The organism is Bacillus sp. 166amftsu, assembly GCF_900107445.1.
GTDB lineage: Bacteria > Bacillota > Bacilli > Bacillales > Bacillaceae_G > Bacillus_A > Bacillus_A arachidis.
In genome coordinates this window covers 99,196-156,866 of the sequence record NZ_FNQA01000001.1, presented here as the reverse complement: position 1 = coordinate 156,866, position 57,671 = coordinate 99,196, and the positions used below count along the sequence as shown (strand labels likewise).

The 57,671-nt window shown below is 35.5% G+C and carries 56 protein-coding genes and 1 pseudogene (1 of these 57 running past the window's edge); 43 read left to right on the top strand and 14 right to left on the bottom strand.

What is annotated here, in order from left to right; translation table 11 throughout:
* From BLV40_RS00875 to mutL, 22 genes are all read left to right on the top strand, one after another.
* Positions 1–539: the 3' portion of an ABC transporter permease gene (locus tag BLV40_RS00875; protein WP_026590377.1), read on the top strand. 520 nt of this gene lie to the left of the window's left edge; the window shows 539 of its 1,059 coding nt (coding positions 521–1,059); its start codon lies beyond the left edge, outside the window; the stop codon is at positions 537–539.
* On the top strand, positions 540–1,499 hold the full coding sequence (locus BLV40_RS00870) for an ABC transporter permease (protein ID WP_026590378.1): 960 nt from the start codon (positions 540–542) through the stop codon (positions 1,497–1,499).
* Between the two features lie 256 nt (positions 1,500–1,755).
* Positions 1,756–3,030: an EF-P 5-aminopentanol modification-associated protein YfmF gene (locus BLV40_RS00865; protein ID WP_026590379.1), complete on the top strand. Its 1,275-nt coding sequence runs from the start codon at positions 1,756–1,758 to the stop codon at positions 3,028–3,030.
* A complete protein-coding gene (locus tag BLV40_RS00860) occupies positions 3,031–4,317 on the top strand; it encodes an EF-P 5-aminopentanol modification-associated protein YfmH (protein WP_090687063.1) in 1,287 nt (428 codons plus the stop codon).
* A gap of 190 nt (positions 4,318–4,507) precedes the next feature.
* The gene (locus BLV40_RS00855) at positions 4,508–5,221 is read left to right on the top strand and encodes an elongation factor P 5-aminopentanone reductase (protein WP_090687061.1); all 714 of its coding nucleotides are present in this window, start codon (positions 4,508–4,510) and stop codon (positions 5,219–5,221) included.
* Positions 5,222–5,300: 79 nt separating this feature from the next.
* Positions 5,301–5,549 carry a DUF3243 domain-containing protein gene (locus BLV40_RS00850; RefSeq protein ID WP_026590382.1) on the top strand — a complete coding sequence of 83 codons (249 nt, stop codon included), beginning with the start codon at positions 5,301–5,303 and terminating at the stop codon, positions 5,547–5,549.
* A 139-nt stretch (positions 5,550–5,688) separates the two neighbouring features.
* Complete coding sequence (locus BLV40_RS00845; RefSeq protein WP_026590383.1) at positions 5,689–6,474, top strand: DUF3388 domain-containing protein; 786 nt, start codon at positions 5,689–5,691, stop codon at positions 6,472–6,474.
* A gap of 21 nt (positions 6,475–6,495) precedes the next feature.
* Positions 6,496–7,413, top strand: a complete 918-nt coding sequence (locus tag BLV40_RS00840) for a helix-turn-helix domain-containing protein (RefSeq protein WP_090687059.1) — start codon at positions 6,496–6,498, stop codon at positions 7,411–7,413.
* 64 nt (positions 7,414–7,477) lie between these two features.
* Positions 7,478–8,056, top strand: coding sequence for a CDP-diacylglycerol--glycerol-3-phosphate 3-phosphatidyltransferase (gene pgsA / locus BLV40_RS00835; RefSeq protein ID WP_001052962.1), 579 nt, complete (start codon positions 7,478–7,480; stop codon positions 8,054–8,056).
* A gap of 20 nt (positions 8,057–8,076) precedes the next feature.
* Positions 8,077–9,315: a competence/damage-inducible protein A gene (locus BLV40_RS00830; protein ID WP_090687057.1), complete on the top strand. Its 1,239-nt coding sequence runs from the start codon at positions 8,077–8,079 to the stop codon at positions 9,313–9,315.
* 143 nt (positions 9,316–9,458) lie between these two features.
* Positions 9,459–10,490, top strand: a complete 1,032-nt coding sequence (recA, locus tag BLV40_RS00825; RefSeq protein ID WP_026590386.1) for a recombinase RecA — start codon at positions 9,459–9,461, stop codon at positions 10,488–10,490.
* Between the two features lie 432 nt (positions 10,491–10,922).
* Positions 10,923–12,485: a ribonuclease Y gene (rny, locus tag BLV40_RS00820; RefSeq protein WP_026590387.1), complete on the top strand. Its 1,563-nt coding sequence runs from the start codon at positions 10,923–10,925 to the stop codon at positions 12,483–12,485.
* Positions 12,486–12,615: 130 nt separating this feature from the next.
* Positions 12,616–13,410, top strand: a complete 795-nt coding sequence (locus BLV40_RS00815; RefSeq protein WP_003199419.1) for a TIGR00282 family metallophosphoesterase — start codon at positions 12,616–12,618, stop codon at positions 13,408–13,410.
* Between the two features lie 148 nt (positions 13,411–13,558).
* Entirely contained in the window at positions 13,559–13,819 is a 261-nt protein-coding gene (gene spoVS, locus BLV40_RS00810; protein WP_000404341.1) for a stage V sporulation protein SpoVS, read from the top strand.
* 61 nt (positions 13,820–13,880) lie between these two features.
* Positions 13,881–14,804: a dipeptidase gene (locus BLV40_RS00805; RefSeq protein WP_090687055.1), complete on the top strand. Its 924-nt coding sequence runs from the start codon at positions 13,881–13,883 to the stop codon at positions 14,802–14,804.
* A gap of 258 nt (positions 14,805–15,062) precedes the next feature.
* Positions 15,063–16,820 (top strand): 2-oxoacid:acceptor oxidoreductase subunit alpha, encoded by a 1,758-nt coding sequence (locus BLV40_RS00800; RefSeq protein ID WP_090687053.1) that lies wholly within the window; start codon positions 15,063–15,065, stop codon positions 16,818–16,820.
* Positions 16,807–17,673, top strand: coding sequence for a 2-oxoacid:ferredoxin oxidoreductase subunit beta (locus BLV40_RS00795; RefSeq protein WP_018764680.1), 867 nt, complete (start codon positions 16,807–16,809; stop codon positions 17,671–17,673). The genes BLV40_RS00800 and BLV40_RS00795 overlap by 14 nt, the downstream gene beginning before the upstream one ends.
* 398 nt (positions 17,674–18,071) lie before the next feature.
* Entirely contained in the window at positions 18,072–19,601 is a 1,530-nt protein-coding gene (gene miaB, locus BLV40_RS00790; RefSeq protein WP_026590390.1) for a tRNA (N6-isopentenyl adenosine(37)-C2)-methylthiotransferase MiaB, read from the top strand.
* Positions 19,602–19,604: 3 nt separating this feature from the next.
* On the top strand, positions 19,605–20,036 hold the full coding sequence (locus BLV40_RS00785; RefSeq protein ID WP_026590391.1) for a YlbF/YmcA family competence regulator: 432 nt from the start codon (positions 19,605–19,607) through the stop codon (positions 20,034–20,036).
* Positions 20,037–20,165: 129 nt separating this feature from the next.
* Positions 20,166–20,708, top strand: coding sequence for an outer spore coat protein CotE (gene cotE / locus BLV40_RS00780; protein WP_026590392.1), 543 nt, complete (start codon positions 20,166–20,168; stop codon positions 20,706–20,708).
* Between the two features lie 170 nt (positions 20,709–20,878).
* Positions 20,879–23,548 (top strand): DNA mismatch repair protein MutS, encoded by a 2,670-nt coding sequence (gene mutS, locus BLV40_RS00775; protein WP_026590393.1) that lies wholly within the window; start codon positions 20,879–20,881, stop codon positions 23,546–23,548.
* 8 nt (positions 23,549–23,556) lie between these two features.
* Positions 23,557–25,500: a DNA mismatch repair endonuclease MutL gene (mutL, locus tag BLV40_RS00770; RefSeq protein ID WP_026590394.1), complete on the top strand. Its 1,944-nt coding sequence runs from the start codon at positions 23,557–23,559 to the stop codon at positions 25,498–25,500.
* A gap of 325 nt (positions 25,501–25,825) precedes the next feature.
* Here mutL and BLV40_RS00765 read toward each other — a convergent pair whose 3' ends face one another.
* The 6 genes from BLV40_RS00765 to BLV40_RS00740 all read right to left on the bottom strand — a co-directional run bounded on the left by BLV40_RS00765 (position 25,826) and on the right by BLV40_RS00740 (position 30,796).
* Entirely contained in the window at positions 25,826–26,308 is a 483-nt protein-coding gene (locus BLV40_RS00765) for a CcdC family protein (protein WP_090687051.1), read from the bottom strand.
* A gap of 13 nt (positions 26,309–26,321) precedes the next feature.
* Positions 26,322–26,720, bottom strand: coding sequence for a DUF2871 domain-containing protein (locus BLV40_RS00760; RefSeq protein ID WP_090687049.1), 399 nt, complete (start codon positions 26,718–26,720; stop codon positions 26,322–26,324).
* Positions 26,721–26,777: 57 nt separating this feature from the next.
* Positions 26,778–27,149 (bottom strand): HsmA family protein, encoded by a 372-nt coding sequence (locus BLV40_RS00755; RefSeq protein ID WP_090687047.1) that lies wholly within the window; start codon positions 27,147–27,149, stop codon positions 26,778–26,780.
* Positions 27,150–27,382: 233 nt separating this feature from the next.
* Positions 27,383–28,096: an ABC transporter ATP-binding protein gene (locus BLV40_RS00750; RefSeq protein ID WP_090687045.1), complete on the bottom strand. Its 714-nt coding sequence runs from the start codon at positions 28,094–28,096 to the stop codon at positions 27,383–27,385.
* Positions 28,096–29,160 carry an ABC transporter permease gene (locus BLV40_RS00745; RefSeq protein WP_090687043.1) on the bottom strand — a complete coding sequence of 355 codons (1,065 nt, stop codon included), beginning with the start codon at positions 29,158–29,160 and terminating at the stop codon, positions 28,096–28,098. Before BLV40_RS00745 ends, BLV40_RS00750 begins: the two co-directional genes overlap by 1 nt.
* A gap of 241 nt (positions 29,161–29,401) precedes the next feature.
* Positions 29,402–30,796, bottom strand: coding sequence for a sensor histidine kinase (locus tag BLV40_RS00740; RefSeq protein WP_090687041.1), 1,395 nt, complete (start codon positions 30,794–30,796; stop codon positions 29,402–29,404).
* 652 nt (positions 30,797–31,448) lie between these two features.
* Between BLV40_RS00740 and BLV40_RS00730 the strand changes: the two genes are divergently transcribed.
* Positions 31,449–32,840: an amino acid permease gene (locus tag BLV40_RS00730; RefSeq protein WP_026590401.1), complete on the top strand. Its 1,392-nt coding sequence runs from the start codon at positions 31,449–31,451 to the stop codon at positions 32,838–32,840.
* Positions 32,841–33,222: 382 nt separating this feature from the next.
* Positions 33,223–33,414, top strand: a complete 192-nt coding sequence (locus BLV40_RS00725) for a hypothetical protein (protein WP_090687039.1) — start codon at positions 33,223–33,225, stop codon at positions 33,412–33,414.
* 363 nt (positions 33,415–33,777) lie between these two features.
* Here BLV40_RS00725 and BLV40_RS29015 read toward each other — a convergent pair whose 3' ends face one another.
* Both BLV40_RS29015 and BLV40_RS00715 read right to left on the bottom strand, forming a co-directional pair.
* The gene (locus BLV40_RS29015) at positions 33,778–34,260 is read right to left on the bottom strand and encodes a CBO0543 family protein (RefSeq protein WP_231503890.1); all 483 of its coding nucleotides are present in this window, start codon (positions 34,258–34,260) and stop codon (positions 33,778–33,780) included.
* Positions 34,157–35,353 (bottom strand): DUF2515 domain-containing protein, encoded by a 1,197-nt coding sequence (locus BLV40_RS00715; protein WP_090687037.1) that lies wholly within the window; start codon positions 35,351–35,353, stop codon positions 34,157–34,159. Before BLV40_RS00715 ends, BLV40_RS29015 begins: the two co-directional genes overlap by 104 nt.
* Positions 35,354–35,573: 220 nt before the next feature.
* On the opposite strand from BLV40_RS00715, the gene BLV40_RS00710 reads away from it, so the two are divergent.
* Both BLV40_RS00710 and pepT read left to right on the top strand, forming a co-directional pair.
* Positions 35,574–35,963, top strand: a complete 390-nt coding sequence (locus BLV40_RS00710; RefSeq protein WP_090687035.1) for a VOC family protein — start codon at positions 35,574–35,576, stop codon at positions 35,961–35,963.
* 248 nt (positions 35,964–36,211) lie between these two features.
* The gene (gene pepT, locus BLV40_RS00705; protein ID WP_090687033.1) at positions 36,212–37,444 is read left to right on the top strand and encodes a peptidase T; all 1,233 of its coding nucleotides are present in this window, start codon (positions 36,212–36,214) and stop codon (positions 37,442–37,444) included.
* A gap of 193 nt (positions 37,445–37,637) precedes the next feature.
* Here the strand turns inward: pepT and BLV40_RS00700 are convergent, their stop codons facing one another.
* From BLV40_RS00700 to BLV40_RS00690, 3 genes are read right to left on the bottom strand one after another with little or no spacing between them, the layout of a single operon-like run.
* Positions 37,638–38,741: a DNA-3-methyladenine glycosylase family protein gene (locus BLV40_RS00700; RefSeq protein ID WP_090687031.1), complete on the bottom strand. Its 1,104-nt coding sequence runs from the start codon at positions 38,739–38,741 to the stop codon at positions 37,638–37,640.
* Between the two features lie 10 nt (positions 38,742–38,751).
* On the bottom strand, positions 38,752–39,273 hold the full coding sequence (locus BLV40_RS00695) for a methylated-DNA--[protein]-cysteine S-methyltransferase (protein ID WP_090687030.1): 522 nt from the start codon (positions 39,271–39,273) through the stop codon (positions 38,752–38,754).
* A 1-nt stretch (position 39,274) separates the two neighbouring features.
* A complete protein-coding gene (locus BLV40_RS00690) occupies positions 39,275–39,871 on the bottom strand; it encodes a bifunctional transcriptional activator/DNA repair enzyme AdaA (RefSeq protein WP_090687028.1) in 597 nt (198 codons plus the stop codon).
* A gap of 185 nt (positions 39,872–40,056) precedes the next feature.
* On the opposite strand from BLV40_RS00690, the gene BLV40_RS00685 reads away from it, so the two are divergent.
* The 7 genes and pseudogenes from BLV40_RS00685 to BLV40_RS00655 all read left to right on the top strand — a co-directional run bounded on the left by BLV40_RS00685 (position 40,057) and on the right by BLV40_RS00655 (position 45,721).
* A complete protein-coding gene (locus tag BLV40_RS00685) occupies positions 40,057–40,815 on the top strand; it encodes an exodeoxyribonuclease III (protein ID WP_090687026.1) in 759 nt (252 codons plus the stop codon).
* A gap of 285 nt (positions 40,816–41,100) precedes the next feature.
* Positions 41,101–42,069, top strand: coding sequence for an iron-hydroxamate ABC transporter substrate-binding protein (locus BLV40_RS00680; RefSeq protein ID WP_090687024.1), 969 nt, complete (start codon positions 41,101–41,103; stop codon positions 42,067–42,069).
* A 22-nt stretch (positions 42,070–42,091) separates the two neighbouring features.
* Positions 42,092–43,099 (top strand): FecCD family ABC transporter permease, encoded by a 1,008-nt coding sequence (locus tag BLV40_RS00675; RefSeq protein WP_090687022.1) that lies wholly within the window; start codon positions 42,092–42,094, stop codon positions 43,097–43,099.
* A complete protein-coding gene (locus BLV40_RS00670) occupies positions 43,092–44,114 on the top strand; it encodes a FecCD family ABC transporter permease (RefSeq protein WP_090687021.1) in 1,023 nt (340 codons plus the stop codon). The genes BLV40_RS00675 and BLV40_RS00670 overlap by 8 nt, the downstream gene beginning before the upstream one ends.
* 15 nt (positions 44,115–44,129) lie before the next feature.
* Positions 44,130–44,273 (top strand): annotated as a pseudogene (locus BLV40_RS00665) (ABC transporter ATP-binding protein); the annotation flags it as partial.
* A gap of 149 nt (positions 44,274–44,422) precedes the next feature.
* Positions 44,423–45,244 (top strand): alpha/beta hydrolase, encoded by an 822-nt coding sequence (locus BLV40_RS00660; RefSeq protein WP_026590412.1) that lies wholly within the window; start codon positions 44,423–44,425, stop codon positions 45,242–45,244.
* Positions 45,245–45,415: 171 nt separating this feature from the next.
* Positions 45,416–45,721, top strand: a complete 306-nt coding sequence (locus BLV40_RS00655; protein ID WP_026590413.1) for a metal-sensing transcriptional repressor — start codon at positions 45,416–45,418, stop codon at positions 45,719–45,721.
* A gap of 191 nt (positions 45,722–45,912) precedes the next feature.
* Here the strand turns inward: BLV40_RS00655 and BLV40_RS00650 are convergent, their stop codons facing one another.
* Positions 45,913–46,185 carry an HU family DNA-binding protein gene (locus BLV40_RS00650; RefSeq protein ID WP_003199316.1) on the bottom strand — a complete coding sequence of 91 codons (273 nt, stop codon included), beginning with the start codon at positions 46,183–46,185 and terminating at the stop codon, positions 45,913–45,915.
* 101 nt (positions 46,186–46,286) lie between these two features.
* Positions 46,287–47,102 (bottom strand): formate/nitrite transporter family protein, encoded by an 816-nt coding sequence (locus tag BLV40_RS00645; RefSeq protein ID WP_026592622.1) that lies wholly within the window; start codon positions 47,100–47,102, stop codon positions 46,287–46,289.
* 617 nt (positions 47,103–47,719) lie between these two features.
* Between BLV40_RS00645 and BLV40_RS00640 the strand changes: the two genes are divergently transcribed.
* The 7 genes from BLV40_RS00640 to BLV40_RS00605 all read left to right on the top strand — a co-directional run bounded on the left by BLV40_RS00640 (position 47,720) and on the right by BLV40_RS00605 (position 55,271).
* Positions 47,720–48,058 carry a hypothetical protein gene (locus BLV40_RS00640; RefSeq protein ID WP_139265435.1) on the top strand — a complete coding sequence of 113 codons (339 nt, stop codon included), beginning with the start codon at positions 47,720–47,722 and terminating at the stop codon, positions 48,056–48,058.
* A 308-nt stretch (positions 48,059–48,366) separates the two neighbouring features.
* Positions 48,367–48,909 carry a DUF420 domain-containing protein gene (locus BLV40_RS00630; RefSeq protein ID WP_090687014.1) on the top strand — a complete coding sequence of 181 codons (543 nt, stop codon included), beginning with the start codon at positions 48,367–48,369 and terminating at the stop codon, positions 48,907–48,909.
* A gap of 228 nt (positions 48,910–49,137) precedes the next feature.
* Complete coding sequence (locus BLV40_RS00625) at positions 49,138–50,301, top strand: iron-containing alcohol dehydrogenase (RefSeq protein WP_090687012.1); 1,164 nt, start codon at positions 49,138–49,140, stop codon at positions 50,299–50,301.
* Positions 50,302–50,460: 159 nt separating this feature from the next.
* Complete coding sequence (locus BLV40_RS00620) at positions 50,461–51,213, top strand: DeoR/GlpR family DNA-binding transcription regulator (RefSeq protein ID WP_026592626.1); 753 nt, start codon at positions 50,461–50,463, stop codon at positions 51,211–51,213.
* Positions 51,210–52,121, top strand: coding sequence for a 1-phosphofructokinase (gene pfkB / locus BLV40_RS00615; protein WP_090687010.1), 912 nt, complete (start codon positions 51,210–51,212; stop codon positions 52,119–52,121). The genes BLV40_RS00620 and pfkB overlap by 4 nt, the downstream gene beginning before the upstream one ends.
* Before the next feature lie 13 nt (positions 52,122–52,134).
* Positions 52,135–54,000, top strand: a complete 1,866-nt coding sequence (locus tag BLV40_RS00610; protein WP_090687008.1) for a PTS fructose transporter subunit IIABC — start codon at positions 52,135–52,137, stop codon at positions 53,998–54,000.
* 374 nt (positions 54,001–54,374) lie between these two features.
* Entirely contained in the window at positions 54,375–55,271 is an 897-nt protein-coding gene (locus BLV40_RS00605; protein ID WP_090687007.1) for a cell wall-binding protein EntA, read from the top strand.
* 103 nt (positions 55,272–55,374) lie between these two features.
* Here the strand turns inward: BLV40_RS00605 and BLV40_RS00600 are convergent, their stop codons facing one another.
* On the bottom strand, positions 55,375–55,611 hold the full coding sequence (locus BLV40_RS00600) for a hypothetical protein (protein ID WP_026592630.1): 237 nt from the start codon (positions 55,609–55,611) through the stop codon (positions 55,375–55,377).
* 316 nt (positions 55,612–55,927) lie between these two features.
* Between BLV40_RS00600 and miaA the strand changes: the two genes are divergently transcribed.
* The 3 genes from miaA (at position 55,928) to BLV40_RS29720 (ending at position 57,443) form a co-directional block, all read left to right on the top strand.
* A complete protein-coding gene (gene miaA, locus BLV40_RS00595; RefSeq protein WP_090687005.1) occupies positions 55,928–56,878 on the top strand; it encodes a tRNA (adenosine(37)-N6)-dimethylallyltransferase MiaA in 951 nt (316 codons plus the stop codon).
* Between the two features lie 25 nt (positions 56,879–56,903).
* The gene (hfq, locus tag BLV40_RS00590; RefSeq protein ID WP_000813896.1) at positions 56,904–57,128 is read left to right on the top strand and encodes an RNA chaperone Hfq; all 225 of its coding nucleotides are present in this window, start codon (positions 56,904–56,906) and stop codon (positions 57,126–57,128) included.
* A gap of 90 nt (positions 57,129–57,218) precedes the next feature.
* Positions 57,219–57,443: a hypothetical protein gene (locus tag BLV40_RS29720; protein WP_090687004.1), complete on the top strand. Its 225-nt coding sequence runs from the start codon at positions 57,219–57,221 to the stop codon at positions 57,441–57,443.
* Positions 57,444–57,671 lie beyond the last annotated feature (228 nt).

Sequence of the window (57,671 nt, the reverse complement as noted above, 5' to 3'; positions counted from 1 at the left end):
TTAAGTCAAGTGCGTCGTTAGCTTCGGATTGGTTATCTTCTTTGACAGATGGGTCACGTCTTCATTGGGGGATTATTGTCGCAATTCTTATTGCAATCTTCATGTGGTTTTTACTAGATAGAACAACTTTAGGTTATGAATTAAAATCAGTTGGATTTAACCAACATGCGTCAAAATATGCAGGAATGAAAGTATCACGTAATGTTATCCTTTCTATGACAATTGCTGGTGCGTTTGCAGGAATTGGTGGTGCAATGGAAGGGTTGGGTACATTCCAAAGCATGACGGCAATGTCGACATTCACGGGAATTGGATTCGATGGAATCGCAGTAGCTCTTCTTGGGGGGAATAATCCATTCGGTATTATACTTTCGGCGTTATTATTTGGTGGGTTAAAAAGTGCAGCGCCGCAAATGAACTTTGAAGCAGATGTTCCATCAGAGCTGATTAACGTAATTATTGCATGTATAATCTTCTTTGTTGCATGTAGTTATGTTTTAAGATGGGCACTTACTCGCATGAGCAAGGAGGGGAAATAAATGAGCTTCCTAGATATTTTAGCCATTCTTGTGACAGGGACATTATATACGGCGGCACCGATTATTTTTACAGCGCTAGGTGGAGTGTTTAGTGAGCGTTCAGGTGTTGTAAATATTGCGTTAGAAGGATTAATGTTGTTTGGTGCGTTTATTGGTGTTATTACAACGCTATTAATGGGTGATACTTGGGGGGCAATGACTCCTTGGATTGCGCTTGTATTTGCAGCAATTGGAAGTGGATTATTTGCACTACTTCATGCGCTTGCATCCATTACGTTCCGAGCTGATCAAGTTGTCAGTGGAGTTGCCATCAACTTTTTAGCACTTGGTTTAACGGTATTTGCGATTAAGAAGATCTTTGGTAAAGGACAAACTGATTTTATACAATACCGTATTGAAAAAATTGATATTCCAGGACTTTCAGATATTCCAATTATCGGAAAGATCTTTTTCTCAAATGTACCATTAACATCTTATATTGCCATTATTTTAGCATTCGTTGTTTGGTACATTATTTATAAAACTCCATTCGGCCTTCGCCTTCGCGCTGTTGGGGAACATCCAATGGCGGCAGATACAATGGGAATTAATGTGTATAAAATGCGTTATATTGCTGTTTGTATTTCAGGAATGTTTGCAGGGGTTGGTGGTGCCATTTTTTCAATGTCAATCTCGAATAACTTCTCAGGTGCTACGATTACAGGACAAGGTTTCTTGGCGTTAGCTGCGATGATTTTCGGGAAATGGAATCCACTTGGTGCGCTTGGTGCCGCATTGTTTTTCGGTTTTGCACAATCACTTAGTGTAACGGGCGGTACAATTCCAGTATTAGATCAAATCCCAAGTGTTCTCTTAACAATATTACCGTATGTATTTACGATTTTAGCACTTGTTGGTTTTGTAGGACGTTCAGAAGCGCCAAAGGCACTTGGGACACCGTATGAAAAAGGAAAACGATAATATAAAATAGTAAATACTGTTACATTATTATAAGTATTTGTAAAGAGAAAATAAGTTATAAAAAAGCTCGCACATTAGTGCGAGCTTTTTTACATAGAATATGCTTAATACAGAAATTTACTTTCTTCCTTTTTAAGTAGTCAACCGTTAGAAGGAGAGCTATGTGACGGAAATAAGGGAGAAAAGTTGATTTTTCGTTTCTAAAAATTGTATATTGAAGAGGAATATTCCTACATACGTAAAGGAGGGCTATAAAATGAAACTGATGGAACAGCAAATACATGAATTAGGTGGTTTGCGTGTACATATGATTCCGACAGATAAATATAAAACAAATACATTTGTATTTCGCTTTAAAGCACCTTTAAACGAAGAAACGGTGACAGAGCGTGCATTATTACCATATGTATTACAAAGTGCAACAGAAAAACTACCATCCGTAATTCGTCTTCGTCAATATTTAGAGGAATTATACGGTTCTTCCCTAGCGGTAGATGTAAGTAAAAAAGGGGAAGATCATATCATTTCTATTTATGTAGACATTGCAAATGAAACATATTTACAGGATGCACCGCCACTCTTTGAAAAGGCGCTTTCTATACTATCCGATATCGTATTACATCCAGCAACGGAGGGAAGTGGCTTTTTACAACCAATTGTAGAAAGCGAGAAAAGAGCACTCGTGCAACGAATTGAAGCTACATATGATGATAAAATGCGTTATGCGAATGAACGATTAATAGAAGAAATGTGTAAAGTAGAACCGTATCGTATAAGTGCAAATGGTCAAAAAGAGCGCGTTGCTTCCATTACGAATGAAACGTTATATAGTTATTATCAAAAGGTGTTAGTGGAAGATGAAATGGATCTATATATCATTGGTGACATAGCTGAAGATGCGATTGATTTAGTAGGTAAATATTTTTCAATTCCGCCTCGTGAAGAAAAAGAGAAACATGTTATTCTTCATAAGCGAAATAATGAAGAACAAGAAATTGTGGAAAAACAAGAATTAAAGCAAAGTAAATTAAATATCGGATATCGCACATATATTACATACCGTGATGAAGATTATTTTGCGCTTCAGCTATTTAATGGATTATTTGGCGGGTTCTCACATTCAAAATTATTTGTGAATGTACGCGAAAAAAATAGTTTAGCGTATTATGCAGCATCTCGCTTTGAAAGTCATAAAGGTCTTCTTTTTGTTATGTCAGGAATTGAAGCGAAAAATTATAAAAAAGCGGTCGAGATTATTAAAGAACAAATGAAAGCGATGCAAAGTGGTGACTTTTCAGAAGAAGAGATCCATCAAACTAAGAGTGTAATTCAAAATCAAATTCTAGAGGCGATTGATACACCACGTGGTTTTGTAGAAATGCTTTATCATGGCGTTATTGCAGAACGTACACGTCCAGTAGAGGAATGGTTGACTGGGATTGAACGTGTTACAAAAGAGGAAATTGTAAAGGTTGCCAATAATATTGAACTTGATACGATTTACTTTTTACACGGAACGGAGGGAGAATAGATGGAGAAAATTTCTTATGAACAATTAAAAGAAACTCTATATTATGAGAAGCTTCCAAATGGGTTAGATGTATATATATTGCCGAAGCAAGGATTTAACAAAACTTTCGCTACATTTACAACAAAATATGGTTCCGTTGATAATACGTTTGTTCCACTTGGAAAAGAAGAAATGATTCGGGTGCCAGATGGAATTGCTCATTTTCTTGAGCATAAATTGTTCGAAAAAGAAGATCATGATGCGTTTCAATTGTTTAGTAAACAAGGTGCTTCTGCTAATGCCTTTACATCATTTACGAGAACAGCCTATCTTTTTTCGTGTACATCAAATGTAGAACAAAATTTAAATACATTATTAAATTTCGTTCAAGAGCCGTATTTTTCTGAAAAAACAGTTGAAAAAGAAAAAGGTATTATTGGCCAAGAGATTCAAATGTATCAAGATAACCCAGATTGGCGTTTGTATTTTGGTTTAATCGATAGTTTATTCGTTAAACATCCAATTAAAATTGATATTGCAGGAACGATTGAGTCCATTAGTGAAATTACAAAAGACTTATTATATGAATGTTACGAGACATTTTATCACCCTAGCAACATGTTGCTATTTGTTGTTGGAGCGATTGATCCAGAAAAGACAATGCAGTTAGTACGTGAAAACCAGGCGAAAAAAGATTATAAAAATCAACCAGAAATTGTACGTTCGTTTGAAGAGGAACCAGAAGCGGTAAATGAAAAGAAAAAAATTATTTCTATGCCTGTTCAAACACCGAAATGTTTAGTTGGTATTAAAGCGACTGGGCTTAAAGAAAAAGGGCAAGAGCTTTTAAAACAAGAGATTGCGCTTACATTACTTTTAGATTATTTATTTGGGAAAGGATCAACTCATTATGAGTCATTATATAATGAAGGACTTATTGATGATTCATTCTCTTATGATTATACAGAAGAAAATAACTTTGGCTTTGCGATGGTTGGTGGCGACACGAAACAGCCTGATGAGCTAGCCAATCGATTGAAAGGTATTTTATTACAGACGGATTATAATGAGTTAGATGAGAAGGCGCTAGAGCGTGTAAAGAAAAAGAAAATTGGTGGCTTCTTACGCTCGCTTAACTCGCCTGAATATATTGCAAATCAATTCACAAGGTATGCATTTAATGAATCTAGTTTATTCGATGCTCTTTCCGTTTTAGAGGGATTAACTGTTCAAGATTTACAAGAAGCGGCAAAAGTATTTTTGTCTGAGGAAAGAATGAGCATTTGCCAAGTATTGCCCAAAAAATAAAGTGAAACATGAATAGTTGAGCTTAAGCTTTACGATGTAGAACTTTACAGGTAGTTTTACTTTATCCCCTCACCTAACCTTTTGGCTATTGCTGAATTGTAAGGTGGGGGTATTATTTGTTTGTGAATACATGATAGAATTAGTGACTTGAAAGAGTTTCTCTGTAGAGGAAAGATAAGAGAGGATATATATGACAAAGTTTGCACTAGTGACGGGAGGAAGCGGAGGAATCGGCTCTGCAATTTCAAAACAATTAGTTGAAGATGGTTATACAGTGTATGTTCATTACAACAAGAGTGAAGAAAAGATAAAGGGATTAAAGCTAGAGCTGGGTGCGATTATTCCGGTTCAAGCTAATTTAGCTGCAGTAGATGGCGTACAGAAGCTCTGGGCGCAAATTCAAAATCCTATTGATGTAATTGTGTATGCAGCTGGGCGAAGTATATTTGGTTTGGTGACAGATGTGACAAATGAGCAATTGAATGAGATGGTGGAATTGCAAGTGAAGAGTGTTTATAAACTTCTTTCACTTGCGCTTCCATCGATGATTCGTCTAAGAAGTGGAAATATCGTAGTTATTTCATCTATATGGGGGCAGATAGGGGCGTCTTGTGAAGTGTTATACTCCATGGTAAAAGGGGCACAAAATTCGTATGTAAAAGCATTAGCGAAAGAGGTAGCTTTAAGCGGGATACGTGTAAACGCAGTATCACCAGGAGCAATAAATACAGAAATGTTAAGCGTGTTCTCAGAAGAGGACAAGCAAGGAATTGCAGAAGAGATTCCAGCTGGAAGAATTGGATTTCCGGAGGAAGTCGCAAAAACTGTTTCTTTCCTTGTATCACCATCTGCTTCATATATAACAGGACAAATTATTGGAGTGAATGGTGGCTGGCATTGTTAAAATAAAAATATGTACATAAAAAATGAAAAATTGTACAAATTAAGCATGATTCTATTACTTAATAGTGAGGTGCTTAACCATGTCAGTATTAGATAATTTTGACCAGTGGAAAAGTTATTTAGGAGAGCGCTTAGAACAGGCGCAAGGAAAAGGGCTTGATGGTAGTGCGGTCTCAGATATGGCATTCCGTGTAGGAGATTATTTAGCAAATGAAGTAGAGGCACGAAATGATCAAGAAAAGTTATTAGCTGAGCTTTGGAAAGTGGCTGATGAACAAGAGCAGCATATAATAGCTAATTTAATGGTAAAGTTTGTACAACATAAGTAAAAAAAGAGAGGAGAAAATCCTCTCTTTTTTTTTAGGTATCTAAAATACCGTGATTCGATTATACATTTATCTTCCCTATTAACGTAAAATCATATAATATAGTACGTAGGTGTAAAGTAAGCAGGGGGAGTGACGTTTGATGATTGAATGGTATTTTGAATATGAAATACATAAAAACCGACCTGGCTTGCTTGGTGACGTTTCTTCGTTAATCGGTATGCTTGGCATTAATATTGTCACAATTAATGGTGTAGATAACGCTCGGCGTGGACTGTTACTTATGTGTGATAGTCAAGAGCAAATCTCTAGACTTGAATCAATTTTGAATACGATGGATAATATAACGGTAACGAAATATCGTCCGCCAAAGCTCAGAGATAGGTTGGCAGTTAGGCACGGCAGGTATATACAACGAGATGCAGATGATAAGAAAACATTTCGTTTTGTGCGTGATGAATTAGGGTTACTCGTTGATTTTATGGCAGAACTGATGAAAAAAGAAGGACATAAACTCATCGGGATACGAGGAATGCCTCGCGTTGGTAAAACAGAATCTATCGTTGCTGCAAGCGTTTGTGCAAATAAGCGTTGGCTTTTTGTTTCGTCTACTCTGATTAAACAAACTGTACGCAGTCAACTAATTGAAGATGAGTATAGTGACGATAATATTTTTATATTAGATGGAATTGTTTCAACAAAGCGTGCAAATGAAAAACATTGGCAGCTCGTTCGTGAAATTATGAGATTGCCTGCAACAAAAGTTGTCGAACATCCAGATGTATTCGTGACTCAATCAGAATACACACTTGATGATTTTGATTATATTATTGAATTGCGTAACGATTATGATGAAGAAATTCAATATGATTTAGTAGATGAAATTGAGCAAGGAACGCAAAATAATTTCTCTATGTTTGACTTTTAAAGAAATATTGAGGTGTTAGAAGTGACGGAATTAGGACAAAAGCTGAAAGAAGCAAGGGAAGCGAAAGGCTTGTCTATCGATCAGCTACATGGGGTTACGAAAATTCAAAAACGTTATTTAGTAACGATTGAAGAGGGCGATTATAGTATATTGCCTGGTGCATTTTATGCGCGTGCATTTATTAAACAATATGCGGATGCGGTTGGCTTAAATGGAGAACAATTGCTTGCGGAGTATCAAAGTGTAATACCACAATCTGAATCTCATGATGTACCGCAAGTATCAAAAAGTCAAAAGACACAAGAAACAATGCAAAAAGCAGCATCACTTCCAATTGCAGATCATATGCCTAAAATATTGATCGCATTATTGGTAATTGCAGTAGGAGTAGCTGTGTGGTTTGTTTTTCAATGGTTAGCGGGAAAAGATGAAGGACAAGTAAAACAAAGTAAAAGCGAACAAATAGAAGTACAGAAGGCAAAAGATTCTCCGCTTGATGAAAAGAAAGAAGGAGAAAAAGCAAAAGAACCTAAAAAAGAAGAACCTAAGAAAGAAGAGCCAAAGAAAGAAGAACCACCAGCACAACAGCCGACTACTGGTCAAGAAGAAGTGAAGGTTATTGGAACAAGTGGTAAGGTATCTACTTTGGAAATTCATAATAATAAAGCACTGGAGTTAGAAATTACAGCGAAGGGTGCAAGTTATGTAGATATTAAAAGTGAAGCTGGAAATGTCGTTTTTAATGGCACACTTCAAGAAGGTCAAACAGAAAAACATGATTTAACAACAGCAAAAGAAGTACTTCTCAACATTGGAAGTGCACCGAATGTTGAAATTAAACTGAATGGCCAACCAGTTGCTTTCCCACTAGATCCAGAAAAGGAATATCACCAAAGATTAGTGATTAAAAATCTAGGGACAGGGCAACCTGCACAATAATAGTCATCGCTTCGATGACTTTTTTCCAATGAACAAATGTTTTTGACATGATGGAGGAATAGCTGTGAATTTACCAAATAAAATTACAATATCTCGAATCTGCTTAATTCCAATTTTTTTAGTAATTATGTTAGCTCCTTTTAACTGGGGAACATATACAGTTGGAAATGTGGATTTACCAATTCAACATTTAGTAGGAGCAATTATTTTTATTGTTGCTTCGGCTACAGATTGGATTGATGGACATTATGCAAGAAAATATAACCTTGTAACAAATTTAGGGAAGTTTCTTGATCCATTAGCTGATAAGTTACTCGTTTCAGCTGCGCTTATTACATTAGTAGAAATGCAATATGTTCCATCTTGGATTGTTATTGTAATCATTAGTCGTGAGTTTGCTGTAACAGGATTACGTCTTATATTGGCTGGAACTGGTGAGGTTGTTGCAGCTAATATGTTAGGGAAAATTAAAACATGGACACAAATTATCGCAATTTCAGCGTATTTATTGCATGATGTACCGTTAAATTTAATCCATATTCCAGTCGCAGATATTTTCATATGGATTGCGCTTATCTTTACAGTTATTTCTGGATGGGACTATTTCTGGAAAAATAGAGCTGCTTTTGTAAATTCAAAATAACAGCTTATGGGGGAATCGGAATGAATGCCGAAATTATTGCGGTTGGAACGGAATTGTTACTCGGACAAATTACAAATACAAATGCGAAATTTTTATCTGAAAAGTTAGCATCCATTGGAATCAATGTGTATTATCATACTGTTGTAGGTGATAATAATCAGCGGTTACAAGAAGCGATTCAAATTGCTGAGAAGCGTGCGGATATACTTATTTTTACTGGTGGATTAGGACCGACAAAAGATGATTTAACGAAAGAAACAATTGCTTCAACTTTGCAAGAAGAACTTGTTTATGATGAAGTGGCATTAACGTCAATTAGTGAATATTTTAAACGTACAGGGCGTGAATTCACAGAAAACAACAAGAAGCAAGCACTTGTTTTAAAAGGATCGACTGTATTTGCAAATGATCATGGTATGGCTCCGGGTATGGGGTTAGCTAAGAACGAGAAGGTTTATATTCTATTACCAGGCCCACCAAAAGAAATGAAACCGATGTATACAAGTTACGTAGAGCCATTTTTACGTAACTTTACAACTGAAGAGCATATATATTCCCGTGTTCTTCGTTTTTTCGGCATTGGAGAATCCCAACTGGAAGTGAAAGTTCAAGATTTAATTGATAGTCAAACGAATCCAACAATTGCTCCGCTAGCTTCGGATGGGGAAGTAACGCTGCGTTTGACCGCTAAACACCGTGATGTAAAGCAAGCAGAAGTGCTCATTCAACATGTAGAAGATTTGATTTTAGAGCGAGTAGGGGAATTTTTCTACGGTTATAACCAAGATTTTCTTCATAATAAAGCAATTGATTTATTGAAGAAAAAAGGTTTAACTTTAGCATCTGCGGAAAGTTTAACAGGCGGTCTGTTTGGAAATCAAGTAACAGAAAACGCGGGTGTATCTTCTGTATTTAAAGGCGGCATAATTTGCTATCATAACGGTGTAAAACAACATATTTTACAAGTACCTGAAGAAGTATTACAAACAGTTGGTGCTGTAAGCGAACAATGTGCGCGTTATCTTGCTGAAAATGTAAAAACATTATTGAAGACAGATATTGGTGTTAGCTTCACTGGAGTGGCAGGACCAAATGCTTCGGAAAATAAAGAACCTGGTACTGTTTTTGTAGGTTTAGCGATAAAGAATGAACCAACTATTGTTTTTTCTCTTAAATTAAGCGGAAGCCGTCAGCAAATTCGAGAACGCTCTGTGAAATATGGATTTTATCATTTGTATAAAAAGCTAGAAGAGATTTAAACCTCTTCTAGCTTTTTTGTAATGAAAATCATACATTCTTCTATAGAAAATAAAAAAAACGAATAAATGTTCGATTTTTGTTGGCAAATTGATATGAAAATAGGTATAATGAGATTAGCAATTCAGTTAAGGAGGAATTTTGAATGAGTGATCGTCAAGCGGCATTAGATATGGCGTTAAAACAAATAGAGAAGCAATTCGGTAAAGGTTCTATTATGAAATTAGGAGAACAGGCAGAACGTAGAATTTCTACGGTACCGAGTGGTTCATTAGCACTTGATGTAGCTTTAGGTGTTGGTGGTTACCCACGTGGCCGTATTATCGAAATTTACGGACCTGAAAGTTCAGGTAAAACAACAGTTTCCTTACATGCGATTGCAGAAGTGCAACGTCAAGGTGGACAAGCAGCATTTATTGATGCTGAGCATGCGATGGATCCGGTATATGCACAAAAGTTAGGTGTTAATATTGATGAGTTACTATTATCACAGCCTGATACAGGAGAACAAGGTTTAGAAATTGCAGAAGCATTAGTACGAAGCGGTGCAATTGATATCATCGTAATTGACTCTGTAGCGGCTCTTGTACCAAAAGCGGAAATCGAAGGGGAAATGGGTGACTCTCATGTCGGTTTACAAGCGCGTTTAATGTCACAAGCACTTCGTAAGCTTTCTGGTGCGATTAATAAATCAAAAACAATTGCAATCTTTATTAACCAAATTCGTGAAAAAGTTGGGGTTATGTTCGGGAACCCAGAAACAACGCCAGGTGGTCGTGCGTTGAAATTCTATTCAACAGTTCGTCTTGAAGTACGTCGTGCTGAGCAATTAAAGCAAGGTAATGACATTGTTGGTAACAAAACGAAAATAAAAGTAGTAAAAAATAAAGTGGCACCTCCTTTCCGTGTTGCTGAAGTTGATATTATGTATGGAGAAGGAATTTCACGAGAAGGCGAAATTTTAGATATGGCTTCTGAACTTGATATCGTTCAAAAAAGTGGTGCTTGGTATTCTTATAATGAAGAACGTTTAGGACAAGGACGCGAAAATGCGAAGCAGTTCTTAAAAGAAAATCCAGATGTAAGAGATGAAATTGCATTCTTTATTCGTGAGCACCATGGAATTAGTGAAGATTCTGCTGCTGAAAGTATGGAAGATGGAACTCTTCTTGATTAATAAAAGACACGACTCCGTGTCTTTTATTTTTTATCTCACAATAATATGTAACAAGGCCTTTTTGTAAGGTTTTTTCCTTTGTTAGAACTGATTTAGTAAGGGTTGTTATCATTGATGAGTATAAACTTTTTTTGTAAAAAGAAGATTTACATGACAAAGGTAAAGAAAGTAAAAGTAGACAACGCTTGACAATGAAAAATGCGATAGATACAATGAGAATGTATATTTTTTCTTATATACGATACACTCTTCTCTAGAAGAGAAGTAACATTCGGGGTAGGTTCTATACCTTTTCGAAATAATAATATGACATTTTAATTGTGAAATGAAGAAAGTCCCTTAAAAAAGCGGGGCGACGGTCTTTGCTGTACGTTGCAATTCAATGTACATGCCGACAGTCTTTTTTCATTCATAGCAAGGGGAGGTGAAATCATGAGTAGTACAGTTTGGATACTCATCTCCATTTTGCTTGCAACAGTCGGTGCAGTTGTTGGCTTTTTTGTTCGAAAGTCTATTGCAGAAGCGAAGATTAATGGTGCAGCGAATGAAGCGAGACGTATTTTAGACGATGCGAATCGCGAAGCAGAAGCACTTAAGAAAGAAGCGCTTTTAGAAGCAAAGGATGAAATTCATACACTTCGTACAGAAGCTGAATTAGAAATTCGTGACCGTAGAAGCGAATTACAAAAACAAGAAAATCGTTTAATGCAAAAAGAAGAGAACCTTGATCGTAAAGACGAAACGCTCGATAAGCGCGAGCAAATGTTAGAAAAGAAAGAGGAATCTCTTGTAGCGAGACAACAACAGATTGAAGAGTTGGAAAGCAAAGTGGGAGAGTTAGTTCAAAAGCAACAAACAGAATTAGAGCGCATTTCCAATCTGACACGCGAACAAGCGAAAGCGATCATTTTAGGGAAAGTGGAAAGTGAAATTTCTCATGAAATTGCCGTTATGGTAAAAGAAAGTGAAGTTCGTGCGAAAGAAGAAGCGGATAAGAAAGCAAAAGAGATTTTATCTCTTGCAATGCAAAGATGTGCGGCTGATCATGTTGCTGAAACAACCGTTTCGGTTGTAAATCTTCCAAATGACGAAATGAAGGGACGTATTATCGGACGCGAAGGTCGTAATATTCGTACGTTAGAAACGTTAACAGGTATTGACCTTATTATTGATGATACGCCAGAAGCGGTAATTCTATCAGGATTCGATCCAATTCGTCGTGAAACAGCTCGTATCGCTCTTGATAAGCTCGTACAGGATGGACGTATTCACCCAGCGCGTATTGAGGAAATGGTCGAAAAATCGAGACGTGAAGTGGATGAGTACATTCGCGAAGTTGGGGAACAAACAACGTTTGAAGTAGGTGTCCACGGATTACATCCAGACTTAATTAAGATTTTAGGTCGTTTGAAATACCGTACAAGTTATGGACAAAACGTGTTGAAACACTCTATGGAAGTAGCGTACTTAACAGGACTGATGGCAGCGGAGCTTGGCGAGGACGAAAAATTAGCGAGACGAGCAGGTCTGTTGCATGATATTGGAAAAGCAATTGACCACGAAGTAGAAGGTAGTCACGTTGAAATTGGTGTTGAACTCGCAACGAAATATAAAGAGCATCCGGTTGTTATTAATAGTATCGCATCTCACCATGGTGATACAGAACCAACTTCCATCATTGCGGTTTTAGTTGCGGCAGCAGATGCGTTATCAGCTGCAAGACCAGGAGCTCGTAGTGAAACACTTGAAAACTATATTCGTCGTCTTGAGAAGTTAGAAGAGATTTCAGAATCCTATGAAGGAGTAGAAAAATCTTTTGCAATTCAAGCAGGACGTGAAGTTCGCATCTTGGTAAAACCTGATACAATCGATGATTTAGAAGCTCATCGTTTAGCGCGGGATATTCGAAAACGTATTGAAAATGAACTGGATTATCCAGGACATATCAAAGTAACCGTTATTCGTGAAACACGTGCAGTGGAATACGCAAAATAAAGTGGTGAAGCACCACTTTATTTTTTTGTGTTGGGATTGGGCAATATAAAATAAATTGTTTGTAAACAACTTTGATCTCGCTATTTGCGGATAGTAATAAAATAAGCAGTACATAGAAAGGGTAAGACATATGAGAATTTTATTTGTTGGAGATGTAGTAGGGTCCCCTGGAAGAGGTATGATTCAACAATACGTACCAGCGTTAAAGAAAAAATATACGCCTACTGTAACAATTATTAATGGAGAAAATGCTGCAGGTGGTCGTGGTATTACAGAGAAAATTTACCGGAACTTTTTAGAGTGCGGTGCACAAGCAGTTACACTTGGGAATCATGCTTGGGATAACCGTGAAGTGTTTGAATTTATTGATGATGCTAAATATCTTGCAAGACCAGCCAACTTTCCGGAGGGAACACCAGGAAAAGGACTTATTTTTGTAAATTGTAACGGTACAGAAGTAGCAGTAATTAACTTACAAGGACGTACGTTCCTTCCGCCAATTGATTGTCCGTTCCGAAAAGTGGATGAATTAATTAACATTGCGAAAAAGCGCACAAATATTATCTTTATTGATTTTCATGCTGAGACAACAAGTGAAAAACAAGCACTTGGTTGGTATGTAGACGGACGTGCTACAGCAGTAGTAGGGACACATACGCATGTTCCAACAGCAGATAATCGTATTTTACCAAGTGGGACAGCTTACATTACAGATGTTGGAATGACTGGTCCATATGATGGAATTTTAGGGATGGATCGTGAAGCTGTACTGAAGAAGTTTTTAACGAATTTACCTGTACGTTTTGAAGTAACAAATGGAAGAACACAGTTAAGCGCAGTGTTAATTGATGTTGATCCAAATACTGGAAAAGCTAAAAAAATTGAACGTATTTTAATCAATGATGATCAGCCATTTTTTGAATAATATAATTTAAAAGTTAGAAAAAACATTATATTTTAATTTTTTAGAAAAATTACAGAAATTAAGCAGGAATACATGTCTTTCCTCGTGAATATAAGTTAAAGTGAAATAATCGCTAATACTTTTTAAAGAAACGAGGAGGAAACGAGGAATGGAAATATTAAAAGTTAAAGCAACTTCGGTCCCTAACTCTGTAGCCGGTGCACTTGCTGGGGTTATCCGCGAACGCGGAACAGCAGAAATCCAAGCTATTGGCGCAGGTGCATTAAATCAAGCCGTGAAGGCAGTAGCAATTGCAAGAGGATTTGTAGCGCCTAGTGGTTTAGATTTAATTTGTATTCCGGCTTTTACAGACATTATGATTGATGGTGAAGAACGTACAGCAATAAAATTAATTGTAGAACCTCGTTAAGTTTAAACAACCTGTTTGCTTTTATGCAAACAGGTTGTTTTTATGAGGAAGGGGGATAAAAGTGAAAGTTTTTGATGCACATTGTGATGTATTATGGCAACTATGGAGTTCAAAAGAAAAGAAGGATTTTCAAAACGATCCATCTTTACATATTACATTTGAACAGCTGGAAAAAAGAAAAGGAAGCGTTCAATGCTTTGCGATATATGTCCCAGAAACAGTGCCATATGAACAACGTTTTGAAGCCGCGCTAGCTATGGTAGATATATTTTATAAGCAGGTATTATCGCTACCAAATATGAAATTGATTCAAACAAAAAAAGACATAGAGCAGTTAGGACCCAATGAAATTGGTGCCATTTTAACATTAGAAGGCGGCGAACCAATTGGAAAAGAAATGATGAAATTGCTCACGCTCTATCGCTTAGGAGTTCGATCTATGGGACTCACTTGGAATCATGCGAATTTATTAGCTGATGGAGCACTTGAAACGAGAGGAGCAGGACTTACTACGTTTGGTAGGAAGGTTGTAGAAGAACTGAATTCGTTTCGTTTATGGACAGATGTGTCTCACTTAAACGAAAAAGGTTTTTGGGATGTGATAGAAATTGCACAATATCCAATTGCATCACATTCAAATTGTTATGAGCTTTGTCAACACCCGCGTAATTTGAAAAATGAACAAGTACAAGCACTTATTCAAAAAGATGGTGTAATTGGTGTAACTTTCGTTCCGGAGTTTTTAAGCAATCAAAGGGCTGCTTATATAGATGACATATTACGGCATGTGGAGCATATTTGTTCACTTGGAGGAGAGCGTAATATAGGGTTTGGTTCGGATTTTGATGGTATTACAAAAATGGTTGTCGGTGTAGAGGCGTATCGACATTATGAATGTGTAATCAATGAACTGAGTAAGCGATACAGTGAAACAAATGTCAAAAGGTTTTTATATGATAATTTCATTGATCACATTCTTTTCTAGATGCTTATTTTATATTGTCTTTTAAATTTAAATTCAAATAGTTAGAAAAGTTAAAAAGTTTAATGAAAATCAGACCAAATCATTGCATTTTTTTCATTGTAAGGCTAGAATTGTAGACGAATTAAGATTATGCAAAAGATTCAGGGAAGTCTGAAGAGGTATAATTTGCGTCCATTGTAGTTTCTTTGCACAAAAAGTGCTACACTATTACTGTAAAAAAATACACTACAATGAATGCAGCCAAAAGGGGTGTAGGAGATGATTAGTCAACTTTCATGGAAAGTTGGAGGACAACAAGGTGAAGGGATTGAAAGTACAGGAGAAATTTTCTGTATTGCATTAAACCGCTTAGGGTATTACCTATACGGTTACCGCCACTTTTCATCACGAATTAAAGGTGGTCATACAAATAATAAAATTCGCGTAAGTACAACTGAAGTACGTGCGATATCTGATGATTTAGATATTTTAATTGCATTTGATCAAGAAACAATTGACTTTAACTTCCACGAATTACGCCCGGGTGGGATTGTTGTTGCAGATGCAAAATTTAATCCAACTATACCAGAAAGTGCAGATGTGAATTTATATGCAATACCTTTTACAGATATTGCCTCTGAATTAGGGACATCATTAATGAAAAACATGGTTGCCGTTGGAGCATCTAGTGCGGTATTAGGATTAGATGAAACTGTATATTTAGAAGTTGTTGAAGAAATTTTCGGTCGCAAGGGAGAGCAAGTCGTTCAGAAGAATATGGAAGCAATCAAACGCGGCTCTCAATATATGAAAGAATTACTTGGTGAAAAAGTAAATATGATGCAGCTTGAAAAAGCTGATGGTCAAAAACGTATGTTTATGATCGGTAACGATGCAATTGCATTTGGTGCAGTAGCTGGCGGTGCACGTTTTATGTCAGCATATCCAATTACACCTGCCTCTGAAATTATGGAATACTTAATTAAAAAATTACCAAAAGTAGGCGGAACAGTCATCCAAACAGAGGATGAAATTGCCGCTTGTACAATGGCAATTGGTGCGAACTATGCTGGTGTACGTACATTAACAGCATCAGCAGGACCTGGTCTATCTTTAATGATGGAAGCAATTGGTTTAGCTGGTATTACAGAAACACCTCTTGTTATCATAGATACACAACGTGGTGGCCCAAGTACTGGTTTACCAACAAAACAAGAGCAGTCTGATTTAATGGCGATGATTTACGGTACACATGGGGAAATTCCAAAAATCGTAATGGCACCAAGTACTGTTGAAGAAGCGTTCTATGATATCGTAGAAGCGTTTAACTTAGCAGAAGAATACCAAGTTCCTGTTATTTTCTTAACAGATTTACAGCTTTCTTTAGGAAAGCAAACTGTAGAACCACTGAAGTTAGATAGAGTAGAAATTCGCCGCGGTAAGCTTGATTTACAAGCAGAGTTACCAGAGCGTGAAAATAAAGCTTACTTTAAACGTTACGAAGTGACAGAAGATGGTATTTCGCCACGCGTTTTACCTGGTATGAAAAATGGTATTCACCATGTGACAGGTGTAGAGCATGATGAAACTGGTAAACCTTCTGAATCATCACTAAATCGTAAAGCACAAATGGACAAACGTTTCCGTAAAATGGAGAATTTAAAGTTTAATACCCCTGTTTACAAAAATGCTAAGTATGATGACGCTGATGTATTGTTAGTTGGCTTTAACTCTACTCGTGGTGCAATTGAAGAAGCGATGGAGCGCTTAGAGCAAGAAGGATTAAAAGTAAATCATGCTCACGTTCGTTTAATTCATCCGTTCCCAACTGATGAAATTCTTCCACTTGTGAAGGGAGCAAAACGCGTTGTTGTAGTAGAAAACAATGCAACTGGTCAGCTTACTAACATTATGAAAATGAATCTTGGCAATGGTGAGAAAATTTCTAGTCTGTTAAAATATGACGGGAATCCATTCCTACCAAAAGAAATTTACAACGAATGCAAAAAAGGGGTTGTATTAAATGGCAACATTTAAGGACTTTCGTAACAGTGTAAAACCAAACTGGTGTCCAGGTTGCGGAGACTTCTCGGTGCAAGCTGCAATTCAACGTGCAGCAGCTAACGTTGGTTTAAACCCAGATGAATTAGCTGTTATTTCTGGAATTGGCTGTTCGGGTCGTATTTCAGGTTACATTAATTCATATGGCGTTCATAGTATTCATGGACGTGCACTGCCAATTGCACAAGGCGTGAAAATGGCAAACCGTGATTTAACAGTTATCGCATCTGGTGGTGACGGAGATGGCTTCGCAATCGGTATGGGACATACAATTCATTCGATTCGTCGTAACATTGACATTACTTACATTGTTATGGATAACCAAATTTACGGTTTAACAAAAGGTCAAACTTCACCACGTAGTGAAGCCGGCTTTAAAACGAAAAGTACACCGCAAGGTTCAATTGAACCAGCGTTATCTGTAATGGAAATGGCATTAACAGCTGGTGCGACATTTGTGGCGCAAAGCTTTTCAAGTGACTTAAAAGAATTAACGCAGCTTATCGAAGCTGGTATTCAGCATAAAGGGTTCTCTTTAATTAACGTATTCAGTCCATGTGTAACTTATAATAAAGTAAATACGTATGACTGGTTTAAAGAGAACTTAACAAAACTAAGCACAGTCGAAGGATACGATCCATCTAATCGTATGATTGCTATGCAAACATTAATGGAAAACAAAGGTTTAGTAACGGGTTTAATTTATCAAAATACAGAACAGCCTTCTTATCAAGAACTTGTAAAGGGATATAGTGAAAAACCTTTAGTGCAGGCTGATTTACAAATGGATCAAAAAATGTTTGATGAACTCGTTGCTGAGTTTATGTAATCGTAATAAAAAGCTGCTTAATGGCAGCTTTTTTATTCACTCATAAAATTCAGAATGTTAAAACAATAAGTGTATCGTCTTGTTAGTTAAATGGGTTTGTGCGCTGAAGTAAGTGGGTATGGTATGGTCTCTTTGTTGTTAAATTTGGCTAAACATCTTATACTATGATAGTGTGTATAGGAATAAAGTAATATGTTTTTTAGGACAAAGTTAAAACAACAAAAAAGGGAATGTCTATTGGTGTCGGGAGGACTCCATTCTTACGGATGGTTAGATCGACTACTCGAGTTTCAAAGGGGCAAGCTATCTCTCAAACTATCCTAATCTTTAAGATGGGTCTAATTGTCATCAAAATGGACTACAGAGTGTGTAGAGTTAAGGTTGAAAGGAGATTACCCATGAACGAGCAACAACGATTAGCAAGTCAACAAGCCAATTCTTCTATGAAAAAAGGAGAAAAAGATTACAGTAAATACTTTGAAAGTGTATATCAGCCGCCTTCTTTAAAAGATGCGAAAAAGCGCGGGAAAGAAGAAGTTAAAATTGAACGTGATTTTGGTTTGCCAGAAGAGTTTCGTAACTTTGGTGCAGGAAGAAAGTTTTATATCCGTACTTATGGATGTCAAATGAATGAGCATGATACAGAAGTAATGGCTGGTATTTTTACAGCGCTTGGATATGAACCAACATTTTCGACAGAAGATGCAGATGTGATTCTATTAAATACTTGTGCTATTCGTGAAAACGCTGAGAATAAAGTATTTGGGGAACTTGGACATTTAAAACCATTAAAACAAAGAAATCCGGATCTTTTAATCGGTGTGTGTGGTTGTATGTCTCAAGAAGAATCCGTTGTAAACAAAATTATGCAAAAAAACCAGCATGTAGATATGGTATTTGGTACACATAATATTCACCGTTTACCGTACATTTTAAAGGATGCGATGTTCTCAAAAGCAACAGTTGTTGAAGTATGGTCTAAAGAAGGAGATGTAATTGAAAACCTTCCGAAAGTACGTCGTGGTGATATTAAAGCATGGGTAAACATTATGTATGGATGCGACAAATTCTGTACATATTGCATCGTACCGTATACACGTGGCAAAGAACGTAGTCGCCGTCCAGAAGATATTATTAATGAAATTCGTCATTTAGCTGCAAATGGATATAAAGAAATTACGTTGCTTGGTCAGAACGTAAACGCATATGGTAAAGACTTTGAAGATTTAGAATATGGTCTTGGCGATTTAATGGATGAACTTCGTAAGATTGATATAGCACGTGTTCGCTTTACAACAAGTCACCCACGTGATTTTGATGATCACTTAATTGAAGTGCTTGGAAAAGGCGGTAATTTAGTTGAACATATCCACTTACCAGTGCAATCTGGAAGTACAGATATGCTAAAGATTATGGCACGTAAATATTCACGGGAACATTATTTAGAACTTGTACGTAAAATTAAAGAGGCGATTCCTGATGCCGTATTAACAACTGATATTATCGTTGGTTTCCCAAATGAAACAGACGAGCAATTTGAAGAAACGATGTCGTTATATCGCGAAGTAGGTTTTGACAGTGCATTTACATTTATTTATTCTCCACGTGAAGGTACACCTGCTGCAAAAATGAAGGATAATGTACCGATGGAAGTCAAAAAAGAGCGTTTACAACGTTTAAATGCACTAGTTAATGAATATTCTATAGAAAAGAATAAACGATATAAAGGTAAAATTGTTGAAGTATTAGTTGATGGAGAAAGTAAAAATAACCCTGATGTACTTGCAGGTTATACACGTACTAATAAGCTGGTAAACTTCGTAGCTCCAAAATCTGCAATTGGTCAGCTTGTGAAAGTAAGAGTAACGGAAGCAAAAACTTGGTCTCTAAACGGGGAATTGGTTGAGGAGCCGATCGAGGTGAAATAATAGATGAAAGTTTATACAAAAGATGAAATTGTTGAGCAAGCAAAAGAATTGGCGAAAATGATTTCTGAAACAGAAGAAGTAGATTTCTTTAAACGTGCGGAAGCACAAATTCATAAAAATGAAAATGTCAAACGTGCAATAGATGAAATTAAAGTACTGCAAAAACAAGCAGTAAACCTGCAGCATTATGGGAAATGGGAAGGATTGAAAAAAGTAGAAGCGGAAATAGATGCTCTGCAAGATAAACTTGATAGCATTCCGGTTGTACAGGAATTTAAATCTTCACAAACATATGTAAATGATTTACTGCAGCTTGTAGCAAGTACCATTTCTAATAACGTAACAGATGAAATTTTAATTTCAACTGGTGGCAATGTGTTAAAAGGTGAAACAGGTGCTGAAGTAGAGAGTAAAAAAGGAAACTGTGGTTGTTAAGAGAGATGTCTTATGGACATCTTTTTTTTGTTTTTATTCTACTCTATAGTCTTTTGTCAAAAAAAGAATGACACATTCCGCTATTGTCACGCATATGATTAAGTGAATATTGATTGAGGAGGGTTCCGAATGTCCGAATTTAGAGAGATTATTACAAAGGCAGTAGTGGGAAAAGGACGTAGGTATACAAAGTCAACGCATACATGTGAATCAAATCATGAACCGACGAGTATTCTCGGATGTTGGGTAATTAATCACACATATGAAGCAAGAAAGAATGGGAAGTCTGTAGAAATTGAAGGATACTACGATGTGAATACGTGGTATTCATTTAATGAAAACACAAAAACAGAAGTTGTAACAGAACGTGTTAGTTATACGGATGAAATCAATGTTGGATATCGTGACAAAAACTTTTCGGGTGAAGATTTAGAAATTATTACCCGTGTTATTCAACATCCTAATTGTTTAGAAGCAATCGTTTCACCAAATGGTAACAAAATTGTTGTAACTGTAGAGCGTGAATTTGTAACTGAAGTGGTCGGTGAAACAAAAATGTGTGTAAATGTAAATCCAGATGGATGTCCAGAGGCTGAGGATAATTTTGAAGTAGATGACGATGAATTTGAAGAGTTAGATCCAAATTTTATTGTAGATGCAGAAGAAGAATAATAGAAAGCTAGGGAGAAACTCTTCCTAGCTTTTTACATGATGTGAATGAACATGTTTCAAGATAAAAATGTGCTATAATGAAGAGAGACTCCCAAAAGAGGAGATGAGAGTGTCCGTGAAGTGCGGCATATAAATATATAGCACATTTTTATGAAGTATGGAGGAAACAAATGGTTCAGTATACCCCGATGATACAACAATATTTAAAGGTCAAGGCAGACTATCAAGATGCCTTTTTATTTTTTAGATTAGGTGATTTTTATGAAATGTTTTTTGAAGACGCGGTTAAAGCAGCGCACGAGCTTGAAATCACATTAACGAGCCGAGATGGTGGGAGTAGTGATCGTATACCGATGTGTGGTGTACCGTATCATGCAGCAAAAAATTATATTGAACAGCTCGTTGAAAAAGGATATAAGGTTGCGGTTTGTGAGCAAGTAGAAGATCCGAAAACAGCAAAAGGTGTTGTACGTCGTGAAGTTGTTCAATTGATTACGCCAGGAACGATGATGGAAGGGCGCACAATTGATGAGAAAGAAAACAACTTCTTAGCAGCGTTAACTCATTTTGAAGATGGTTCTTATGCACTAGCTTGTAATGATTTAACAACAGGACAAAATACGGTAACATTGTTAACAGGTTCTGTAGAAGATGTCTTGTTGGAAGTATACGCAACAGGTTCAAAAGAAATTGTTGTAGATTCCACATTTTCAAAAGATGAGCTAAACAAGTTGACAGAAACATTAAAGATGACAATCTCTTATGAAGATGAAACGAAAGTTCCTGAAGGATTAGAGCATCTTGTGAGAAATGTAACCCAAACGAAATTAGTTACAGCAGTAGGACGATTATTAAATTATGTATTAAGAACACAAAAACGTTCATTAGATCATCTGCAGCCTGTAGATATTTATTATACAAATCAATTTATGAAAATTGATGTACATTCAAAGCGTAACTTAGAGTTAACAGAAACACTTCGAACAAAAGAAAAAATGGGCTCTTTATTATGGCTATTAGATAAAACAAAAACAGCGATGGGCGGTCGTATGTTAAAACAGTGGATGGAACGCCCGCTTATACAAAAAGAAAAGATTGAGGAACGTTTAGAAATGGTTGAAACGTTTGTGAATGACTATTTCTTACGTGAAGATTTAAAAGAAAAACTAAAAGAAGTGTATGATTTAGAGCGTTTAGCAGGGAAAGTTGCATATGGTAATGTAAATGCACGTGATTTACTGCAATTAAGACGTTCACTTCTGCAAGTGCCAGCTATTTTAGAGGCGATTAGTTTATTAGACAATTCTTACGCAGCAAGATTAATTCAAGGCGCTGATCCATGTGAAAGTTTAACAGAATTACTAGGCAGAAGTATTCAAGAAAATCCACCGCTTTCTATAAAAGACGGTGATATTATAAAAGATGGCTATAATGACCAGTTAGATCAATATCGCTATGTTAGTAAGAACGGAAAAACGTGGATTGCAGAACTTGAAAAACGTGAGCGTGATATTACAGGAATTAAATCATTAAAGATTGGTTATAACCGTATTTTCGGCTACTATATTGAAGTGACAAAGGCAAACCTCGCTTCGCTCCCAGAAGGGCGTTATGAACGCAAACAGACGCTTGCAAATGCGGAACGCTTTATTACAGATGAATTAAAAGAAAAAGAAACATTGATTTTAGAGGCAGAGGAAAAAATTGTACAGCTGGAATATGATTTGTTTACTTCACTACGTGAAGAAGTAAAAGTATTTATTCCGAAATTACAGCATCTAGCGAAAGTTATTAGTGAACTAGATGTACTGCAAAGCTTCGCGACAGTGAGTGAAGAAGAACAATTTGTAAAACCAGTTTTAACAGATAAGCGTGAAATCTTTATAAAAGATGGTCGCCATCCTGTTGTAGAAAAAGTATTGAACGGCAAATTGTATGTTCCGAATGATTGTGTGATGCCAGAAAATATGGATGTCTTTTTAATTACAGGTCCAAACATGTCTGGTAAGAGTACGTATATGCGTCAATTAGCACTTGTTACTGTTATGTCGCAAATCGGTTGTTTTGTACCAGCAACAGAAGCTGTATTACCAGTCTTCGATCAAATCTTTACGAGAATTGGTGCAGCAGATGATTTAATTTCAGGTCAAAGTACATTTATGGTTGAAATGTTAGAAGCGAAAAATGCAATTGCGAATGCATCAGAAAGAAGTTTAATTTTATTTGATGAAATTGGCCGTGGTACATCTACGTATGACGGTATGGCACTTGCACAAGCAATTATTGAACATATTCATGATCAAATTGGTGCAAAGACGCTATTCTCGACACACTATCATGAATTAACAGTGTTAGAAGAAAGTTTAACACACCTTAAAAATGTACATGTTTCGGCTATTGAAGAAAACGGAAAAGTTGTCTTCTTGCATAAAATTCAAGACGGTGCAGCAGATAAAAGTTATGGTATTCATGTTGCACAACTTGCGGAGCTTCCAGATAGTTTAATTGCTCGTGCAAAAGAAGTATTAGCGCAGTTAGAAGGACAAGAGGAAATCATTATTCCGAAACGTGCAGAAGTCAAAATTCAAGAAGAAAAGGTACAAGAACCAGTTGTAATAAAAGAAGAGGTAGAGACACTATCAGAGAAGAACGAAGAAGCAGAATCACAGCTTTCGTTCTTTGCGGCAGAACAATCTCCTAAAAAACAAGAAAACCCTGTACTAGATCAAAAAGAAACGGCTGTCTTAACACAAATTAAAAAAATTGATTTACTTGATATGACGCCTCTAGAAGCATTAAATGAATTGTATCGTTTACAAAAAAAGTTAAAGAAAGGATGAGTAAGTAGATGGGGAAAATTCGCAAACTCGATGACCAACTCTCTAACTTAATTGCGGCAGGGGAAGTAGTCGAACGCCCTGCTTCAGTTGTAAAAGAACTTGTCGAAAATTCCATCGATGCGAATAGTACATCTATTGAAATCCACTTAGAAGAAGCTGGATTATCGAAAATTCGCATCATTGATAATGGAGATGGCATTGTTGAGGAAGATTGTATTGTTGCCTTTGAACGACATGCAACAAGCAAAATTAAAGATGAAAATGATCTGTTTCGTATCAGAACGCTTGGCTTCCGCGGTGAGGCATTGCCAAGTATCGCATCTGTTAGTGAATTAGAGTTAATCACAAGCACAGGAGATGCACCAGGTACACATCTTATTATTAAAGGTGGAGACATTATAAAGCAGGAAAAAACAGCGAGCCGTAAAGGGACAGATATTACGGTTCAAAACCTGTTTTTTAACACACCAGCGCGCCTTAAATATATGAAGACAATTCATACAGAGCTTGGGAATATTACAGACATTGTATATCGTATTGCGATGTCCCATCCAGAAGTATCTTTGAAATTGTTTCATAATGAGAAGAAGCTGCTACACACTTCTGGGAATGGTGATGTAAGACAAGTACTTGCAGCCATTTACAGTATTCAAGTTGCGAAAAAATTGATTCCAATTGAAGCAGAATCATTAGATTTTACGATTCGTGGTTATGTAACGCTACCTGAAGTAACGAGAGCATCTCGTAACTATATGTCAACGATTGTAAATGGTCGTTACGTTCGGAATTATGTATTAATGAAAGCTATTCAGCAAGGGTATCACACATTGCTTCCAGTTGGCCGCTATCCAATTGGTTTCTTATCAATCGAGATGGACCCAATGTTAGTAGATGTTAACGTTCATCCAGCTAAGTTAGAAGTGCGCTTCAGTAAAGAACAGGAGTTACTGCAACTCATTGAAAAAACATTGCAAGACGCGTTTAAAAAAGTGCAGCTCATTCCAGATGCTGGTGTTACAACGAAGAAAAAAGAAAAAGATGAAAGTGTACAAGAGCAATTTCATTTTGAACATACAAAACCAAAAGAACCACCAATGCCTAATATCGTCTTACCAACTGGGATGGATGAGAAGCAAGAAGTAAGTACAATAAAACAAACGCCAGCGCCGCAACTTTGGCAACAGCCGAAGCAAGAATGGCAGCCACCACAATCACTTGTAAGAGAAGAAAGTTGGCAACCAACTTCTAAATCGCTAATTGAAGAAAAGGCTCAAGAAGAACAAGAATGGGATAGCAGTGAAGAAGACTTTGAATTAGAGGAATTAGAAGAAGAGATTCAAGAGATCGAAGAGATTAAAATGAACGGAAACGATTTACCACCGCTTTATCCAATTGGACAAATGCACGGAACTTATATTTTCGCTCAAAATGATAAAGGGTTATATATGATTGACCAACATGCGGCGCAAGAGCGAATCAATTATGAATATTTCCGTGATAAAGTAGGTCAAGTTGGGCAAGAAGTACAGGAGTTACTTGTACCATATCGTATTGATTTATCCCTTACTGAATTCCTACGTGTCGAAGAACAATTAGAAGAATTGAAAAAGGTAGGATTGTTCCTAGAGCAATTCGGCCACCAATCCTTTATTGTTCGTTCGCATCCAACGTGGTTCCCGAAAGGTCAGGAAACAGAAATCATAGACGAAATGATGCAGCAGGTCGTAAAGCTAAAAAAAGTTGATATAAAAAAACTGCGTGAAGAAGCAGCCATTATGATGAGCTGTAAAGCATCGATTAAAGCAAATCAATATTTAACGAACGATCAAATTTTTGCTTTGCTAGAAGAATTGCGCACAACAACAAATCCTTACACATGTCCACATGGTAGACCAATCCTTGTACATCATTCGACGTATGAACTGGAAAAGATGTTTAAACGGGTGATGTAGGATAGGTGTGTTGAGGGAAATTACCTTTACTGCAATGAAAATAAGTAGTGAATAGGAAAGATGGAATGGACATGCAATAATAGATTTTTTTGTCTGTTATTTCGAGGGAATATTAGGTGAAGAAAAAGAAGTGATAAAATAAATCGCTTCTTTTTTGTTTGTTGCGATGTTTATTTTTACAATAAGGGTACTATTGATAGGAAGATGATGTATAGGAAGTATGTGTGAAGCTCATCTATACATTCATAAACGGTTTTAAAGGAAAATAAATAACCTGAGTCCGATATTGTATCAGGCTCAGGTTATTTAGAGATGTGTTTTTCCATTAAAGGCTTCTGTCTACAAACTGTATTTCCCGCTGCAATTTTATAAATGAACGGTACATTCCAATTCTCCAAGAGACGATCATCGCAAAAGCGAGTAAGAAGAACATACCGCTTAATTGTCCTAAATCAATTGATTGACTTAAATATTCTTTCATACCGAGGCGGACAGCTAATAAACCGACTAAAATAAAGATAAATGCTTTAGAAGGTATTAAATAGATGTCTTTTCCGCGAATTTCAAATTTTGATGTTTTAATAAGAAAAATAGAGAAAAATAAACCAACAATAACTGCTTCGAGAATTTCAGATGATGTTAAGCGAAATTCTGGTAAGAAGTACATGCATGCCCCCGTACTCATAAAAATTGGAGGGAGTACAATTTTTTTAAGTGTTACAGGTTTCTTTGCTGATTTTAAGCGAAGAAACATCATTCCAACAGCCATACACAGAGCAATGATACTTGATAAAACAGCTAAGCTCATGTTTGACCTCCTTTTATCCTTTGAACGATTTTTTTAATAGAATCATAAACCAAACGAGAGCGGCACCAATGATCGTATGAGACATTCCCGCAATATGACTTAACCCTTTAAAATCAGCCCCATTGAGTTGAAGGAGTCCGCGGGCCGTCATTGAACCAACTGTTAAAACTAATCCTAAATTATAGAGGATAAACCACATGTTAAAACTTTTTTCTTTATAGAATGCAAATGATTTTGATAGGGCAAAGGCGAGTAAGAAGAATAAAAATCCAAGAACTAGCACATGTGTGTGCAACTTGTATAACGATGTAGTACCTTGAATTCCTTGCGCTTTTGAATATTCTCTCGCAAATACACCTGATAATAAACCAATAATTAAATAAGTGAATGCTGCATTGTATAACTTTTTCATCATATACCTCCTAGGTAGCATTAGCAATGTTTATTTTTGGATAGTAGGCTGCGATTATTAGTGGTTTGTCATTCCGTATATAAGGCCAGAAATATATGGGATTAGCCAAATGAACCAGACGATAATACTTAGCTTGTGGAATGTTGTCATCATTTTTGTATCTTTTTTGATTAACACAATTGTTGCCCAAACAGCATGGAATAACATCAGTAAAATGGCTGCTAGACCTGTGATTCCGTGGAAACTGAATAGGGATCCTGCTTCTGCCATCTTTTCCATTAAAGTCGTTCCGAGTGTATCACATACGAGTCCGAGCCAAAAAATGACGACATGCCAAGGTTTTAATGTCTTTTGGAATTTTTCACTCCATACGCCAATTGTATAAAAAATGAGTGCAGCTGTAATACATGTAATAGCAGATGCCAACACGTTCATCATTCCTTTCTAACTGCCATGTTCCTTATATAAAATATGTTACATGAGAATTATGAATAGAATATGAACGCAATATTACATATGAAGTTTGTTGAATTATTATATTGGGATTCAATTGTGATGTAAACAAAAAATTAAAATGTGCTGTTAATGAAAAAAACTTTCTTATTTCCTATTTGACTAGGGATAAGAAAGTTTTTTAGACTACTGTTATTGTACATGTTTTCTTACACTTCGTTTTCTCGTAGTAATTTTCCATCGCGAAGTGTTAAAATTCGATCACATACATCAAGCATTTTTTCATCGTGTGTAATCATAATCGCTGCTTTTTTATTTTTCTTAACTTCATCTTTCATTCGTTCAACTACTTCTCTAGCACGTTTTGAGTCAAGACTAGCAGTAGGTTCATCAGCTAAAATTAAATCTGGATTATTCATAAATGCACGAGCAATGGCTACCCGCTGTTTTTCCCCACCTGAAAGTTGGTTTGGATAATGATTCATTCGATGTGATAATCCAAAAGTGTTCAGTAATTGTTCTGCCAATTTACCAGCTTCTTTTTTATCTTCTCCCTTTAACTTAGCGATATATAAGAGTTGCTCTTTCACTGTTAAGAAAGGTACGAGGTTTGCAAATTGAAATATAAATCCAATTTTTCTTAAACGAATATCGGTCATTTCTTTTTCTGATAAACTTGTTATGTTTTGACCAGAAACATAGATATTTCCTTTTGAAGGAGATAAAAGTGCCCCTGCAATGGAAAGCAATGTACTTTTTCCTGAACCAGATGGACCAACAATACCGATAAATTCGCCTTCTTTTACATCTAATGTAATTGGGTGCAGAGCAGTTACTTCTGTATCTCCATCGCCATATACTTTACTTACTTGATCCAACTTTAATAATGACGATGAGTTATCCCATTTTAATTCTGTTACCATTACATGCCACCTCCGATTGCTTCTAATGCATCTACTTTCAATACTTGATATAGAGAAATTAGTGTACCCAGTATACTAATTAAGATAAAGACACCTATATATTGCAAGATTGTTGTTGTTGTTAATAAGAACGGCATACTAGCTGGTAGAATAGCTTCTACAGCAAAGATTAGGCCAATGCCGATGATAAGAGCAACGCCAGTTAAGAATATAGATTGTACAACTAAAGTTTTTGCTAAATATGAGTTTTTTGTTCCGATTGCTTTTAATACACCTAATTGATGTGTTTTTTGTAATGTAATGACATAGAAGAAAACACCAATTAACAATGCTGAAATTGCAAGTAAAAACCCAATAATCATCGTTAATGTTCCTTGTTCTTCTTTATAACCTGGAATACTTTGTAATACTTCTTTTTTATCAATAACTTTTGCATTGTCGATTTTTTTATCAGTATTTAGAGCAATTACACTGTAATCTTTTTGATGTGGAAGTGCAATAGCATCCCATGCATTTTCATTCATATGAACAACAGGTGAATGACTAAACATTTGATTTTGCGAGAATCCGACAACTTTGAAAGTCTTTTTAGAAATAGGTTCTACTAGCTCATCTCCAAGTTTGATCCCTTTTTGCTTGATAGATTCATCAACAACAACTTCATTGTTTTCTAACGTACCGTTTTTTCCTTCAATAACTTTTGGGGCAATGAATGAATCTTGTTTACTTGAGAAAATGGCAACATCAACTTTATTTGAGTTTCCTTCTTTTTCAAATGTCGCCACTTTAATATGCATCGGAACAGCATCTTTTGCATCAACCTGTGCTAATACTTTATCTACATCTTCTTTCTTGATTTGGGAGCGTAATAATTTACCATCTATATCATCTGATACTATAAACTTGTCTGCTTTCATTTCGATAAAAGAAGAAGCATTAGCATGTGATAAACCATTTGCTAGACCTGATATAATAAGTACAAGAAATGATAATAACATCATGATTGTACCAATTAATCCGTATCGTAATTTCGATTGTTTTAATTCTTTAAGTGCTAAAAACATTAGGTTCGTTCCTCCTTGTTTTGTTCTATGTTCTTATCATAAAGAGGAAATATGAACGGAATATGAACAACAGGTTACAAAAGAAGAGTCTACAATTTATATATAAATACAAACTGAAGTAACGACATCCCCCCCTTTTTTTAGGTGAGCAAGAGCATCTGGCCACGCATAGAAGCGGTCAGAGAGAAAGCTTTTTATTCTACATAGCAACGACTTATATGTTGAAATAATTAAAATGGATTTATATAGTTCCTTCTTGTTGTTTCGGAAGGTAAATAGAGAAGGTCGTTCCTTTTCCAAGCTCACTATCAACGGTTATTGCTCCTTCATGAAGGTCAATCACTTTTTTTACAATAGAAAGACCTAATCCGCTGCCATTTATTTTTCTATTTCGGGCAGTATCAACTTTATGAAATCGATCAAATATTTTTTTCACTTCATTCTCGGGTATACCAATACCCATATCAGTAATCGAAATATGCCATTCTGTGTCTAGCTCTTCCGCTTCAAATGAAATTGTCCCAGCACTTTCTGTAAATTTAATACTATTGGTAAACAAGTTGGTCCATACTTGATAGAGCAAGTTTTCATCTCCGTAAATTTGCATGTTAGGAACATCCATTTCAACTGCAAGATCTTTTGTTCTCCATTCCCACTCAAGCATAAAAATAATATCTCTTATTTGCTTTCCTAGATTAAAAGGCTGTTTAAGTAAAGTAAGATCTTGTTTATCAAGTGAAGCTAGCATTAATAATTGTTTACATAAACTGGACAATCGGCGACTTTCTGATTCAATGATTCCTAAGTAATGTTTCTGTTCCGCTACCGTTAAATCATTTGTTTGTAATGTCTTGGAAAATCCCTGAATAGATGAGAGAGGAGACTGAAATTCATGTGAAACATTCGAAACAAATTCTTGTCGCATCCGATCTACATTCTGCAATTTTTGGGCCATCTTGCGAAAGCTAGTTGCAAGTGTACCAAGTTCGTCTTTGCGATTTTCTGGTAGTGCTAAATCATAGTTACCACTTGCAACCTCTTTTGTCGCATGTGTAAATCTTTGAATAGGGCGAACGACAAAGCGTGTAGCTACCGCGATACAAATTAGACTAATTATAATAATCAGCCCTAATAAAACAGCATAGAAAATACGTAATTCTCCAAATTGATGTTGAATATCCGGACGAATAAATAGCGCATAACCCTTACCATTGTTTTCGATAGGAATCCCAATACTATTTAAAAGTGTATTATCAAAAAAGCCAGTAGCAAATAAACGATTCGGGTACGTTGCAATTCCATTGTATATATTTCCTTTTAATACATGTTCAAGTGTCTCTTCGCTAATATTCATTTTCTTGAAATTATCACTGTACCGCTTGCCTTGTTTTTTATCGTCTACTAAGTAGACTTCAAAGCCAAGGTTAGAAATAGACTGTAAATAATCATCTTTATTTTGTTCTGTATTTTTCTCATATAAATATTTTACTTCTTGTGCATATTTTAAAATTTTCTCGCTGTTATATGGCTTTAAATAAACATGATAATATACATTTGTAAGTAGAAATGCCAATATACTACTAACCAGCATAATAAAAACTGATATGATAACAAATCTAGAATATAACGAGCGCATATTTTTTCACCTCTAATTTATCGTTCTATTTTTTGAAAGTAAGTCCTCCGTATCAAGATTTTGAGAAAACACAGAAGATAGGAGGGAGTTGACTGCTGGCATGTGACTGAACAGTAGGGGATAAGGGGAAAAATCCAACTGATGGAAGTTTCACTTTATAAAAATGATGGCTACAAATGATATAAGAGATTGAAAAATCCAACAAAGTCAAAAATGTAATAAGTATGAGTGTTCCTCCTTTCACTTTTGTAGAATAAGAAATGTTTATGAACAGAAGATGAACATGTTATTACAATTAAGTTTTTTAGTTCATTTGTAATGTGAATGATATGATTTTTTTGGGGTTGTAGTTTTGTTTTAAATTACCAATATAGTTATTATTTTCTAATAATTTGTATATAATAATTTTTCAAAAAATAATTGTATTTCTCAGAAAGATAAATTATTATAAAATAAGTAATTTTGTAATTTTATGATGAAAGGAAGATGGGTTTATTTTTCTGATTATTGCGAATGATCGAAGGGGAGTAAAAGGATTTTAGGGGCAGCTTTTCAGAGAGAGAAAAAAAGTGACGCTTGCTTATTATTTTTTACTTAATAGGAATTGTAGTATTGTATCTCGCTTATGAATAGTGGATGAGGAGGAAATGGAGTGGCAAATAAAGAACTAAAAAGGGGATTAGAAGCGCGTCACATTCAAATGATTGCCTTGGGTGGCACAATTGGTGTTGGTTTATTTATGGGATCGGCCAGCACGATTCAATGGACAGGCCCATCGGTAATGCTTGCTTATGCAATTGCTGGAATTTTTATATTTTTTATTATGCGTGCGATGGGAGAAATGTTGTATGTAGAGCCGGGAACAGGTTCATTTGCGACATTTGGCCATAAGTATATACATCCATTAGCAGGGTATATGACGGCGTGGAGTAACTGGTTTCAGTGGGTAATTGTTGGAATGTCAGAAATTATAGCGGTTGGGGCATACATGCAGTACTGGTTCCCAGATCTACCTGCTTGGGTGCCAGGTATCATCACAATGGTGATTCTTGGTGCGGCGAATTTAATTTCTGTTAAATCATTTGGTGAGTTTGAATTTTGGTTTGCAATGATTAAAATCGTTACCATTATGTTAATGATTATTGCAGGGTTTGGACTTATTTTCTTCGGATTGGGTAACGGAGGGAATGCAATTGGGTTATCTAATCTTTGGGAAAATGGCGGCTTCTTTACAGGTGGCTGGTCAGGATTCTTCTTTGCTTTATCACTAGTGGTTGGGGCTTATCAAGGTGTCGAATTAATTGGGATTACAGCTGGCGAAGCAAAAGATCCGAAAAAAACGTTAACAAAAGCAATTCAAAGTACGATTTGGCGTATTTTAATCTTCTATATTGGTGCAATTTTTGTTATTGTAACTGTTTATCCTTGGGATCAACTAAATTCAATTGGTAGCCCGTTTGTGGCAACTTTTGCGAAAGTTGGGATTACAGCAGCAGCTGGACTAATTAACTTTGTCGTAATCACAGCTGCAATGTCTGGCTGTAACAGTGGTATTTACAGTGCAGGACGTATGCTTTATACATTAGGGGTGAATGGACAAGCGCCAAAATACTTTGCGAAAATTTCCCGTAACGGTGTACCTTTATTTGGTACGGTTGGTGTGTTAATTGGTTTAGCAGTTGGCGTTGTTTTAAGTTATATTGCACCAAAAAACTTATTCGTGTATGTATACAGCGCGAGTGTACTTCCTGGTATGGTTCCGTGGTTTGTCATCCTGATTAGTCAAATTCGATTCAGAAAAGCAAAAGGAGCTGAAATGGAAAATCATCCGTTCAAAATGCCTTTTGCGCCTGTTACAAATTATTTAACGATTGCCTTTTTAATTATGGTATTAATCGGTATGTGGTTCAATGAAGATACACGAATTTCACTTATTGTAGGTATCGTTTTCTTAGCAATCGTTGTCATTAGTTTTTATGCTTTTGGAATAGGAAAACGTGTTCCAGTTGATGTTCAGACAGAGAATGAAGTTATTAACCGTTAATTCGCGTCTTTTGGTAAGCAGTGCTCTTATTAATGACATTAAAAATTTTTGATATAGGAATAGCTTAAATGTATTTGAGAGCTCATATCAAGCAAACAACCGATGAGAAAGACTCATTAGGTTGTTTGCTTTTTTGTATTGTTTTTTTAATTTTTTTAGTGATAGCAATTACTGAGAGATACCAGTTTTCACTTGTAAAGTGGATGAGCAAAAAATTGTAGAAGTGGAAGGTCCTTCTTGAATAAACATCCCTTATTATAATAGAGAAAGGTAGTATGCTTTAAGGATCTTGGTTATGTTCTCATCCAAAAATATAAAATTTTTTAAGTTGAACGGTTCAATTTTCTGTTCAAATAGACTGGTTTTAGAGGAGAGAAAGCCAATGGAATTTGCAATTTCATTAGTTATTATTATAATTGTATCACTTTTAGGAACAATGTTAGTTGCAAGAAACGCGGAAGATCATTACGGTCAGTCCACGAAGCAGAATGTGACGAACTTGTCTGCTATTTATATCGTCCTAGTTTTAAGTCTTCTCATAGGAGTTAAGTGGTATGCGGTTACTGTTTTGTAGTCTTTCAATTTTCGATAAGTAGGTAGCCTAAATGAAATGGAATGTGTATTTTTACAAAGATTGAGAGTCATCATTCTTTAACCTAAAGAAGCTCGATTCCTATAATAGTGAGCATTCAATTTGTATATATGTATAGTTACCACTATTCACATTGTAGAATGAGTAAATATATTCATAGTTGGGAATGAACAGGGAAAACTATGCTAAATTCAAACAGGGAAATACTTAGTGTATAACTCAAAAAGATTAACATCTTAATTCTAATTCAATCGATAATAAAACTGCTGATAAGGGAGGGAATTAGAACGAACAGTAATCTCGCAGGTTAATTAATAATATGTAATTTTCTATATTGTAATATCGTCATTTCGTTTTTAACCATCGATAAAAATTCCATATGAAGAACAGGAAAAGCATATAACCAAACAAGGAATACGAATGATGCCAGTTCTTACTATGGGTGAATAATCCTACATTTTCAGCAATCTGCTCTGATATATTTGCGCAAACACCTATTGAAACAATAAATAGAATTCTTGAAAATGGAGATAATTTCTTTGCTATGAGCAAGAATAAAGCGGTAAAGGCTGGCAATATCAATAATGTAAAAGCTACATTAATTGTAAATGTATTTGGAAATGGCCTGACTGGGAATGTGTACATTTGTTTGCTAACAAATAGAAAGTCTAAATATGTTCCGATGAAACAAGAAAGAATTATCGTGATTACAAACGGTAGATAATTACTTTTCAGTTTCTTCATCTCGGAGAAGGATGTTTTTTTTCGTAAGAATTGCAAGTTCAATTTTTTCAAGTGTTTTGCAATAGTTATCCTCGATCTTTCCATTTATATTTTCTCCCTTTTCAATGAAATAGTCTACGATATGCCAATCTTCAAACCAGTCTCCTTTCTCGGCATCTTCATGATCTAAATCTTTCCATGCATATATTAATTGAGGACTGTATAAACGATTTGCACCTTTTCTGAGTTGACATTTTTTTGTTCTTCGTTTATAAAACTCCCGAGAAAATGATTCATTTACATCAGAAAATAAATGGGGCCAGTAGTCTTTTCGTGAAGCAGTATGCGGATGATCATGAGCCCAATTTATTACTTTGGATAAGGTTTTCTCATTACGAAACAATAATGAGTACAAACGTTTGCCTAGTAAAATCCGTTCATGTAAGGAGGTGAAGTGCTTCATTGTAACACCAAATAGCGATGTTTTTTGTTTGGTCTCATCCTCATAGTATGGAAAAAGGATATGATTAAAATGGAAGAAATCAAAGAGTTGAAAGCCAACGCTATTTAGTACGGTCTTTTTAAAGTGGTCATTTTGAATGACTCTTTTTTCTAAATAGCTTTGTTCGTTAATAATCATTGCTATAGTTAATGTATAGCGATTGTCCGTTTTCCAAAAATGGTTCCACATCGTTTCCATAAACGTTGAGACATTGAGATAGGGAAGAAGGTAAAAGAGAGTTTTAGATCTATTGAGACTTTGTTCATATAGTAAAAATTGTGGATACACATCTTGGAAGATTAACCAGTTTCCCCGCTCTAAAAAAGAGAAATAGGTAAGTTGATCTTTTTTCGATAATAGTTTTGTGTATAAATCTCCTTTTAAATCTGTCATATTCCAACCACCATTACGCGATACCATATGTCCAAGGAGAGCCCAGTGTATCTCAGGATGATGAAGGTAAAACTGATAATAAGCGCGTGTTCTCGTCACATTATTTTTGTTTAGTTGTGTTGTTCGCTCTTTAATTTCACGAATTAGTATTTTCTCTTCTTTTGTTAATTTACATGTTTTAATAGGAATTTGTTTGAGTTTACTTTTTTTCTTCAGCTCATTTTTTACTTCTAAAAGAGAAAGTGGGATTGCTTTGGCTTTGGAAGGACCGTTCCATTTTCTTTCTCGATCGTTTTTATACATACCAGTTCCTCCCATTAACATGGATTTAAAAAGTAGTTTGATAGAATGGTTATTACTATTTTATTACGCAAAGTCTAAATTAATGTGTAGTACTCTGTATTTCAAGTAATTTGCATTTTATATATTCGCTTATCTTCGTACTAATGGGGGATGTAATGAACATTGAATTCACTTATATTAAAAATAAGAATATAAAGAGATTTTATAGGGAGAGAAAAGTATGAAGAACTGGGTCAAGTTTAGAATTGCGCGGCCGACAGATAAATTTGAAGAAGTTATTGCATTTTATGAAGAAGGTTTAGGTTTAAAACGTATCGGTGAGTTTCATAATCATGAAGGATACGATGGGGTTATGTTTGGATTACCTGATTTAGAATATCATTTAGAATTTACGAGGCATATAAATGGCAGCCCATGTCCAGCTCCAACAAAAGACAATTTACTTGTATTTTATATACCGGATAAAGGTGAAATTGAAAAAGTAAATAATAGGTTACGTGCAATGGGGCACTATGAAGTTGAACCAGAAAATCCATACTGGAAAGAAAAGGGGATTACGATAGAAGATCCTGATGGATGGAGAATTGTACTTATGCATATAGAGAAATAAAAGTAGTTGTTTGTTCCAAGTTTCTGTTAATAATAATCTAAATATAATAGGAGTCTACTTTGATGGTATTGTTTTCAAAATAGACTCTTACATTTTTATGCTTTAACTAAGGAAGAGCATGTGTTTTTCAATGGAGACAACATACGAAATGTGACAGAAATAATAATTTAGTTACAGTCAAAAACTTTAAAATATTTTGTCTTGAGGATTATAATAAAGAGAGATTTATGAAAAAGGAGTGAAATAAGTTGAGACAAGAGCTTATAGAAAGATTTACTAGATATGTGAAGATAGATACACAATCGAATGAAGAAAGTCATACAGTACCATCAACACCGGGGCAAATTGAGTTTGGGAAATTACTAGTTGAAGAATTAAAACAAATTGGTTTGACGGAAGTAACGATGGATGAAAACGGTTATGTTATGGCAACACTTCCAGCTAATACAGATAAAAATGTTCCTGTAATTGGTTTTTTAGCTCATTTAGATACAGCAACTGATTTTACAGGGAAGAATGTGAAACCACAAATTCATGAGAATTTTGATGGTAAGGCAATCACATTGAATAAGGAATTGAATGTTATTTTAAATCCAGAACAATTTCCAGAATTACCATCATATAAAGGTCACACTATAATTACGACCGATGGAACAACGCTTCTTGGTGCTGATGATAAAGCTGGCCTTACAGAAATTATGACTGCTATGAATTATTTATTACATAACCCACAAGTTAAACATGGAAAGATTAGAGTGGCATTTACGCCTGATGAAGAAATCGGTCGTGGACCATCTCACTTTGATGTGAAGGCTTTTGGAGCATCTTTCGCTTATACAATGGACGGAGGTCCACTTGGAGGATTGGAGTATGAGAGCTTCAATGCTGCAGGTGCAAAACTTATTTTTAAAGGAAATAATACGCACCCTGGAACGGCAAAAAATAAAATGCTCAATGCAAGTAAGTTAGCGATGGAGTTTCATGCGCAATTACCAGTAGAAGAAGCGCCAGAATATACAGAGGGATATGAAGGTTTCTATCATCTCATTTCTGTAAATGGTGATGTGGAGCAAAGTAAATCCCATTACATCATTCGAGATTTTGAACGTGAAAACTTTGAGGCTCGTAAAGAAAAAATTACGAATATTACGAAGCAGATGCAAGAGAAGTATGGTGAGGAAAATATTATTCTTGAGATGAATGATCAGTACTATAATATGCTTGAGAAAATTGAACCGGTCAGAGAAATTGTTGATATTGCGTATGAGGCGATGAAAAAACTTGATATTGAACCAAATATTCAACCAATTCGTGGGGGAACGGATGGATCACAATTATCATATATGGGCTTGCCAACCCCAAACATTTTTACTGGTGGTGAAAACTATCACGGTAAATTTGAATACGTTTCTGTAGATAATATGGAAAAGGCTGTTCAGGTTATTATAGAAATAGCACGATTATTTGAAGAGCAGGCATAAAAAGAAATCCGGGTAATAGGAGCTACCCGGATTTCTTCCGTTTGTCACTTCTCAATTGTGAGTTTTTGGTATATTGATGATGTACTTGTCTATATGTGGAATACATAAGGTATTTTAAGGAAAGGGAGTTTCGTTATAAATAAGAATAAATTTCATCTATAATATGAACCTATCTATTGTTGTGCTGAAAAATTTAATACAGGACTCGCCATAAATAAAAGGTTGCATAGGATTCCCAATTTTTCCATGCTGAAGCATACTCTTTTATTTCGTCTTTTGTTGGTTTTTGATCTGATTCTGTTAAAAGTTTAATCACATTTTGTAGGCCAACATCATCAATTGGAAAAGCAGACGGGAATCTTAGACAACGCATTAAAACATAATTTGCTGTCCATGGTCCAATACCACGTATGTTGAGTAATGTTCTCTCAGCATTTTTTAGGTCGCTTTTTATGAACAATTCTTTACTTAGGGAACCTTGTGTCATGAGTTTTGCGACACCAATAAGATATTCACATTTTCTGAGGGTTATTTTTAATTCTGTTAGATCTTCTACTGCTAGGTTGGCGATAACCTCTTGTGTTGGAAATATCCAATATTTACGTCCATCCCATTCGATATATTCGCCGAAGGATTCAACAAAGCGTCTTTTTAATGCATAGGCAAACCCAAGATTGATTTGTTGACCAAGAATCCCCCAACAGAGTGCCTCAAATAAATCAGGAATTCCCATATTACGAAGCCCATAATATTCGTTGATTGGTTTAGACAGAAGTACATCATTTTCTGCTAAATCATAAAATGGGATTAAATCTGTATCTAAATCAAACCATTCTCTTACATACCTCGCCACTGCAGCACGAACCCATTTTTCAGGTGGTATCCCATCGCCTAAAAAGCGAACATGGATGTTTCCCTCATCATTTACACTTATTTCGATTAACGGGTTTTCTCCCTCAATCGGAACAACTCTATAAATTTTGTTATTTTCAATGTGAAACATACATTCATTTTTGGAGCGTGAAAGATAGTGCAAATTTTGTTCAAAGCTAAATTCTTTTGGAACAATTACTGTTATGCTTTCCTCATCGTCTTGCCATGCTCTATATGGAAGCCCAGGACAACAATTTCTACAAGGCAGATAACCAGTTTGTTCAGCTTCTTTTCTAAATTTAAATTTGCGATTGTTTCTTGGGGACGGTTTTTGTTCGCACCAAGGGAAACAGTAGTTTTTTATTGTTTCGTTGCCTATAAAATAAGGGGCATCCCATTCAAGAGGAATTGTAACATTCTTCATTTTCAACCACCTACAATAATATTTTTTCTAAGGTTAACAATTCTTTTTTCATTGCTAATCCACCTCTAAAGCCAGATAGTTTCCCATTCTTTCCAATCACACGATGGCAAGGGATTGTAATAAGTAAAGGATTGGCTCCAATTGCGGTGCCTACAGCGCGTACTGATTTTGGTTTTTGAATAAGCTCTGCAATATCTGAGTAGGAATAGGTTTTTCCATAAGGAATTTCACGTAATGTATTCCAAACAGCTAATTGGAAAGGTGTTCCGTGAATATCAATGGGACATGTAAATACTTCACGTTTTTTGTCTAGGTACTCTGTTAGTTCTTGGATATATGGTTGTAGCTTTAAGGTGTCTTGAACGAGAGTATGTTTCGGAAACCGTTTTTTCGTCCAAGTTGTTAACTCTTCCAAAGTTTGATGCTGAGACCCTACAAAGCATAGTCCAGTTGATGTTGCGGCAATATACATATGCCAGTTTTCATGAATAAATAACGTCCAATATATAGTTTGTTTGGTTTTAGATGCCATGTTATTTTACCTCGTTTATATGATTAATGTTTCGAAATTCAGTAGGGGTATACCCCGTTTTCTTTTTAAATAATGTTGCAAAATGTGCAGTATTGGATATACCCACAGCAAAACTTATTTCTATAATGGTTTGATTTGTATTTGTAAGATACTGCATAGCTTCGGAAATCCTTATTTGTTGTATATATTCTAATGGGCTAATACCTTTGATTCGCTTAAAAGTACGCTGTAAATGATAGGGACTGCCGTGACACATATCTGCTAGTATTTCGAGGGTTAATGGTTCATGATAATTTTTATTAATGTAATCTATAATTTGTGTCACCCAATCTTCATCCGGTAACTTCATTCCATTTGGCCTACAGCGTTTACATGGACGGAATTTTTCGGATAATGCTTGCTGTGCATTGAGAAAAATTCGTACATTGTTTTTATTTGGTATTCTAGATTTGCATGATGGTCGGCAAAAAATCCCTGTCGTTTTGACAGCATAAAGAAACTTGTTATCATAAGAAGAATCGTTGTGTACAATTGCTTGCCAACGTTCATCCGTCAAATTGTTTACGCTTGTTTCTAATTGTAATCTTTCATTTTGCATAGGAATCACCTCCGAAATTAGTATATCCTGAAAGAAGTACACATGTACGCATTTAAGAATGTAAGAGCAAGATTACAAAGATGAAAAAATGATAGTCTCTTTCGTTTGTGTTAGCATGTAAGCAGAAAATAAAAACATAGAACAAGTATGATAGCATGCAAAAGCAGCAAGAGGAGGAACAAAAAGTGAAATTTCTTTCGTGGAATGTAAATGGTTTACGAGCAGTTATTGCAAAAGGTGGTTTTATAGAATACTTAGAAGAAGTAGATGCAGATATTTTTTGTCTACAAGAGATTAAATTGCAGAGTGGACAAGTTGATTTAAATCCTGAAGGATATCACGTGTATTGGAACTATGCTATGAAAAAGGGATATTCAGGAACTGCTATTTTTACAAAAAAAGAACCGCTTTCTGTTACATATGGCTTAGGGTTTGAAGAGCATGACCAAGAAGGAAGATTAATTACATTAGAATTTGAAGATTTTTATATGCTAACGCTCTATACGCCAAATGCCAAACGGGGATTGGAACGTCTAGATTATCGAATGAAATGGGAGGATGCTTTCTTATCATATATTAAGCGCTTAGATCAAAAGAAACCAGTTATTTTTTGTGGCGATTTGAACGTAGCACATAAAGAAATTGATTTGAAAAATCCAAAAACAAATCGGAAAAATCCGGGATTTTCAGATCAAGAAAGAGAAAAGTTTACCCGGATTCTTGATGAGGGATTTATCGATACATATCGTTACTTATACCCTAATCAAGAAGGGGCATATTCATGGTGGTCTTATCGTATGAATGCAAGAACAAAAAACATTGGTTGGCGTTTAGATTATTTCGTTGTCTCTGAAAGATTAAAAAGTCAAATTGTTGAAGCGAAAATTAATACTGAAGTAATAGGATCAGATCATTGTCCTGTGGAATTGAATATGGAATTTTAGAAAAAGAGAGGTCGTGTCTATCTTGGATGAAGGATAGACACGACTTTTTATTTATTTTGTTAAAATTTTTCAAATCATTCTTGAAATAATTTGTTTATAACTATATAATCGATAATGATAATCGTTATCGATTGGTTAAGTGGTAAATAATATGTTATTAGGGGAAGTGAAATAAATGAGCTTTAATATTGAATAGATAGTTTTATGGGAAATACAGAGATTAATATAATAATTATTAAAATATTATATTTAAATAAAATAAATTAAGAGAGGGGATTTATTAGTATGAACAAGAAATTATTTACGCTAGGAATGGTTACAGTATTAAGCGTAGGTCTTGCAGCCTGTAACAGTGCAGATAAGAGTTCAGGAGAACAAAAGCAAGCATCAAAAGCGGCTGAAACGAAGAAAGATGAGAAACAAAAGATTACATACTTAGGTAAAGAATATACAGTACCTGCAAAAGTAAAGAATATTGTAACTGCTAGCTTAGAATCAATGGAAGATGCAGCGGTACTTGGTATTAAGCCAGTAGGGGCAATTACAGTAGGTGGAAAGTTACCTGAGTATTTAGCAAAAGATTTAGAGGGTGCAAAATCTGTTGGTGAGAAAATGCAACCCAATTTTGAAACATTACTTCAATTAAAACCAGATGTAATTACATCTAGTTCAAAATTTCCACCAGAGGCAGCTGAGAAATTCGCGAAGGTAGCCCCAACATTCCCAGTATCACATATTTCTACAAATTGGGAAGAAAACTTAAAGCTAATGGGAGAGTTATCAGGCAAAAAAGATAAAGCAGAAAAAATTATTAAGGATTATAAAGTAGATGCTACAAAAGCTAAAGAAAAAATAGGGGATAAATTAAAAGATAAAAAAGTTCTTGTAGTAAGGCTGAGAGCTGGTAGCCTATATCTTTATCCGGAAGGCGTATACTTCAATCCCGTTATTTATAAAGATTTGGGATTAACTGTTCCAGAACAAATTAAATCTGTAAAAGCACAAGAAGCGATTTCTTTAGAAAAATTCGCTGAAATCAATCCGGATTATATCTTCTTACAATTTGAAGGAAGCGAAAATAAAGATAATCCAAAAGCGTTAGAGGATTTACAAAGTAACCCGATTTGGCAAAGTATTACAGCCGTAAAAGATAAAAAAGTATTTGTAAATTCTGTTGATCCAATGGCACAAGGTGGTACTGCTTGGAGTAAAACAGCTTTCTTAAAAGCTGCGGAGAAAAATTTAGCTAATTAACTAGTAAGGTGCGTTGAATAATATGCGAAAAATAAATTCAGTACCAATGATTATTTTATTTTTAGCTCCCATATTGATTGTATTAACAATCTTATTATCTATTTTATATGGAGCGAAGAGTATTGATTTTACAACAGCTTGGAATGCATTGTTCCATTTTGATTCAGGAAATGTAAATCATAATATTATTGTTACTTCCCGTTTACCAAGGGTTGTGGGAGCCTTATTAGTAGGAGCATTTTTAGCCATATCAGGAGCACTTATGCAGGGGATGACAAGAAACTATCTTGCATCCCCTTCTATAATGGGAGTGACAGATGGATCGGCTTTTGTTATTACACTTTGCATGGTATTTCTTCCCGGAATGTCTTCGATAAATATGATTTTATGTTCTATGTTTGGATCAGCATTGGGAGCTGGAATGGTTTATGGTTTTGGCTCATTGCTTCGAAATGGATTATCTCCAGTTCGATTAGCGATTATAGGAACTGTAATTGGAACCTTTTTAAGTAGTATTTCAGTAGCAATTGCGTCTTATTTTCAGGTGTCTCAAAATATTAGCTCTTGGTATAATGCAAAATTGCATCAAATTGATCCTAATATACTAAAATTAGCTATTCCTTTTGGGATTGCTGGGATTATTATGGCATTTTTTATTTCAAAGTCCATTACAATTCTTTCATTAGGTGAAGAGGTTTCTATCAATTTAGGACAACGGACAAAACTTATAAAAGCAGTAGCAATTCTTTCAGTTGTGTTTTTAACAGGCACTGCGGTTGCTTTAGTTGGGAGAATTGGTTTTGTTGGATTAATTATTCCTCATATTACCCGGTTTTTAATTGGAATGGACTATAGATGGGTAATTCCATGTGCTGGTGTAATAGGCGGGATCTTTTTAGCTGTATGTGATGTAATTAGTAGGTTTGTCAATTATCCATTCGAAACACCAATTGGAGTCGTTACCTCCCTAATCGGAGTTCCTTTCTTCCTTTATTTAATTAGAAAGAGGGGAGGAGAGAAACATGCTTAGAGGTTCAACTCAGCGTTATATCATAACAATGAGCATTATTATTTTTTTTATTTTGAGCGTAATTTATATTAGTTTAACGAATGGAACATTTGATATTGCGATTACAGATGTAATTCGTACATTATTACGAATTAATCCAGCTCCGGAACACGATTTAGTTATATTTGATTTTAGACTTCCTAGAATTATAATTGCGGGATTAGTAGGATTAGGTCTCGGAATTGCTGGTGCTGTTTTGCAAGGTATTACACGAAATGGCCTGGCAGATCCAGGTATTTTAGGGATTAATGCAGGGGCAGGAATGGCGATAGTTATCTTTATGTTTTTCTTTCAAGGACAAGTAAAAAGTACAGATTGGATCTCGATTATGATGATGCCTTTGTTTGGTTTAGTTGGTGGTTTAGGAGCCGCTATATTCATCTATATGTTTTCTTGGAGAAATGGAAAGTTAGATTCCCAGCGTCTGTTGTTAACAGGAATTGCAATAGGTTCGGGTTTCGGAGCATTTTCTATGTATTTATCATTGAAAATGAAAGCAACTGACTTTGAAATGGCTACTGTGTGGGTTTCGGGAAGTATATATAATGCAAACTGGAAGTATATTATTGCTGTGTTGCCATGGCTCATTATCTTAATTCCAATTATCAAAAGAAAAGCGTATTTGCTTGACTTATTTCAATTGGAAGAGACGATTATAACAAGTTTAGGAGTTTCAGTAGAAAGAGAGAAATCGATTTTATTATTAAGCAGTATTGGATTAGTGAGTGGTTGTGTTTCTGTGTCAGGGAGCATTGGATTTATTGGTCTAATGGCACCACATATTGCGAAGCGTCTGGTCGGCATTCATCATAATCATGTAATTCCTGTATGTGGTGCAATTGGAATGCTACTCGTGATTGCTTCAGACTTTATTGCGAAAACGGTTTTCACACCAGCTGAGTTACCGGTTGGGATTGTAATTTCAATTATTGGTGTACCATATTTCCTATATCTGTTATACAAATCAAAGGCGTAAGAGGAGTGATAGAAAATGAATGTTCTAAGCGCTGAAAACCTAGAAATAAGCTATGGGAAATTCACAGTTTTTCGTGATTTGAATGTAGAAATACAAAAAAGAAAATTCACTACAATTATTGGTCCGAATGGTTTTGGGAAGTCGACATTATTACAAACGAAGTGTTAAAAAATGTATTTCAAATTGATGTACACGTTATGATAGAACCATATAATGGAGCTCCTGTATGTTTCGGTTATGATAGCGTGTTCCAAGAAGAAAATGCCGAAATATATAACGAGTTAAAATGATCAAAGCGGGGGAATCACATGAATACTAGTATTGAAAAAAAAGATGTTACTATTTCAAATACAGAGCAATGGAAGATGGATTCGAAAACAGGGACTCGTGAATATCAAATTTATATTTCAAAGCCGAAGCAACCAGCTCCTGCCTCCGGATACCCTGTTATTTACGTATTAGATGGTAATGCATTTTTCCAAACGTTCCAAGAGGCTATTAAGATTCAATCAGTAAGAGCGGAAAAAACTGGAGTTGCACCATCGATTATTGTTGGCATTGGTTATCCGATAGAAGGAAGTTTTGCAGCCTCTGAAAGATGCTACGATTTTACTCCTTCTTCACCTTCAGTAGATGCACCACCGAAACCTGATGGGAAACCATGGCCTAAATCAGGAGGAGGGAATGAATTTTTAGAATTCATTCAAGATGAATTGAAGCCGCAAATTGAAAAGTATTTTGAGATTGATAGAGAAAGACAAACAATATTTGGACATTCACTCGGTGGACTATTTGCTTTACATGTATTGTTTACAAATACAAATGCCTTTCAAAATTATTTCATAAGTAGTCCATCTATTTGGTGGAATAACCAATCTGTTCTTGAGAGGGAAGCGGAATTTATAAACAAATTAAAAAGAGCAAGCACGGAAGTAGGAGTCTTTCTTACAGTAGGAGCATTAGAAAGAGATCATATGGTTCGAGATGCTAATGCATTATCAGAGCGTTTACTGAATTTGCAACATAATAAATTTCGATTCGTATTTTATGAAGCTGAGGGAGAGAATCATGCATCGGTAGTGCCAACCGCTTTAAGCAAAGCGCTGAGATTTGTGAGTAATATACTCTGATCATTGTTTTTAATGAATCGCTTGAAAATTTGATTTGGTTAGTCTGTATGTATATTTTACGCTATAAGTGTTATACTCCGATTAGATGTTATTACATATAGATTGAAATCGAATGGGATTGTTATAGAAATCTATTTGTTGATACGATAGAAACTTTAAGAAGGTGATCAAATGAATCATAATGAAAATGAAGCAGCTACTACTCATAGATCGGATAAAGAAAAAGAACAAATTATGAATCGGTTAAAGAGAATTGAAGGGCAAGTACGTGGTATCCAAAATATGATTGAGAATGATCGTTATTGTGTTGATATTTTAGTACAGATTTCAGCTATTAATGCAGCAATGAAGAAGGTTGGCATGGGTATTCTAAAAAATCATACAAATCATTGTGTTTCTAATGCTATTAAAGATGGTAATGGAGATGAAGCAATTGAAGAGTTAATGAAAGTTTTTGAACGATTTTCAAAAGCATGATAGAACAAGCTGGTATTGGATCTAGCTTGTTTTTTATTTTTTGATCGATATGAATTTGAGAATTTGAAGAATCAATATACCAAACAAGCTTTTTGTAGCCGGGTTAATTTTATCAAATAGAGAGTATAAACGAAGAATATAACAATTTAAACATAAAAAAAGCCTTCTCATAAACGAGAAGGCTTTTTTTATTATTTTACTGCTTCTTTTAATTCTTTACCAGCTTTAAATGCAGGTACTTTTGAAGCTGCGATTTGCATTTCTTCACCTGTTTGTGGGTTACGACCTGTACGAGCAGCTCTTTCACGAACTTCAAATGTACCGAATCCGATAAGTTGCACTTTTTCACCAGCAGCTAAAGTGTTAGTGATTGATTCTACTACAGATTGCACAACTACAGTAGCTTCTTTTTGAGAAATTTCAGCTGTTTGTGCTACATTTTTAATTAATTCTGTTTTGTTCATATTTTCACCTCATATGTAAATAATGCTATTTAAGTTGTTATTATAACGTATAAAAGAGAAGAGAACAAGTGTACTACAGGTTTTCTATTAAATTCTTTTTGTTAAGCAGTTATAGATTTTTTCTTTAATTCCGTTGTTTCACTTTTTGACTGCACTTGTTTGTTATAGGCTAAGAAGTAAGGAAGTGCTACGAACAGCATACCACCGACTAGGTTTCCAAAGAAGACGACAATGAAATTTGGTAAGTATTCCATCCAAGTTAAATGCCCTGCAAAGATGGCGGCTGGTATAACGAACATATTAGCAACCACATGTTGAAAGCCGATTGCAACGAAAGTCATAACGGGAAACCAAATACCAATCACTTTTCCAGTGAATTCTTTGCTCCCTATACTGAGCCAAACGGCTAAACAAACGAGCCAATTACACCCAATAGCAGAGATAAATGCCTGTAATGGTGTATCATGTAGTTTTGCTTGTGCGATAGATACAGTTTTTGCTAAAAATTGTCCCTCTGTTAATCCTACAATGTGACCGAAAAAATAAGCTACAAATACAGCACCAATGAAATTACTAATCGTAACAATTATTAAATTTTTCAATACTTTAGAGAAAGATATTCTTTTTGAAAACCAAGCAATTGTTACGGTCATCATATTACCAGTCACTAGTTCACCACCGGCAAGGATAACTAAGATTAGGCCGATAGGGAAAACAGCAGCTCCTAGAAAACTAGTAAGGGATCCCCAAGATTTTGGCATTGTTCCAATGACGTGAATATCAAGTAAATAACCTAGTGCGATGAAGGCGCCGCCAAAAAATCCTAGAATCAACATAGGTAGTAGCGGTAAAAGTGCCTTTTTTTGACCTGAATTTGCGGCCAATTCAGTAATTTCTTGTGGTGCATAGACAGACATGACTAACCCCTCCATATTTCAATACATTAATCCATTTCCATTAATGGGTTTTTCAGTCTCATTGATGGTTAAATTGATAAGTCCGGAGAAATGAGTAAAATCCCTCGACTAAGCGTTTTCTCTTCTCAGAACATACTGATGAATTTTTTTGAATGAACACAAAAACACCAAAAATGATAATGTTGGTAAGTAGAAGTAAAAATTACTTAGAGTTATTCTGTAAAAACTTTCATCAAAAATGACATGTAAATAAAAAGTACATACATTGCAAGCATACCAATAAAAGTATGTTACATAATTTGAATATTTTTGTCAATTCATGGTAAACAGTTAATTGGTATATTATGTGAAAATGATAGTTTTAATAGTTATATGTGATGAGTATACAAACCTATACAATTTATTGTTGTTTAATTTCTTCAAGTCTTTTTGAAAAAAGGATGCTCTAATAAACAAAATAGTGTATTAGTAAGATATCAGTTACTACAAAAAGTGGTACTTTTTTTTAATTGCTCAGATACTACAAGAACAAGAAGTATAAGTAGAAAATATGTAACCACTATTGGCATAGTGCATATAGAATATTTTTCTTGACTTTTTATACACGGGCGAGGAAAATGGTAAAAAAGGAAGGAGGGATGATGATGGAAGAGTACGTATTGGATCTTTATAATGTTTTGTATACAACAGATTGGCAAGATATTGTTTCATTTCTTGGGATTGTATTCTGTTTAAAAATTGTAATTGTGTATATGGAAGAGCAAGGTATGTTCTATTCCTTTTCATCTCCGTCAGATTTAGAGCGGGAACCATTGCTCAACTATGCCAATATAAAACAGACGGAACTTCCTTTTATCACATTCTTTATGATTCGATTTATAACAGCTATTGTGAAGAAAAAAGAAGCTGACGAAGGAGATTGCTATCCGACTTGTACTGTAGTGTTTATAAGCTAAATACAAGGAGGAGAATAATATGTGGTTTCGTTTTCTTATGATTGGTTTCTTTTCATTAACAGCAATTTCTTTAATGGGATATCAAGTATTAGAGATTTTTCAAGCATATAGTGACACGTTTTTTAACAAAAACTAAACGAATTGCTATTTCAATAATAAACCGATAAAATCCTTCTTAAGAAATATAGTTAAGGAGGATTTTTTTGTTTCATATTACTGTGTCAAAGTATTGTCACATTTACACTATGAATAATATGTTAAAATAGTGAGGTTAATTATACATATGTAGAAGAAGAGGAGTGAACAATTTGGTGAATCAATCAACAAATCAGAAAAGCTATGCTCCTATTGTGATAACGCTTTCTGTAATTGTCAATGCGATTATTTTATTTTTGTTTTTTGGACCTGTTGGCTACAAAGGAGAAGTACATTTTGATGTAACAATTTTGCCGATGTTAAATGCAATCTTTAATAGCTTTACATTTGTGTTTTTATTGGCAGCATTGTTTTCTATTATTAAGAAAAATGTGAAGATGCACCGTGGTTTTATTCTCGCGGCATTTATAACAACGTTGCTATTTTGTGTTTCATATTTATCGTATCACTACTTAGCACCAGCAACGCATTTTGGTGGAGAAGGTATTATTAAATATGTGTATTTCTTTATTTTAATTACGCATATTTTCCTTGCAGCAATTATTGTACCACTTGCGTTATTCTCGCTTGTATATGGTTTTACAAACCAATTGACTCGCCATCGTAAGATTGTACGTTGGACGATGCCGATTTGGTTATACGTAAGCCTTTCTGGTGTTATTGTTTACTTAATGATTTCACCGTATTACCAATAAAAACATCTCAGCCTTTTGGCTGGGATGTTTTTATTTCATTTATAGGCCTTGTATACCGCAACTTAAGATTTAAAGAGGGGTAAAGAAGATAGGTGAGGAAAAGCTTGAGTAGTGAGAGTCAACTTTCACTGATGAAAGTTTTACTTTATGAAGCAAATACTTTTGTGAAACGAACAAAATATGTTATACAAAAGTATATTGATTTTTATATTGGAAGGATGGGAAAGTATGCAAAACTTCGTATTTCGTAATCCGACAAAGCTTATTTTTGGCCAAGGGCAATTAGAGCAATTAAAAACAGAGATTCCTCAGTATGGAAAAAAGGTTCTTCTCGTATACGGCGGGGGTAGTATAAAACGAAATGGTATATATGATAATATAATCTCTATCTTAAAAGAAATTGATGCAGAAATTTCTGAGTTAACAGGTGTTGAACCGAACCCACGTTTATCTACTGTAAACAAGGGAATTCAAATCTGTAAAGAAAACGATATTGAATTTATTTTAGCTGTCGGTGGTGGAAGTGTCATCGATTGTACAAAAGCAATCGCCGCAGGTAGTAAATATGATGGTGATGTATGGGACATTGTGACAAAAAAAGCATTTGCAAATGAAGCTTTACCTTTTGGTACAGTACTAACTCTTGCAGCGACAGGTTCTGAAATGAACGCAGGTTCTGTTATTACAAACTGGGAAACGAATGAAAAGTATGGGTGGGGCAGTCCTGTTACATTCCCGCAGTTTTCTATTTTAGATCCAGCGCATACAGCTTCTGTACCAAGAAATCAAACGATTTATGGTATGGTTGATATTATGTCACATGTATTAGAGCAATATTTTCATCAAGGCTCAAATACAGAATTACAAGACCGCTATTGTGAATCTATTTTAAAAACAGTCATTAAAACAGCACCAAAACTTTTAAATGATTTAGAAAACTATGAACATCGAGAAACAATTTTATACTGCGGAACAATGGCGCTAAATGGCATTTTAGCAATGGGTGTCCGAGGTGATTGGGCAACGCATAATATTGAGCATGCTGTTTCAGCTGTGTATGATATTCCACATGGCGGTGGTTTAGCGATTTTATTCCCAAATTGGATGAAGCATGTTTTAGATGAAAATGTAGATCGCTTTAAACAATTTGCGGTGCGTGTGTTTAACGTAGAGACCGAAGGGAAAGCAGATAAGGAAATTGCGTTAGAAGGTATCGAAGCGCTACGCAACTTCTGGACATCTATTGAAGCACCATCTCGTTTAGCTGACTATGAAATTGGAGAAGAGAAGATAAATGTAATGGCTGAAAAAGCGATGGTGTATGGTGAATTCGGTCATTTTAAAAAATTAAATAAAGAAGATGTAGTAGCGATTTATAAGACCTCGCTCTAAAAGGTAAATCTGATTTGAAAACCTTCTTGATAGATATCGAGAAGGTTTTTTTTGATTGAGTTTGAATGAATTGTGATTTGTTTTGGTTGTTATTGAATGTTTTTGATTGATTTTTGAATCCGATTTCATTATACTGTAATTAAAGAAGAGGTGAGTGATATGTTAACTCCTGAACGTCATCAGCTAATTTTACAGCTTGTAAGAGAGAAAAAAGTAGTGAAATTACAACAGTTAGTGGAACAAACCGAAAGTTCAGAATCAACAATTCGTCGTGATTTAGTGCAATTAGAAAAAGGGCGTTTATTGAAAAGAGTACATGGCGGAGCTGCTGTATTAACTGGAAAAGGTGAAGAGCCTACGATGGTTGAAAAATCAGCCAAAAACAGTCAAATAAAAAAGCAAATTGCTAAATATGCTGCGTCTTTTGTAGCAAAAGGTGATTGTATTTATTTAGATGCAGGAAGTACAACGTTTGAAATGATTCCATATTTAACAGATAAAGAAGTTACGGTTGTTACAAATGGCCTTATGCATATTGAAGCACTAGTGGAAAATAATATTCGTGCTTACTTGCTTGGCGGGATGATGAAGAGTCGAACAAAGGCCTTAATTGGTGCAATGGCACAGGAAAGTATGGGGCAATATCGATTTGATAAGTGTTTCCTAGGAGCGAATGGTGTGCATGAACAGCTTGGATATACAACACCGGATCCTGAAGAAGCATCGCTGAAAAAAATGGCGTTAACATTAGCAAATGAAGGTTATTTTTTAATAGATGAAAGTAAATTCGCAGAAGTTGCATTTGCGAAAATTGCAAGTGTTGAAGAGGCAACAATTATTACAAATGCATTAGAAGAAGAACAAGAAGAATATAAACGAAAAACAAACGTAATTGAGGTTGATAAACGATGATTTATACAGTTACTTTAAATCCATCGATTGATTATGTTGTTCAAGTAGAGAATTTCATGCTGGGGACTGTTAATCGAGCAGAAAAAGATATGAAATTTCCTGGTGGGAAAGGGATTAATGTATCCCGTGTGCTTCATCGGCTTGGAATAGATAATACAGCACTTGGGTTTATAGGTGGATTCACCGGCCAATTTATTGAAGGTGTTTTGGAAAATGAAGGTGTTAAAACGAATTTTGTTCATGTAGATGGCGATTCACGTATTAATGTGAAAATAAAGGGACAGGAAGAAACGGAATTGAATGGTCAAGGACCTATTATTACGGATAAACAGCTCGGGCAGTTGATGAACAACATTGAAAATATGCAGGCTGGTGATCATCTTGTATTAGCTGGTAGCATTCCAGCATCGATTTCTAAAACACTTTATGAAACAATTGCTGCTTTTGGAGCAGAACGTCACATTAACGTTATAGTTGATGCGAGTGGAAATGCGCTTCAGTATGTGATTCGAAATAAGCCGTTTTTAATAAAGCCGAATCATCATGAGCTTGGAGAATTATTTGGAGAAGCGCTTTCAACTGTAGAAGAAATTATTCCATATGGCAGAAAGTTAATTGAGCAAGGTGTACAGAACGTAATTGTCTCTATGGCAGGAGATGGGGCTTTGTTATTTACAAGTGAAGGAGTATATGAGGCAACTGTGCCAAAAGGAACAGTTATCAATTCTGTTGGAGCAGGAGATTCTCTTGTTGCGGGTTTTGTGGGGATATATGAAAAAACGAAAGATGTTGAGGAAGCATTTCGTTATGGTGTCGCAACAGGGAGTGCAACAGCTTTTTCGGCTGATTTATGTACGAAAGATAAAGTAGAAGAATTATTATCGCAAGTAATGATTACAAAGCGATAGGGGGGAACAGAGTATGAAAATTACAGAACTTTTAAAAAGGGATACCGTTATCATGGATTTGACAGCTTCAGAAAAAGAAGCTGTCATCGATGAATTAGTAGAGAAATTAGAAAAGGCAGGAAGATTAAATAGCCAAGCTGAATTTAAAGAGGCTATTTTAAAGCGTGAAATGCAAAGTACAACTGGGATTGGTGAAGGGATTGCTATTCCGCATGCAAAAACAAAAGCGGTCAAACAACCAGCTATTTGTTTTGGGCGTAGTGTAAGCGGTATCAATTATGAATCGCTTGATGGACAACCAGCTCATTTATTCTTTATGATTGCGGCTAGTGAAGGAGCGAACAATACACATTTAGAAACGCTATCACGCTTATCTACGCTATTAATGGATGAGGAGTTCCGTAAACAATTGTTAGAAGCAAAAAGTGAAGAGGAGCTTCTGCACTTGTTCGATGAAAAAGAAAATGCAAACGAACAAGAAGATGAACTTAGTGAAGTAATAAAGCCCGAAGGAAATGAACCATATATATTAGCGGTAACAGCTTGTCCGACTGGTATTGCTCACACATATATGGCCGCGGATAGTCTAAAGGCGAAAGCAGCGGAGTTAGGAATTGTGATTAAAGTCGAAACAAACGGTTCTACTGGCGTGAAAAATGGGTTAACGAAAGAAGATATTGAACGTGCAACAGCTATTATTGTTGCGGCAGATAAGCAAGTAGAAATGAATCGCTTTGCTGGAAAGCATGTTATTCAAGTCCCGGTTGCAGACGGTATTCGGAAATCAGAGCAGTTAATTAATCGAGCGGTAAATCAAGATGCTCCAATTTTTAAAGGTGGAAAAGAAAGTAGAGAAGTAGATAGTGGAGAAAAAGAAAATGGATTGGGCATATATAAACATTTGATGAGCGGTGTAAGTAATATGTTACCGTTTGTAGTTGGAGGCGGAATCTTAATTGCACTTGCTTTTGCTTTCGGAGGAATTCAAGCGGAAGGTCCAATTGCAGAGACTCTCATGACAATCGGTGGAGGAAAGATGGGAGCGTTCGCATTTCTTGTTCCGGTGTTAGCTGGATTTATCGCAAGTTCTATTGCTGATCGTCCAGGATTTATGCCTGGTCTTGTCGGTGGTTTTTTGGCAGCACAAGCAAATGCAGGATTTTTAGGTGGATTAATTGCTGGTTTCTTAGCTGGTTATATTGTACTTGGATTAAAGAAAGTATTAGCAGGTTTGCCAGCTCAATTAGAAGGAATTAAATCTGTTTTGTTATATCCTGTACTTGGTTTGTTACTTACAGGGGTATTAATGTTGAAAGTTGTAAATCCTCCTGTTGTTGCTTTAAATGAGACGTTAACGAGTTGGTTAAATAGTTTAGGTGGTGCAAATGCTATAGTATTAGGTCTCATTTTAGGTGGGATGATGGCTGTGGACATGGGTGGCCCTATTAATAAAGCAGCATTTACATTTGGAATTGCTGCAATTGAAGCTGGGAATTTTGGTGTGCATTCAGCTATTATGGCTGGTGGAATGGTACCTCCGCTTGCAATTGCTTTTGCAACGACATTTTTTAAAACAAAATTTACAGAAGCAGAACGCAAATCAGGTCTTACAAACTATATTATGGGAGCGTCATTTATTACGGAAGGGGCGATCCCGTTTGCAGCAGCTGATCCAATCCGTGTAATTGTAAGTTGTGTTGTTGGGTCAAGTCTTGCTGGTGCATTATCAATGCTATTTGGAATTACATTGCCAGCCCCGCACGGTGGAATATTCGTCATTTTATTAGTAAATAAACCAGTTCTATATATTCTTTCTATATTAATAGGCTCTGTAGTATCAGCTTTGATGCTAGGGATATGGAAAAAGAAAATTTCATAAAAACTCCAAAAGGACAGTTACTCTACTAGGTAGCTGTCCTTTTGGAGTTTTAGATTCGGTTATATATGTAAAATACAAAAGATGTATTACGTAAAAAGACATAATGTAACTAAAAGTTGTAATGTTTCGATGTTTTTTTGTAACAAGAGGGTAACATTATTACTTTTATTGCAAAAAAATATGACCTTTTGAAAGAGAAAAAACGATTAAAACTCTTGAAAATACATATAGAATACAGCATTCTTTCATTCTATTTTATATTACAAAGCATTAATGATTGATTACGAATCGTTTGTAATTATGTGATATCCTAAATCTCTTAAAAAACTGTTGCTATAATGAGGGCACAAAAACAAAGCAAATGGAGGCTATTCATGAAAAAATTAATTGGTATAGCAGCGGCAGCGTTTTTTGGTCTTGGGATTTTCACTACTTCTGCACAAGCAGAAACTGTTGTAACAACAGAGGTATTAAATGTACGCGAGAACCCAACTACTGAATCACAAGTTGTAGGGAAATTATTAAATGGTCATAAATTAGATGTTACAAATACAGAAAACGGATGGTCAAAAATCAAATTAGACGGTAAAGACGTATTCGTAAGCGCAGAATTTACAAAAAGCATCTACTACGTAACAGCAAATGTATTAAACGTACGTGCTGAAGCGAGCACAAACTCAGAAATTCTTGGTATACTGAAGAAAGACGATATGATTGAAACAACGAACCAAGTACAAAATGGGTGGTTACAATTCGAATATAATGGGAAAACGGCTTACGTTCATGTTCCTTTCTTAACAGGTACAGCACCTGTTATTGAAAAACAAGAAACGCCAGTACCTGCAAAAGCAGAAGCGCCTGCAAAAGTTACAGCACCTGCAAAAGCAGAGGCAAAAGCAAAAGTAGCACAAGCAAAACCTGCTACTCAAGTGAAAGCAGCAGAAACAAACGCTCCTTCTGGTGGTCGTGAACTAACAGTTGTAGCGACAGCATATACAGCTCATCCGAGCGAAAATGGCGGCACATATGGTGGTCGTGTATTAACTGCAATGGGTCATGACCTAACAGCGAATCCAAACATGAAGATGATCGCTGTTGACCCGAAAGTGATTCCGCTAGGATCAAAAGTATGGGTAGAAGGATATGGAGAAGCAATCGCTGGTGACACTGGCGGTGCAATTAAAGGTAACCGTATCGACGTTCTAGTTGGCTCTGATTCAGCTGCCGATAAATGGGGACGTAAAACTGTAAAAGTGAAAATTTTAAAATAATGCTATTGTTGATAAAAAGATAAATCCAGTTTTCAAATATTGAGTGCTGGTCTTTGAGGCTGTTAGGAATTTCCTAACAGCTATTTTTGTGAGTTTAAAATTATTAAAATGGATACACAGTTCGGCCTGTAATAATCTTATAGGCACTGCAAAATTGAGTTTGTGCATATTGTTTAGTTGGTTCATCTAAAGTTTGATTGTTGGATAATGTATGAAAGGAACGTAGTAAACAATTTAAAGCGAAATATAATTCTTCTTGTGAGCAGTTTTTTTCTTTTACTGCTGTTGCCAAAATGAGTTCTTCCGTTAATGTTGAGAAATTAATGGTAGCTTGTCCGATTTGCATTGTATCCTCTCCAATCCTATTTTTTATCATGTATATGTACCATTGGACAAACTATGTCAATTTTATCTCGCTATTTGGGTAGTAACACCCTAACCATAAGGTTCAAAGAGAAGGGAGGGAAAATTTTTTCTATTTGTTAGGAGTAATAATCAGTAGGGGAAGCAGATGGTCCTGTTGGTTAATACTGTATCGTGCCTATTTTTTGAATTTCATTTACCGTATTGAAAGAACTTGCATTATGACTATTAAAATTGGTAAGATTGGGTATAATGATCAGATGGATAAGATTACATAAAGAGAGTTGAAGTATATGGGAGAAATGCAGCGCGAAAAAGTTGCTGTTATCATCGGACCAACTGCGGTAGGAAAGACAAAATTAAGCATTGATCTTGCAAAAGCGTTAAATGGTGAAATCATTAGTGGAGACTCGATGCAAATTTATCGTAAGATGGATATCGGGACAGCTAAAGTAACAACAGAAGAAATGGAAGGAATTCCGCATTACATGATCGATATTAGAAATCCAGAAGATTCATTTTCTGTGGCGGAATTTCAAGAGCTTGTTAGAGGGCATATTCGAGAAATTACGGAACGTGGAAAACTACCCATTATTGTTGGTGGTACCGGTCTTTATATACAATCAGTTTTATATGACTATCAGTTTACAGATGAAGCTGGAGACCTTGTATATCGAGAGAAACTGGAGAAATTAGCGATAGAAAATGGTGTAGAATATATACATAAGAAACTGCAAGAGGTAGATCCAGAAAGTGCGAATCGTATTCATGCGAATAATGTAAGACGTGTCATTCGTGCTCTAGAAATTTTTCATACGACAGGGCAGAAGATGAGTGATCAACTTGAAAAACAGGAAAATGAGTTGTTATATGATGTTTCATTAATTGGCTTGACTATGAATCGTGAAATGTTATATGATCGCATCAACTTACGTGTTGATCTTATGGTGGAACAAGGGTTGGTACAAGAGGTAAATGCTTTGTATGAAAACGGAGTTCGAGACTGCCAATCTATTCAGGCGATTGGTTATAAAGAATTATATAATTATTTCGAAGGGCATGTTTCGCTAGAAGAAGCAATAATGCAATTAAAAACAAATTCACGTCGCTATGCAAAACGTCAACTAACATGGTTCCGTAATAAAATGGATGTTACATGGTTTGATGTGACCGACGGTGAAAAAACAACAGAAATTTTACGGTACATAGAAGGAAAGCTGCAACTAAAGTCGAATAATAAGTAAGTAGAGAAAAAGAGGAGGATTCGACATGAAGCAATCAATCAATATTCAAGATCAGTTTTTAAATCAACTCCGTAAAGAAAATACGTTTGTGACGCTGTACTTATTAAATGGTTTCCAGCTTCGTGGACTGATTAAAGGTTTTGATAACTTTACAGTTTTATTGGAAACAGAAGGTAAGCAACAGCTTATTTATAAACATGCTATTTCTACATTTGTTCCACAAAAAAACGTTTCAATTGAATTAGAGTAGAAAAATGTACATAGTAAAAAGAGCGAGAAATTCGCTCTTTTTTATTTATATATTTTAGAAATCCTTTAATAAATACGGAAGATAGAGAGGATGACAGTAGTGTCACCTGTCTCAGGAATGGTAATTGTATTAGTAGTAGATTGGATAGTAATCGTAGTTTTGGCTTTTAAAGTTTCAATTGTTAAAAATGTAATGGAACTTCCAATTGCGTTTGCTGAAAAGTTATCTGAAGGTATGTTGCCATTAATGGAAATGCCAAAGCCAAAAGGAGCTGATCCTGAAAATAATGTTGAAGCTGAAAAGTCAATGATATAAACACCATCTTCAAGAATTGTGATTGTATCTGTTGTATTGAAATGTATGTTATTTATGTTTGATGTAAGGTTAAACTGTATGTTTTGGTTGGGTTCTATAATTTGTGGAAGTGTATTTTTTAGTACAGCTGTAGTTACTGGAAAGTTAAACCCTTGAGGCCCTCGTTCGCCCTGAGGTCCTCGTTCGCCCTGAAGTCCTTGTTCGCCCTGAGGTCCTCGTTCGCCCTGA

Bases quoted from the DNA above. Each gene is read 5' to 3' on its own strand.
- BLV40_RS00870 (WP_026590378.1), top strand. From the start codon at position 540: ATGAGCTTCCTAGATATTTTAGCCATTCTTGTGACAGGGACATTATAT.
- BLV40_RS00865 (WP_026590379.1), top strand. From the start codon at position 1,756: ATGAAACTGATGGAACAGCAAATACATGAATTAGGTGGTTTGCGTGTA.
- BLV40_RS00860 (WP_090687063.1), top strand. From the start codon at position 3,031: ATGGAGAAAATTTCTTATGAACAATTAAAAGAAACTCTATATTATGAG.
- BLV40_RS00855 (WP_090687061.1), top strand. From the start codon at position 4,508: ATGACAAAGTTTGCACTAGTGACGGGAGGAAGCGGAGGAATCGGCTCT.
- BLV40_RS00850 (WP_026590382.1), top strand. From the start codon at position 5,301: ATGTCAGTATTAGATAATTTTGACCAGTGGAAAAGTTATTTAGGAGAG.
- BLV40_RS00845 (WP_026590383.1), top strand. From the start codon at position 5,689: ATGATTGAATGGTATTTTGAATATGAAATACATAAAAACCGACCTGGC.
- BLV40_RS00830 (WP_090687057.1), top strand. From the start codon at position 8,077: ATGAATGCCGAAATTATTGCGGTTGGAACGGAATTGTTACTCGGACAA.
- recA (WP_026590386.1), top strand. From the start codon at position 9,459: ATGAGTGATCGTCAAGCGGCATTAGATATGGCGTTAAAACAAATAGAG.
- rny (WP_026590387.1), top strand. From the start codon at position 10,923: ATGAGTAGTACAGTTTGGATACTCATCTCCATTTTGCTTGCAACAGTC.
- BLV40_RS00815 (WP_003199419.1), top strand. From the start codon at position 12,616: ATGAGAATTTTATTTGTTGGAGATGTAGTAGGGTCCCCTGGAAGAGGT.
- spoVS (WP_000404341.1), top strand. From the start codon at position 13,559: ATGGAAATATTAAAAGTTAAAGCAACTTCGGTCCCTAACTCTGTAGCC.
- BLV40_RS00800 (WP_090687053.1), top strand. From the start codon at position 15,063: ATGATTAGTCAACTTTCATGGAAAGTTGGAGGACAACAAGGTGAAGGG.
- BLV40_RS00795 (WP_018764680.1), top strand. From the start codon at position 16,807: ATGGCAACATTTAAGGACTTTCGTAACAGTGTAAAACCAAACTGGTGT.
- miaB (WP_026590390.1), top strand. From the start codon at position 18,072: ATGAACGAGCAACAACGATTAGCAAGTCAACAAGCCAATTCTTCTATG.
- BLV40_RS00785 (WP_026590391.1), top strand. From the start codon at position 19,605: ATGAAAGTTTATACAAAAGATGAAATTGTTGAGCAAGCAAAAGAATTG.
- cotE (WP_026590392.1), top strand. From the start codon at position 20,166: ATGTCCGAATTTAGAGAGATTATTACAAAGGCAGTAGTGGGAAAAGGA.
- mutS (WP_026590393.1), top strand. From the start codon at position 20,879: ATGGTTCAGTATACCCCGATGATACAACAATATTTAAAGGTCAAGGCA.
- mutL (WP_026590394.1), top strand. From the start codon at position 23,557: ATGGGGAAAATTCGCAAACTCGATGACCAACTCTCTAACTTAATTGCG.
- BLV40_RS00765 (WP_090687051.1), bottom strand. From the start codon at position 26,308: ATGAGCTTAGCTGTTTTATCAAGTATCATTGCTCTGTGTATGGCTGTT.
- BLV40_RS00760 (WP_090687049.1), bottom strand. From the start codon at position 26,720: ATGAAAAAGTTATACAATGCAGCATTCACTTATTTAATTATTGGTTTA.
- BLV40_RS00750 (WP_090687045.1), bottom strand. From the start codon at position 28,096: ATGGTAACAGAATTAAAATGGGATAACTCATCGTCATTATTAAAGTTG.
- BLV40_RS00745 (WP_090687043.1), bottom strand. From the start codon at position 29,160: ATGTTTTTAGCACTTAAAGAATTAAAACAATCGAAATTACGATACGGA.
- BLV40_RS00740 (WP_090687041.1), bottom strand. From the start codon at position 30,796: ATGCGCTCGTTATATTCTAGATTTGTTATCATATCAGTTTTTATTATG.
- BLV40_RS00725 (WP_090687039.1), top strand. From the start codon at position 33,223: ATGGAATTTGCAATTTCATTAGTTATTATTATAATTGTATCACTTTTA.
- BLV40_RS29015 (WP_231503890.1), bottom strand. From the start codon at position 34,260: ATGGAAAGATCGAGGATAACTATTGCAAAACACTTGAAAAAATTGAAC.
- BLV40_RS00715 (WP_090687037.1), bottom strand. From the start codon at position 35,353: ATGTATAAAAACGATCGAGAAAGAAAATGGAACGGTCCTTCCAAAGCC.
- BLV40_RS00710 (WP_090687035.1), top strand. From the start codon at position 35,574: ATGAAGAACTGGGTCAAGTTTAGAATTGCGCGGCCGACAGATAAATTT.
- BLV40_RS00700 (WP_090687031.1), bottom strand. From the start codon at position 38,741: ATGAAGAATGTTACAATTCCTCTTGAATGGGATGCCCCTTATTTTATA.
- BLV40_RS00695 (WP_090687030.1), bottom strand. From the start codon at position 39,273: ATGGCATCTAAAACCAAACAAACTATATATTGGACGTTATTTATTCAT.
- BLV40_RS00690 (WP_090687028.1), bottom strand. From the start codon at position 39,871: ATGCAAAATGAAAGATTACAATTAGAAACAAGCGTAAACAATTTGACG.
- BLV40_RS00680 (WP_090687024.1), top strand. From the start codon at position 41,101: ATGAACAAGAAATTATTTACGCTAGGAATGGTTACAGTATTAAGCGTA.
- BLV40_RS00675 (WP_090687022.1), top strand. From the start codon at position 42,092: ATGCGAAAAATAAATTCAGTACCAATGATTATTTTATTTTTAGCTCCC.
- BLV40_RS00670 (WP_090687021.1), top strand. From the start codon at position 43,092: ATGCTTAGAGGTTCAACTCAGCGTTATATCATAACAATGAGCATTATT.
- BLV40_RS00660 (WP_026590412.1), top strand. From the start codon at position 44,423: ATGAATACTAGTATTGAAAAAAAAGATGTTACTATTTCAAATACAGAG.
- BLV40_RS00655 (WP_026590413.1), top strand. From the start codon at position 45,416: ATGAATCATAATGAAAATGAAGCAGCTACTACTCATAGATCGGATAAA.
- BLV40_RS00650 (WP_003199316.1), bottom strand. From the start codon at position 46,185: ATGAACAAAACAGAATTAATTAAAAATGTAGCACAAACAGCTGAAATT.
- BLV40_RS00645 (WP_026592622.1), bottom strand. From the start codon at position 47,102: ATGTCTGTCTATGCACCACAAGAAATTACTGAATTGGCCGCAAATTCA.
- BLV40_RS00640 (WP_139265435.1), top strand. From the start codon at position 47,720: ATGGTAAAAAAGGAAGGAGGGATGATGATGGAAGAGTACGTATTGGAT.
- BLV40_RS00625 (WP_090687012.1), top strand. From the start codon at position 49,138: ATGCAAAACTTCGTATTTCGTAATCCGACAAAGCTTATTTTTGGCCAA.
- BLV40_RS00620 (WP_026592626.1), top strand. From the start codon at position 50,461: ATGTTAACTCCTGAACGTCATCAGCTAATTTTACAGCTTGTAAGAGAG.
- pfkB (WP_090687010.1), top strand. From the start codon at position 51,210: ATGATTTATACAGTTACTTTAAATCCATCGATTGATTATGTTGTTCAA.
- BLV40_RS00610 (WP_090687008.1), top strand. From the start codon at position 52,135: ATGAAAATTACAGAACTTTTAAAAAGGGATACCGTTATCATGGATTTG.
- BLV40_RS00605 (WP_090687007.1), top strand. From the start codon at position 54,375: ATGAAAAAATTAATTGGTATAGCAGCGGCAGCGTTTTTTGGTCTTGGG.
- miaA (WP_090687005.1), top strand. From the start codon at position 55,928: ATGGGAGAAATGCAGCGCGAAAAAGTTGCTGTTATCATCGGACCAACT.
- hfq (WP_000813896.1), top strand. From the start codon at position 56,904: ATGAAGCAATCAATCAATATTCAAGATCAGTTTTTAAATCAACTCCGT.
- BLV40_RS29720 (WP_090687004.1), top strand. From the start codon at position 57,219: ATGACAGTAGTGTCACCTGTCTCAGGAATGGTAATTGTATTAGTAGTA.